The sequence below is a fragment of the Coleofasciculus sp. F4-SAH-05 genome (assembly GCF_040222985.1).
Taxonomy (GTDB): Bacteria; Cyanobacteriota; Cyanobacteriia; order Cyanobacteriales; family Coleofasciculaceae; genus Coleofasciculus; species Coleofasciculus chthonoplastes.
Window position 1 is genome coordinate 1 of the sequence record NZ_JAVKBY010000274.1, and the last position, 57,671, is coordinate 57,671.

The following is a 57,671-nucleotide window of genomic DNA, read 5'->3' on the forward strand; positions in this document are numbered from 1 at the left end:
AAATTGGGTTATCCATTTGTCTGTCTTCTCTCAGGGTTGGGAGGTTGTGAAGGCAATCTGAGTTTTAGCGATCGCGCTTCTCTGTCTCTGATTTTACCTGATTCATACTCCTCACTTCGACTTGTGTGTACACGGTAGCCCTCGTTACTTAGAGGATAATTCACAGTAAGCTGAGGTCAGGTAGATGTCAATGATGTCAGTTAAATGACATTCAATTTGTCAAGATGACACTAATCTGACAACGATGACAAATAATGTGGCAATCGACAAAAATGGAGAATACCGGATTTGAACCGGTGACCTCTGCGGTGCGATCGCAGCGCTCTACCAACTGAGCTAATTCCCCGGACTAGGTTTATTGTAACACTTGCGGGTATTGGTTTATAGTTCATGATTCATGGCTCATGGTTACTAACCCACAACCTGAGCATAAACTTCCTGCACGCGCTCAAGTTCAAGCTGATGCAGGTAATCAACCGTCCAGTCGGCTTGACGCTGAAGCATGTGGAAGGGATAGGTATTAGCAACGCCGACGACTTGCATCCCGGCTCGTTTGGCGGCTTCAATACCCACCGGTGTATCCTCTATGGCAAGGCAATCAGAGGATTTGGCATGAAGTTCTGGAAACTGCTGATTGAGGCGTTCCACAGCTAACAGATAGCCATCCGGTTCTGGTTTACTCACCTTAATGTCATCACCTGCCACAATAACCGGAAAATATGGCAAGAGTGTAGCCCGATCCAAGACTAACTCAACTTCCGATCGCAAAGCACCACTCACCACTCCCATGGGTAATTGAGCCACGCGGATTTTGTAAATTAAATCTTCGACTCCCGGATATATGGGTAATTCAGATAGAGATTCCAGTTGACGGCGGTAGGCGTCGGCTTTTCGGGAGATTAAACGGGTTAATTCCTCCTCACTCACTACCCGACCTCGTTTTTCCAATAATACTTTTAAACAAGCGCGATCGCTACGCCCCAAACAATCCTCCCAGTAATCCGCCGCCGAGGGGCGCAGATTTTCGCCCAGCAGAATGTCTTCGATGAGTTGCTGATGAATCGACTCATCGTTGATAATCACGCCGTTGAAATCAAACAGAACTGCCTTTAAACTCATATTCAATTCGTTACTATGCTGGAGCTGCAATACCTGGGGAACCGAAGTCGTCGATTGTACGGCGTTGAGTCCGTTGGTACACTTGTTCGTCTACCGGGATAGGTTTCATTCCTTGGGTAACTTGATTCAGCCACCACACGTCTTGAGTCTGCACCGCTTCAAACCCAGCCGAACCCATCCAGGCGTCTACGCTATCGGTGGCGTAAGCTTTGATATAGGGTTCTTCAAACACCTCTGTTAACCAGTTTACTTGACGCAAGGTTCGCTGATTACCATCTAATATCAGAACTTGTCCGCCTCCCTTGAGGAGTCGAAAACTTTCCCGCAAAATTGACTTTGCCACGGCTGGGGGGGTTCCGTGGAATAATAAGGAAGCGGTTACCAGGTCAAAAGATGCCTCTGGTAAGCCCGTCTCTTCCGCTTTACCATGACGCCATTGAATGTCTACCCCGGCGGCTTTCGCTTTGCGCTCTGCCATGACTAACATATAAGGGGATAGATCCAAACCGATTACCTCAGCTTCAGGAAACGCCTGTTTTAACAGTAGGGTAGTTGAACCCGTACCGCAGCCTAAATCCAGAATCCGTCGCGGTGTTCCCTGGATGCGATTGATTAACTCCTGGCGTACCCAGGTTTCGTTGGGAGGTAAAGCGTATTGGGTAATCGGATCATAACTGGTTGCTGCACTGCCATTCAAGTAACCCCCTTCAATACCATGGAAGTTCTGACTCTTGTAGTAATCAGGGTAAACTAAGTCAGGCGTTGAGACGCGATCGCTCTCTTGTTCCCAGTCAATGCTCTCATAAAGCTGGCGCAATTGCTCCCCGTCGATGAATACGCCAACAATGGGTTGTAAGAATTGCTCCCAAAGCGTGTTTTTGCGATTCACCATAAGTTTAAGCTCTAATCCTACTTGCTTAATTTATTGTAATAATTTTGGCACTTCTGAGCAGAACATCCGGATTCAGCGATGTCTTAGACCACCCATTTGTTACTGGGTATTGACAAAAACAACGTTTTATGAATATAAAAATCCCCACTTAAGAAAGAGCGAGTATAACTAATGATGCCTAACTAATAATGGCAGGTCAGCAGTTTTTCTCCGGAAAAAAAATGATTTTCCGCCACCATACTTGTGACTGCAATCACTTTATTAAGTTGATCTATTTCATCAAAATTCCATTACGCGGCTCACCCCTAGGGCTGATTAAAATCAAAACTCCGGATGATTTAACACTCTATAAAGAGTGGAAAAAATCGGTACAGTTATAAGTGGGAATCAAGAAAGCATTTCTCTCTAAACCTTTAGGTTCTCCATCTTTTTAATTCCTCAAAATCAGGACACCAGCCGATAATGATTACCTTTTCACTCGAACCCAATTCTGCGTCTGCATCTAAGCCCTGGAAACTGCAAATTTGGCTATCGCCTAAATCTCAGGCGATTTATTACTTGACTGATCCCCAACAAGCACAGTCAATCCTCGATTTTATTCTTGCCAAAAATAATACTCAAACTTCTCAGAATAAAGAACAAGGTGAATTATCCTTTGCTGGCTTAATTCCTCGTTCATTAGCCTCTCACCAGCCTTTAAAAGCCGACGCTTGTGTTTGTTAACGTGCTTTGAGAAATTTCAGTGACTTAGCCACCGTCAACCATCAATCCTCAATCCTAACCCAAATTAGTGTTCTTTTCGATAAACTCCTAGCCGAATAGCTTGCATCTGCCGAAAATTTCCAGGTAAAGATTCATGGCTGCCAACAACAAATACGCCTCTAGGAATCAATTGCTTGAGCATCTGTGATAACACTTTTTGTTGTAAGTCTGCATTGAAATAGGTTAAAACTAGATTTCGACACAATATCAAATGAAATGACTCCGAAGGCATAGTGGTACGAATATCCTGCTGCTTAAACTCAATTGCCTCACGAAACTCAATTTGTAGTGAAAGGTGAGAAACTGGAGAGAATTTGGCTATCGCTCCTCCTTATCCTCTGAGACTTTAATATTAGCGTCTAAGACCACCTCAAATGTTAAACACAGTAGCTAATTATGTAAGCGCAAAGGCTAAAATACTGTATAATATCCTCAGTAGAGTTGTGGTTCCTTAGAGGAATGAGGAATACGACGACGAGACTGGCTCACGAAAAGCCAGATTGGTAGCTATAGCCCTATCTCATTGAGGAAAAACTATGTCTGTTAAATGGCGATTGAATGTGCTGATGGCTGAGCGATACCTGAAAAATAAAGACTTGACGGAAGCAACGGGAATGCATCCTGTCACTATCTCTAAGTTGAAGAATTCTCAGGAGATGCCAGAACGATTAGAACGGGCAACCCTGGAAAAGCTCTGTGCTGCTCTTAACTGCCAACCCGGAGATCTAATGTTATGGGAACCTGACTCGGAAACAGTAGAAACGTCTGACTCGACTCATCAGCCGAGTAAGAACAAACATCAAGGAGCGTCACCGTCAGAGTTACGTCGGGGACTGAGTACAGAAAAGCCTCCCCAAACCTCAACAAGTGAAACAACGGTTGAGTATCAGAAGTAGGAGTAGTAGAAGTGATGCGAGTTCTGGTTTCTTATCATCTTATCCACGAAGTTCTTCTGAATCGTCCGGGATTTGTTGAAGAAGCTGATCAATTATGGGAGTTAATGCGTTCAGGACAAATTCAGGGATACATTACTCAACGAGGTTTAGATATTATTTATCTTGATCTTCTTGATGCAGAAGGCGAAGATAAGGCGGAGGAAATAATCTGCCAAATAAAAAAAATTGTGGGGATCTGCTCTATTACTCGCACAATCAGAGAACAAGCAAGAGCAACCTACTTTTCTGACGAAAAAGCTATATCAATATCTTCTGTTAATAGCACAATTAGAGAACAAGAGCGAGTCAACTCCATGGATTACGGCTCTGCAATAGAGTTGGTTTGTGCTATTGAAAAGGGATTTGATGCCATTGTTACCCAGCATCCTCAAAATTTTAATGGGGATGATTTGGTGATAACAGTCAAGGAGTTGTTGGATCAACAAAGTGAATCTACCTTCTTGGAAATTATCCAACAACTGAATGATACTTATTACAACAATAAAGCGCTACCACTCGTTCAATTTCACCCATTGGAAGTAAATCGTTATTTAACCTACCGAATCCGTAGCTCAATTACTACAGCACTTAAAGTATTCGAGATAATAAAAGAAAAAGGAAGCAGCGGAATAGACTCTACGGAGTTAGCAACTCAAGCGGGACTCTCTAAAAAAACAACGAATAGTGTGGTTTTAGATTTGCAAAATTTCCATATAATCTTTCGACAGGACGGAAAAATAGTAGTAAAACCCTCTTTGTTGAATTGGAGTCATGAAAAAATCACTGATTACTTAGCTGAAACCTTAAAATGTCACGTAGTTACACAAGAGGTTTACAAGCAGTTCAGACCGGGTGAACCCACTACTCGGTGGCGTTTGCAGGAATTGATTGCTGATGTATCTCCCAAGGACAAGTCGGTAATTCCCAAATCATCAAGGGATTATATCAGTAGAATGCTTCCTTGGTTTTTCTTTACAGGATTACTGGAAGATCGAGGCAATGGAAGAATTGCTAGACCCATTGGAGTGGGTAAGCAAAAAGGAAAATTAAAAGAAGACAGTGAAGTACAACAGTTAGAACTTTTTCCCGAAGACTGGAACTCTGACCCAGATTTAGTAGACGCTAATGCGGTAGGCGTATCCGTAACGTCACAAAAAAAATCGTCCTACCCTTCTGCTATAGACTTGCTCGATGAATTGCCTGGTCAAAGACTATTTAAAACACCAGAAGCAGTTGACCAGTATCTCCAGGAGGAACGTGGTTCGTGGGACAACTGATACTGCCAGCATCGAGCCTTGTCTACGTAGATACTCAAATTATTATCTACAGCGTAGAAAAACATGAACCTTACTGGTCAATCCTACGACCAATGTGGCAACGTTCTGCCAAGGCTGAAATTCAAATCATTAGCAGTGAACTGGCATTATTAGAAACTTTAGTGGCTCCTTTGAAAAATGCTGACTTTGTTCTTATTAATGCTTATGAGACGCTGCTTCTGTCTACAGAAATGCAACTGATGCCGATTACAAGAGCAATTTTGAGAGAGGCGGCACAAATGCGTACCCAGACAAACTTAAAAACGCCAGATGCCATGCATGCAGCAACAGCAATAGCTCATAGCTGTAGTATTTTTTTAACCAATGATTATGGTTTCCGCCGTGTTCCCAATCTGCCCCTCACTGTCCTGAATGACATTGTAGCTCCTTAAATCAATTGGGTTCTTCCGTAGAACCTCAATTCCTCGCCCAGGTGGGGCGCTGTGAATCCATCCGTGTTAACTATCTCCTTGTCAAGCTACAGTTTGTAGGGGCGGGTTTAGTCACATTGGGGTCAACAAATCAACGATAGTCGTAAAACCCGCCCCTACAGTCTCTGATTCAGAATTACTAGCCAGACGCCCATTAATCGATACAATTATCCCTGTGCCATTTGTACAAGGGTTCCATGTCTACTATCTCCTCTGCCCCCTTTTCCCCCGAAGAAATCGCCGCTGAAGGACTCAAACCCGACGAATACGCGGAAATTGTTAAACGTCTAGGGCGTCATCCCAATAAAGCTGAACTGGGGATGTTCGGCGTTATGTGGTCAGAACATTGTTGCTACAAGAACTCCCGTCCTCTCCTCAAACAATTCCCCACCACCGGGAAACGTATCCTCGTGGGTCCTGGGGAAAATGCTGGCGTGGTAGACTTAGGCGACGGACTCCAACTCGCGTTTAAAATTGAATCCCATAACCACCCCTCGGCTGTAGAACCCTATCAAGGTGCAGCCACAGGCGTTGGCGGAATTCTCCGGGATATCTTTACCATGGGGGCGCGTCCCATTGCGGTTCTGAATTCCCTGCGTTTCGGTTCCCTGGACAACGCCCGCACCAGGCGAATATTTACGGGGGTTGTGGCGGGTATTTCTGGGTATGGTAACTCCGTTGGTGTCCCCACCGTTGGCGGTGAAGTGTACTTTGACCCCGCCTATACCGGAAATCCCCTGGTTAATGTGATGGCGTTGGGATTGATGGAAACCCCAGAAATTGTTAAATCTGGGGCGTCAGGAATTGGTAATCCGGTGCTATATGTCGGGTCCACCACCGGGCGCGATGGTATGGGGGGTGCGAGTTTTGCTAGCGCTGAACTCACCGATAAATCCATGGATGACCGCCCAGCGGTGCAAGTGGGAGACCCCTTTTTGGAAAAATGCCTGATTGAAGCCTGTCTAGAAGCCTTTAAAACTGGGGCGGTTGTCGCGGCACAGGATATGGGGGCGGCGGGGATTACCTGTTCTACCTCGGAAATGGCAGCTAAAGGGGGTGTGGGGATTGAGTTGGATTTGGATTTAATCCCCGTCCGCGAAACCGGGATGGTTCCCTATGAATATTTACTCTCGGAATCCCAGGAACGGATGCTGTTTGTGGCACAGAAGGGACGAGAACAGGAGTTAATTGATATTTTTCACCGTTGGGAACTGCAGGCGGTTGTCGCGGGTACGGTGATTGAAGAACCGATTGTGCGGATTCTGTTTCAAGGTGAAGTAGCGGCGGAAATCCCAGCCACGGCGTTATCGGATAATACGCCAATTTATGAGCGGAATGTGTTGACTGAAGCGCCAGAGTATGCAAAGAAGGCTTGGCAATGGACGGTTGAGTCATTACCGAGTTGTACCCGTACCGGAATCGAAATTTCGGGTGAGGCTAAATCCTGGACGGATATTCTCCTGCAACTCCTGGATACACCCACGATTGCTTCAAAACGCTGGGTCTATCGTCAGTATGACCATCAGGTGCAAAATAACACTGTGATGCTTCCCGGTGGTGCAGATGCAGCAATCATCCGCTTACGTCCCCCGGAATCAGGCAGAAATGCCCAATCGGGTGTTGCGGCTACGGTGGATTGTAATTCTCGCTATGTCTATCTTGACCCCTACCAAGGCGCAAAAGCAGTCGTAGCCGAAGCCGCCCGCAATTTAAGCTGTGTGGGTGCAGAACCTGTCGCCGTCACCGATAATCTGAATTTTGGGTCACCGGAAAAGCCGACAGGATACTGGCAACTGGCATCGGCTTGTCAGGGTATCGCTGAGGCTTGTGCAGAATTGGCAACACCTGTGACGGGGGGAAATGTCTCGCTGTATAACGAAACCTTGGATAGTCAGGGCAATCCCCAACCGATTTATCCGACTCCGGTGATTGGTATGGTGGGGGCGATTCCGGATTTGAGTCAGATTTGTGCTCAAGGATGGCAGGGTGAAGGGGATTTAATCTATCTGTTGGGATTATCGCTAACTGTTACTACACCTCATCTAACCTTAGGGGGTTCGGAATATTTAGCCGCGATTCATGGGGTTGTAGCAGGGAAACCTCCCATCGTGGATTTTGAGTTAGAACGTCGGGTGCAAGCGGCTTGTCGCGAGGGAATTCGACGCAGTTTCCTGAATTCAGCCCATGATTGTGCCGAGGGTGGATTAGTCGTGGCGCTGGCGGAATGTTGTATTTCTGGCGGATTGGGGGCTGAGATTGACTTAGGATTGACGGATGCTTCTCTAGAACGGCGTTGGGATGAGATTTTATTTGGTGAAAGCGCTAGTCGGATTCTGGTGTCGGTGAAGCCGGAAGCCCAAGGGGATTGGGAGGCTTACCTGACGGAGTATCTAGGGGAATCTGCCCAGAGTTGGCAACGGTTGGGGATGGTTAAATCTCTATCTGACGGATTAAAAATTTCAATGAACGATCATCTTCCTGTGATCAACGCTGCGATCGCGGATATGAGCGATCGCTTCTTTAACTCCCTAGAACGTCGCTTGTAGCTGTGTTGAGCTATTCACCGCTGACCAATGACCAATGACCAATGACCAATGACCAATGATAATTGGGAGAAGACCTGTCAGTGTCAGAAAGTTAGTGGTGAACTTAGGCTTGAAGATAGAGCAACTAGAGCAACACCTATTCATAGGAACCGTAAAGCCAATTACCAGAAGCATTGACATCTTCACTGACATGAAAATCTTGGGATGCTTGGACATATTCATCGCGTGAAATATATCCATCAGCGTTGTTATCTAAATGGATAAAAGCTGTTTCAGCATCTTTTTCATTCAGACCAACGGCTAGACAAAATTGTTCATATTCGCTCTGGCTAATTTGATCATTATTATTAGCATCCAAAATGTCGAATATCATATTAGCTTTATTAGTATGAGCGTTTTGAAGTCGTGGTATTTTCCAGAAATTATTAATCGAATTCTCGGCTACCTTCAAGTATTCTTCTAAGCTAACTTTTCCATCACCATTAATATCAGCAGGTTGCCAAAAATTAGTCCAAATTGCTAAATATTTTGCTTGTAAATCTAAAACTTCTGATGAGTCTGATTGTTGATTACGTAGTTGAGCGAGATTGCTGGCACAACGTTCTAGATCGGCTAGTTCTACAAATCCACTTCCATCTAAATCGTATATCTTAAAATTTTTAGTGTGTTTTTTTTGCAATAGTTGACTTAACATTTATGATCGTCCTCTAATTTATCAGAATCAGATTATACTGAACTCTTGCACCAATGTCAATAAGCCGGAAAAAGCTAGGTTTTTGGTGATGTGATCAACGAAATATCAAGGGTTGTAGAACTTTATTGAGAATGGTGCAAGATCTGAGATTATACCTAGCTGGAAGGTTAGGATTATCTAATTCAGTTTATGAGAGGTGGGTTTGATCTCGAACAAACTCGACATACTCACGCAGAGAAGCCTCGTTATCAATCTCAAGAACAACAAACTCCGGCAATTCATAGGGATGAAGCTCACAGAGGCGATGTTTCAAACGCTCTACTCCTTCTGTTGAGACTTTCATCATCAATGTGACTTCTGCGTCCAAACGAACTTCTCCTTTCCAAAAATACAGGCTCTGGATCGGATACAGGTTGACACAGGCTACAACGTGTTCTTCTACAAGTAAACGAGCAATCCGCTCTCCCTGTTCTGGCGGCAAGTTTGTTAGGGCAATTTTCATCATATTGTTCCTCCTTGGATTGAGATAAAATAGCTTCAGTCAAGTTTAGTCTTTAGACTCCCCACTGAAGGGGGATAAAATACTTTATTTCCTGTTCAAAGTGTCCTTTTTAGATGCCTTAATTCATCTCGCTTTACGCCAATACTCAAACATTCTTACTCAACCCGCTTACGACAAGACAAAATTAGTAGAATCCCATCGGAATGGAATTCTATATGGGAATAGCGAAATTTTGACCGAGCGAACAAGTCTTTTAATACCTCCTGCTTTCGATGATAAAACGACCATTCAAGAATATATTCAAGGTAAACACGATCAGGGTTTGTTTCAGATATTTGTCCCAAAATCACAACGCCATCTGGCAATAATTTTTCGTATATCCAGTTGAGTAATTCGACGACGTCGTTATCATCAAGGTAATGTAGAATATTCGCCCCTAAAATGGCTTTTTGTGGTTCAATCAATACTCGGCTATTCCCTTGATAGACTTGGAGTACGCTGTCTTGCACAAAAGAGACAGATAGCTGATTTCCTAATACCTCAAGCTGTTTCTTAACAATCGAAAAGCCCCGTGCATCCATATCGATACAGGTAACATTCATGGGCAATGTGTAATTGTCAGTGACAAACGCCAAAACATCTGGCGAAGTCCCTATTCCAAGGACAGTAATCGGTAGGGCGATATCTTTTTCCCATTCCTGAGCGAATTTGAATAGACAAGATGCCATCTCCTTGCCTCGTTTTCGGAGTAAATTCATAAAAGGAAGTCGAAGCACCCATTCATCAATCATCTGTCCAAGTGGACTATCACCATGAGGAATGCCCTCACAAATATAGTTAAGGAGTTCGTAATCTACCTGATAACCAAGTGGCTTTGTATAGGCTTTATCATTTGCATAACTCAGCATCAAATATGGAAAACTTTGCCGAAATATATAAGCTCCAATACCGGCGGCTTGTCCGGGATTGGCATGTATATGTTGTGTCAGCAAATGATGAAGGGCATTGCAGGCATTAGTAACTTGGTCTTGAAGTGTCTGATTAGGAAGCCCATTTTGGATAATCTGGGCAATGGACTCCATTTCTGCCTTAAATGCTGCAACCCCCGATATAATTTCTGGTGAAAGAGTGAAAGAAAGGTGCCCTGTACGTTGAACTCGTCTTGCTGATATGGCGTTATTGGTTTTTAAGAATGACCCATCTATCCTTTCTCGGATGCGTTGTGCCATGAGGCTTGCTAATGAATGGTAAAAACGAGTGGCGAACCCGGGAACAGAAGCGCAGAAATTATCAATCATATCGCCTTCCGTTATGTCAATTTCTAATTCTGTGTTGGCGATGATAGATGAACTTGCTCCTGACTCTTCTAGGAAACTTAATTCCCCTAAAATCGAGCCAGGACCACAGCGAGCAATCGTTACTCCATTGATCTCAACCCGAGCAATTCCGGAACTAATTATAAACAGCCCTCGTTTAGCCTTCTCTCCTTGTGAGACCACCACATCATTTTTGGTATACCTCACACGACGAGATGCTTCTATAATGTACGCTTGATCATCAAGGGTGAAATATTTAAAGGGAATCATACCTTAACCTCCAAATTACTACTTTCCTGATCGGGAGCAAAATCATTTAATAACTGTGCATAGATGGATGGGTTTTGTTGTAAACGTTCTTGATCAACAATCGCAATGCTGGTAAACTTCCCCTTAATCCGTTCAGCCCAAGCAACACGTTGAATATCTTTGCCAGAAAGCATAAATATTTGTTGTTCATCCGTAAACATATTCATCATCATAATAATGGTTTTTGGACGTTTGGCAACAAACACCTGCTTAAAAATCAAGGGGAGATCGCCACTGTATAACTCAATAATCAAACAAGTGATATCTAAACGCAGATAAGCTTCCAGTTCTAAGGCTAAATGTTGAGTAGTAATTCCGTGACGGGCGTGATAACCGGAAATGATGACATAGCTCGGCTTAGTGATATCAATTCCATAATGCTGGGTAATCCATGCACAACACAACACGACCGCAGGAGAAATGACCTCGAAGCGATAACTACGATAGGCTAATCCCAAGTAGGATAAGAGATCGTAAACTTCAGGATTCCCCTCAACAATTAGGGTAATATCATAATACCCCTGAATATGAAGCTGGCTTAACTTTTGGTTGATGCGATCGATATTGACTTGATACCTTTCCCAATCATACTCTAGTATATGGAGTTCTCCTTGCAGTCCGACATCTTTGATGAGTTCATACACAAAATCAAAGGTGAGAATTAGGGGAGCTTGAGCCATCAGTGCGATCGCCTCTTGAGTGAGCATAGCTCTAATCGGAGCAATCCCAATAATATGTATAGATTGTTGAGCTAGGGTATTCTGTCCGACAAAAAGCCCATACTCTTGATCGTGTTGATGAAGCACGCGGCGACGAATGTATTTATGCGGTAGTATGGCGAAAACATGACGATCTGACGATGAATTTTCAAGGGACATGTAGGGATCGAATACCGAAGCGTTTAGATCCTTGACCTCGATAATTTCCATCCGTCTATATCGTCGATAAAATTCCCGGATAATCTCGGTTGTAGCGGCGTTCGCTTCGTCTATAATAATCGGTTTTTTATTCCAAATTAAGATATGGAGAAACCGTTCTACAGTATCTTGAGAATAATCATGCGAACCGGAAAGTAAGGCATAGCCATCAGCTAATAAAAGCAACTGCCATTGCCTAGTGCCAAAAGGGATATTTATGGTGTCATAAATCGCTTTACTTGCTAGGAGATATTCGGGAACAAGTACTTTTTTTCCAAAATTACAATCTATCATGTCTGGCTATATGTATATGGACTTCACTTATTTGCCAACTGTCGGTAGCAGTTCCTCAATCTTGGTCTAGGTGAGCAAACTGTTGTGTCTCTAGTTGGGCAATGTCCTTCATCGAATTATGTAGCCACTCTTGAACAGACAATTCCCAACCCTGTGTAAACTCAGTGGTTAGCCAAGTATCCACAATTTCCTGAGCTACCTGGGGTGTGGTTACTAACCCGCCTAAAGTCAGAATGTTAGAGTTGTTGATAGAGCGGGACAGACGGGCAGCTTCAGCATTCTCACAAACCGCCGCATATATACCCGGGTGCTTGTTGGCGATAATCGCCATTCCCATACCACTAGCACAGACTAAAATACCTCGATTTACTTGGTGATTCGCTACGTACTTTGCTACCAAAGAAGCCGTCTGATAATAAGGTGTTTCTGCATTGCGATCGCTGACACCTACATCCTCGATTTCGAACCCTTTGTCAAGTAGGTGGTTTTTCACCTCTTGTTTGAGGTCAAATCCATGATTATCAGAACCCAGGGCAATTTTCATAACACTATCTATATTTAATATTTTTAGTTTATTGTAATGCATTTAATTTGATCAGGCAATCTTGGTTACAGCTATTTGCCCACATTCCGCACTTCAAGTTTAAGCACAAAACACTACATCGCTAAAAACGGGGGTAAATCGGAAAAATTGGACTATTGAAGACTAAATAAAAATGAAACACAAATTATAGCACTACGCACATACGTTAGGATATTTAGCTGTGATCAGGAATCTAAGCATGTGCCATTCCTTCTTTATATATGTGTAATATGTGCTTTTGTCAATGCTTGGTAATAATTTTTATTGTAAGTTTAACAAAATACATGGGTTCAATGGGACATGGGGAGTGAGACGAAAACCAGGAGTTATACAAAGTTTTACGAAAATTCAAGGGGTTTAGCTGTGTCGATCTTATTTTTACCCAAAAAATACCCACCATAGATAGTATACCTGAACATCGCACAATCTCCTCACAATCGCCGCAAGCCTTGAAAATTCGTAGTTTTTTCTCAAAAAAAGGTAAAAAACGAGGAATTGTGAAGTTTTGTTGAGAGCTGTGCCTGATTGAAAAATTTAAACCATTCTGGGAGAAAGAATCATTTAACTTATCAGAACTTGACAGGTTGAGGAGAAACGACATTATGTAGAGACGCGCCAGGGAAAGTCTCTACACAGATTGTACGGGCAGATCAACATGGACATCTAGATCCAGTAGTCTTTCTGATTCCCCGATATCTGCTCTTTCTGGGAACAAGCTAAAGTCCAATCTTCAGCCCGATAACGTCGCTTATAGTCGTGTTGAGGCAGTCGCGGCTGATGAATGATCCATGAGGGATGATCCATGATTCCCAAATTAATGATATTGTTAAGGAATCGTTAAGTTTAATTAACGATTCCCGCTTGATTTGCGTTAATACAAGTCGAACTGACTGCCACTATCAGGAGTAAGCTAATACCCATGATTCTCCAGCCACCCCACTCCTCTACCCCCAATCCTGCTGAATCTGATCAGATTATCAGCCAACGCCCCGACAAACCTGAAGAAGCTTGCGGGGTTTTTGGTATCTATGCACCAGACGAAGATGTCGCCAAGCTAACATACTTTGGTTTGTTTGCCCTGCAACATCGGGGTCAAGAATCAGCGGGGATTGCCACCTTTGAGGGAGAACAGGTGCGTCTCTATAAGAATATGGGACTTGTCTCCCAAGTCTTTAATGAAGATATTTTGAACCAAATGCCCGGAACAATCGCGGTGGGTCATACCCGTTACTCGACAACGGGGTCGAGTCGGGTTATCAATGCCCAACCTGCTGTTGTGAATACCCGCTTAGGGTCTTTGGCTTTAGCACATAATGGAAATTTAGTCAATGCTCCAGAGTTACGAACCCATTTAGAGAACCGCAACTATGATGAATTTTTGACCACGACGGATTCTGAGATGATTGCGATCGCGATCGGTGCGGAAGTGGATCAAGGGAAGGATTGGTTAGAGGCGGCGATTAGTGCGTTTAACCTCTGCCAAGGTGCCTATAGTTTAGTAATTGGTACGCCAGAGGGGATGATGGGAGTGCGTGATCCCCATGGCGTTCGTCCGTTGGTGATTGGCACCTTAGGCACGAATCCGATGCGTTATGTCCTCGCTTCAGAAACCTGTGGGTTAGATATTATTGGCGCAGAATACCTACGGGATGTCGAACCCGGAGAATTGGTTTGGATTACCGACGAGGGAATGGCATCATTCCACTGGAGTCAAAAACCCCAACGTAAGCTGTGTATATTTGAAATGATTTATTTTGCCCGCCCGGATAGCGTGATGCAGGATGAAAGCATCTACAGCTATCGGCTACGCTTAGGGCGTCAATTGGCAAAAGAAGCGGCGACTGAGGCAGATATTGTGATTGCGGTACCGGATTCCGGTGTTCCCGCCGCGATCGGGTTTTCCCAAGAGTCGGGAATTCCCTACGCGGAAGGGTTGATTAAAAATCGCTATGTGGGGCGCACGTTTATCCAACCAACCCAGAGTATGCGAGAGTCGGGGATTCGGATGAAACTGAATCCTCTGAAAGATGTTCTCGCGGGTAAACGAGTGATTATTGTGGACGATTCGATTGTTCGGGGAACCACGAGTCGGAAGATTGTTAAAGCGTTACGGGATGCTGGGGCGACTGAGGTTCACATGAGGGTTTCTGCACCACCTGTGACTCATCCCTGTTTCTATGGAATTGATACCGATTCTCAAGACCAGCTTATTGCTGCAACTAATTCGGTTGAGGAAATTGCTGAACAAATTGGGGTGGATTCTCTGGCGTATGTGAGTTGGGAAGGTATGATGCTGGCGACTCAAGATAATGCGAATACGTTCTGTTCGGCTTGTTTTACTGGAGATTATCCGATTCCAGTTCCGGAAAGGCTAAAACGGTCTAAGTTGATGCTGGAGGAAGCGAAGGTTTAAGCAGCACATCTCAAGGGGCGGGTAAGATAGCGAAAAAGGATAATCTACCTGTAGGGACACGATATTATCGTGTCCTTATCCTAAATGGTTTGTGTGTTTAAGCACCATTGTAGAGACGCGCCATGGCGCGTCTCTACATAAATGATGTGTCCTAACCGCTATGGCGGTTGCTATAAATCGGGCGCACGTCAGTGCGCCCCTACTGTTTCCGGGCGTTGGACTGATTCCTTTGAGGGATAATTGTTAGAAGCTGACTGTAAGCTTTTGTCTTTCCTATTGCCTATGACACACCGAGCGTGTTACCGAGCGAAGTCGAGGTAAGTCGAGGTGTTGCCTATTCCCTAGCGCATAGCGCTATATCAGACGGTGATACTATTGACTTCAGAAGATGGGAGATCTGGAGTTTGTTTAGCTTGATTAATCATTCGATTCCGCTCTTCAATGAATTGGTTCATGACTAAGGCTAATTTACGGTTGTCTTCCATCAAGTCTTCAGCCGATTTTTCATTGATGAAAATTATTTTCACGTCATTAATTACAGTGACATTGACAGTGCTATTGGTTCTTTTGGGCAGCAGGGACATTTCACCAAAAAATTCGCCTTCCCCTAACCGCAAAACTTCTTTTTCCTGCCCTTTAAAATCCTCAACAGTAAGTTTAACTAAACCATCTCTAATAATATAGAGTCCTTCTTCCATCTCTCCGATTTTAACAATATTTTCACCCATACCGTAGTAGTAAATAATCGCATAGGTTGATAGTTCATCGATGAGGGAGCTATCTAAGTTCTTAAAATAAGACAGCGAGTGCAAAAACTCAGCAATCTCCTGTTGAGAGTCCTCTCTTTCTATATCACAGCTATTGACATGGTAAAGGGTTTGGCAGGGATAGGGAATGGTCAGATGATGGCGTTTAATCGCATAATAAATACGGCTTAACACGGCATCTCTGCCCTTTGATATGCTAGTGGAATCAAGCATGACGTAGTAAATCGCATATTCCACACCGTACTCCTTAAATTCAAACACTCGAACGAGTACTGACTGAACACCTTCCGCCGCAAGAACTGCTTTTTTGAGAATGGGTTTTACTCGGTTGGGGGGGTCTTGATAGGAAAAGATGAGCGATAGGGAATGTTCACTGTAGGGATTTTCTAGGGTCGAGTTGATAAACTTATCTTTGGCAATGGAACCATTGGGGATAATAAAGACGTCATTCTTTAAATCTCGAATTCTTACCGAGCGCCAGTTAATATCAATAACCTTGCCTTTAATATCATTAATAACTATCCAATCATTAACCTTAATCGGTCTTTCAATAATTAACAAAAACCCGGAAACTAAATTACTGAGCGTATCCTGTAGCGCTAAGGCAATCACTAAAGACCCCACTCCCAACGTCGCAGCGACACGACTTAAATTAAACCCCCATATAAATGCTATTGTATAAAGAGCAACGATGGCAATAATTGCAGCCCGAGTTGTCTGGAATAACAAATTGGGAACGTGAATTTGCCAGCTTTTCTGTTTCTCGCCCGTTGTTACTAGGGCATTCATGAGAGAGAGTAGCACAAAAACGACTGACAAGCTGGTCAGGGTTCTGACAATTTGCACCGTGAGCTGGTCATTTTCTAACTCAAACACTTGCTGAAGAAGCAGCAAAACGATGAGAAGAGGTAGAAGATACCTGCGGATTTGATGTAAAAAACTAGCTAGAGGATTTCTTTTGCGTTCTAAGTACTTAATCGCCTCTTCTAGACCAACAGTCAGAATCGGCAAGCCAAATATTAAAGTCAATCCCCAAAACAACAGTGATGATTCCATCCCGTTATCTCTCCTCAATCAATTGATTCGTTGTCACTCGTGAGAACAGATAACGACTGTTCTTGTCCGAATATCCAGAGGTTTAATGTCGTTTTATTTTCAAGCGTGATTGTTTGACCTCGAGTAAATGAATACAAATCATGCAATGGCTCGTATACATTCTCACTGACAACGATGGTATTGTTTTCCGCAAGGGTATTCAAGTGACTGGCAATATCTACAGTTTCTCCCCACAGGTAATACATTAACTTGTTCGTGCCGATCAAACCTGCCATAACTGTACCCGTATCGATACCAATGCGAAAGCTGAGGTTACTGTCATATCGATTGTTAAACCCTTTGAGGGTTTCCTGGATGGAGAGGGCAAAATCCATCATCCGCTTGGTGTGGTCTAAACGAGGTGTGGTGACACCACACATGGCAATATAGCGTTCGCCAATCGCCTTGAACCGCTCAACATCATAATTTTGACCCTCTAAATCGAAGGCATCAAATAACTCGCTCAGCTTAATCGCCATTTCCTGAATACCCTCTCGATAGGTCAGTTTTGTAATTCCTACAATACTGGCAAATAGAACAGTTCCCTGCTGGATATGATCAACCAGTTGCTCTTCTCCCTTCTGCACCCGTTCCGCGATCGCATGGGGTAAAATATTCAATAATAAAGATTCAATTTCTTGATCCTTTTGGTGCAACAATTGATTGTTGTCACGGATACTGTGAACCATTTCATTGAAGGCGTGACCCAGTTCGCCAAATTCATCCCGAGACTTGAGGTTAATTTCGACATCCAGTTCACCTTTACTGATTTTTCGAGTCGCCGAAATCAAAACTCGTAGGGGTGACACGAAGCGCTCCGTCAGAAAACCGGCAATCAAGGTAATGATCACAATCAAAATAATTGTGGTAATGAAAAGATGGCGTTGAATTTGGTAAACCGGACGATACGCTTCAGCCACGGCTGCGGTAAATAACCCTCCTCCCACAATTGGCTCGAAAAATAGTTGTTTATAGGCAAAGCTTTCAAAAGCACCAGAACGGTTGTCTGGATCAACCATGCGTAGTAGTAAAATGCCAGTTGCTGTCACCCCCATCGACTGACCCATATCCCCAATCCCGCGTTCAAACCAATGGTTAGGAATTAAACGGGGAGCTAAATAGAGGAATGCCATAACATTCCAGGTGATCCCGACTACACTGAGGATTAAGAATGGAGCCAAATTACTACCTAATACGGATAAAGAAATAGAGGCTAAAGCCGCAACCACAACCACATCCAATGCCACACCCGCAATACTTTTCATCAACGGTTCAATAATTAAAGGACCAAGCCCTCTACGTTCCATGAACAGTTGCAACAGGATACCGCCCACTAATGCCATGGGAAATAATGGGACATAAACCATCAATTGAAACCCTGTTCTTCCCCAGGTCAACGCCTCAATTTGAGTCAGGATTTGTAGAATCAGCCATCCCAAAATAATCGCAATTCCCACAAAACCTAGATTGAGAGATAGGGGATCAATTAAAAGGTCGCGCATCAGCCTGGCTCTGCGGCGTTCAACCTGAGAAGTTTCTTGGGAATGGAGTTCGGGCAGGTCATCGGGTTGCTGGGCTTGATGACTAACGGTTGAAATGTATCCCTTTTTTCTGCCCCAGTTGGCTAGGATCGTGCCAATGATAATAGCAGACACAATTCCAATGGTTGCTAACCCTAGAGCTAAATCTGCTCCCTCTTCAAATCCCAATTCGACGAAGGTTTCAGCCATACCCCCGGCGGTTCCATGTCCACCTTCAAAAGCAATTTCAATCAAGGCTCCAGCAATTGGACTGATGCCAAATAAAGGGGTCAGAATGAGCATTGTCACTGAGATTCCGATCACATACTGACCCCAAGCCAAGGTTTGACCAAACACAACTTGGGGGGCGGCTTTTTGCCAAATATCTCTGAGACTAGGAATCGATTCTCCTAAAAATAGAGCCGCGAAGACCACATTAATAAAAACGCCAGGTGATTGTGACCAAACCAGGCGGATCGGTTCGGAAAATAACCCCTCTGAGAGGAAGGCATTGGAGCCCAATAGGTTGGTGACAATCGCCCCTAAAACCTCTGGTCCGAGCAAGAGTGCTAAAACACCTGCCACAATTGATTCGGGTAAATATAACTTTTGCAGCCAGGAAATTTTTTGCTTAATGAATCGCCCGACGAGAATTAATAAGGCAATAAAAACGAAGGCGAAGAATGCGTCTTTAAGTGTAAACACAGGATTTTTTAAACTATAGTAGCTTGAGAAGTGTCCTAACTTTAGTGCGTAGTGCTATAGATGATTGAGAAATTCTGGTCACGAAAGAGTGTTATTCTCTTTCGTGTTCAGGACAGTCGTCAAGTCAATAGCCTTGTGACCAAGGAAGAGCCTTACTTCAAGAGTTCAAACTTAAATTCTGTCGTTGGTGTCGCTGAACTGGGTGACTCTTCGGGTGTGCTAGACTCACTAGGATCTGGTGTAGACGTTCCGGCAACAATCTGGACAAGCTGAAGCGATGCTCCTACCCGATTCCCTTCAGCATCAAACTCGAGTTCATCTCCCGCCGTTTCACTGGCTGGCAAACTCACTTGACGCAAGGCTTGTAAAACCCCTTCACGAGAATCAGCCGTTTTGATAGCAGCTAGTAACGCTTTAGCGGCATCATAACTGTAAGCCGTGCGCCAACTGACCTCAATGTTCCAACGTTCTGCAGCCTGTTCAGCATAGGGAGTATTAGGATACCAAGGCGCACTAAGCACCATCCCTTCAACGGCTTGTTTGCCAAGTTTTAGCGTTTCATCGGAGTATAAGGCATCATTGCCAATAAGCTGCATTTGCTGATTGGGATCTAAGGCTGCATTAACTCTAGCCACTGCGATCGCGCGTGAAGTCCAGGTGGTACTCGGGAAAAGTAGAGCTGCTTTTGCTCCTCTTTGTACAGATTTTCGCACTTCCGGACTGGCATTGAAGGCACTTTGGGACAGATTGCTAGCGGCGACTTCTTCCCGATCCGTTTCCTGCTCAAACGCTTCTTTGAGACTGCGACTGTAGCTACTATCTGAGGCGTAGAAGACAACGGGCTCAGTGACGTTACTTTGGGTAATATAGTTGGCTAATAGATCAGCCGATTCTTGGTCAGAGGGAACGGTTCTAAAGAAACAGTCCCCAGAAATTGCGGTACTGGTACTTGTGGGGGAAACCATCGCCACATTCGCCGGACAGTAAATATCAGTAACCACTTGACTGATATCACTCGCGTTATGCCCAACGATACCCAGGAGATTGGGATATTGCTCAATCACTCCCTGTGCCACTTCAACCGCCACTTCTGGATCGTTGTCATCGTTAACGATAACGACTTCTAACAGACGCCCATCAGCCCCACCCGCTTCGTTAAACTCCGTTTGGGCATTGGCAACACCTCTGAGGATTTCTCGGGATGCTTGCATCCGCTTGCCGACTGGAACCGCTACTCCCAGAATATAAGTTTCCGTGTTGGATTGCCGTGCTTGAGCATTGTTGAGATAAATCTGGGCTTCAGGATCTTGGGGTTTATTCTCCACCGCCGCTGTAAATAGTTCGGCTGCTGCTTCATATTCCCCTTGGGCAAAGGCAGTAATACCGCTGATTAAGTCAGGGTTATCAATATCAGGGTTATTTCTTGCCGTAAATAACCGAATTTCTCCGCTACTGAAACGAGGTAGATCTGACGCTGTGGACGTTGCGCCGCCCTCTTGAGCATCTGTTTTATAGGGAGATTCCAGGATAGAACACCCCGTTGTGCCGGTGCCGATTAAAGCGATCGCGGCAATGGAAAATAGCCAATTGAATTTGTTCTTCTTGCTCATGAATATTCGGGTTTAGTTTTAAGGAATGCTGGGGCAGATTTGAGAAATTTGGATTGGGCTACTGTATTACTCTCACAATCTGTCTTGACTAAGGGTGAGAGTGTTACTCTGAGGGGTTTTCTTGGTTTGAATAAAGCCAGTAATCTAAAATATCTTGTACCTGACCCGTTTCAGATAGACGGAGTAATTCGATATTCAGATCGTGCAGCAGAGGACTATTGGTCGGTAAAGCAAAACCGTATAGTTCCGTGGTTAAAGCAAAGGAAGCCAATTTGACATCTAAGTCGGGATGTTGATTGATGTAATACTCCATCGCTGGACGGTCAAATGTCATGGCATCTGCACTACCTGTGGTAACTAATTCCACACCATCGGCTAGACTTGATACGGTTTCAATCCGAGCTTGGTGTTTCTGCGCTTGGACTATACTGGATGAGCCTTCAATGACGACGACACGAGCATTTTTGAGGTCGGATGCATCACGAATTCGCTCAGTAGACAATCCTGAAAAGGCAACGGTAAATGCTGATGCGAGTCCTGCGGTTAGAGAAGATACCGTGACTAAGGTGACAACCATCCAACTTCCGGCAATAAAACGACCTAGGCGAGTGATCGGTGTGCGATCGCCATAGCCAACTGTCGTCAGAGTCACCAAAGCAAACCACATCCCATTGCCGACACCATGAAGATAATCTTTGGGAAAGTGTTCACTGTTATGATTTCGTTCCACTAACCAAATTAGATTCCCCACTGTGAACAGCAGGACAATCAAGATACCAATCGAGGTCAAGACTGCCGTCCCAAAAAATGGCTTGATCCGACTCCAAACGCTGGGTTCTTGACTGGAAGTTAAAACGCTAATCTCAGATAGAAAATAGGGCTGAGTAAATTCAATGTTTTCTTCTAGGCGCTTGGCGGCACATACCCACTTCGAGCATCCCGAAGCCAGCATTCATAAACACCACCAATGTTGTGGCAAACAACACAAATCCTACGTTGATAAATCCTTGGAGTTGGTCAAGACTGGTGGCGACATCCTCAATTTGCCGTTCCAGATAAACACCACCTCCGGTTTGGGCATCAGCAGCACTATGCCAAAGGACGGTGATGATAGCGGCTAGGGGAATATAACCTAACCAAGCCGGAGAGATTTTCTGGACAACTCTACTTAATGTTTGTGTTTTGGGTAGGGAAATCCTTCTGTTTTTGAGGATTTCAGGTATCGACTGAGATTTCATAGTTTCGATTAGCCTTGGGTTTTTTCTTCCTTCCATTGAGAATACATTACCTTAAAACAAAATTCAAAATTTAGCAAAGTGAATTTTGAACTTATGAACAAATTTATCTCCATTTGCAAAGAGATAATTAAATAGAATACTTGATGTTCAAGCTATTTATTGTAAAAGTTTGTGAATTTCAGGCAAGTTGTTCTATTGTCCCTTGTTAAAATCAGTTGTAAACTAAAAATGATAACTGAAAGCCTTTGCTTGTATTAATTTCAAGGTTTCTTACATCTCATTTGTAAACACTATGCAGGATAGTGCCAGGGTCACTCGCTAACAAGTGAGCTAGAATTGCAATGACGAATATGTAAAAAAAGCTAGACATATTGACTTGCCAAACGCTATGACTTTTACAAATCATTTGTAAACAAAAAAGGGCTGAATTTTTTGCACAAGAAGCTTTTTGTAGTGAAGACCACAGTTTTTTTAGTTAATTTGAATGTTGAGAATAGGAATTGACTTTCACTAACGAATATGATAAAAATATTAAGATATTGATTTCGACTTCACAGCTAGACAATCGATTGACAAAATCATACAGCGTTTACAAATCATTTGTAAACGCAAAAAGGTGGTAAAGCCTTATTAGTGAATTGTCTTCAGGGTTTCTTGCCTCTCATTTAAAACGCTCTATAGAGCCAAATACCAGGGTCACTCGTTGATAAGTAGACTAGAAAAAAGCCTGTTAAAGACCCAGATCTATCTATAGCGTTTTTATTTGAAATGTAAAGAAGCAACCCTTGCCCAGTAAAGCTTTCAGTGCTGCGGCTGTAAACGAATCATCTGAAAACACTATAGATGTCGAACTCATTATCCTTTATGTCAAACTCATCGTCTGTTAAACCTCAAACATTAACAACCAATGATTGGAGACTTAGACCGGGTTACTTGTGTGAAGGGGGATCTGATTTTGAATCCGTTCACATTTTGTTGGGTCGGTTTTTAGCCGATCGCCATTCAGAAGATCCCTTGCCTGACGTATCCATGACGACGGAAAACGAAGGTTTTGAATGGGGCAAAGGATTGCCGTTGGAAAAGGTGATTAATTCTCAGGAAGATTTAGACTTCCTGATGAAGCATCCGAACTTATTTCGCAATGCGATCGCGGTGATCGAACCCTGGGAACATGTCGGCTGTAATCCAATGGGAGAAAATGTTCGGGCTTCGCTGAATGTGGCGTATCTGGCGCAAAAAATCGCGGATTGTGATTCACTGCTGTTCCCGTTTTGGTCATCGGGTGTACTTGATCCAGAGTTAGTTGTGCCGATCATAACGTCAGGATTAGCGGTGGTTGTGGAAGGGGGTAATCCGTCGGTGCGCGATGCTAGCACCTTTAACGATGCCAAATGTTCCCTGGAGGATCTCCATACATTCACCGATAAACTGCCGCTTTCGCGATCGCCTACCAGTGCGCCAGCTTTATTTATCTGTTTGGGACATCAATTGGCGGCACAATCTCACATTCGTTTAATTAAACGAGCAGTGGATGAGGTATTTAGCCTAGAGCATCTGGCACGCGATCGCAATGGTAAAGCCCTAAAATCTTTGAAAAAAGTCTGCCAGCAGATTCAACAGGTGGGAACTACGTTACAGGTGAAGAAGAAAAATGGACACCTGGTTGCCAACAACTGGGATGATCCTGAATTTGCGGTTGGTCCCAATGAAAAGAAAGAAGTGGGCTATCGTCAATTGTTGCATTATGAATCTCCCGATAGCGACACGTCTGACATTCCCGAAGACGTAATTATCGCCCATGAGGTGACGGCTGATGAATTTGAAGGGGTGATCGATACGTCGATTGAGTATGAACATGAATTGAATATTTCCATGTTCCACTCTGATGAAGTGAATGAGGAAGCCATTCTATTTGCAAACTGGGCATATCGACTGCTTCATGATGCAATTATCTCCCATCGGCATATTTTAGCTGGGAGTCCTTTGTCTTGGTTAATGCAGCTTCCCTTTGCGGTGGAAATTCTTTGCTCAACGGCTGACGAAACGGAAGTCGTGACAGAATGTTCAGCAACCTGTATTAACTACAAAGATTTCGAGAGCAAACTGATTCGCCGTTCATTTACCTGTCAATTCCATCCAGAACTGCTTCAGGATTTGCGAGATCTTCGTCACCGGGAACCTCCCAATTATGACGAGTTGAAGCATGATGATGGCGCTCGTTTATTTGCCCGACTCTTGTATTCTGGGATGCAGGAATAAGCATAAGGTGAAGGGAAGCTGGGGGAGCTTCCCTTAACATTATGACCCGACGAGCGCGATCGCACCACATCCAACTTAATGTCAGCAGGGGGCGCCCGTTATACCCGTAAGGGTTAACGGGTGGGGAATGCCGACCAAAGTATCAACTGAGCGGTAGCGAATCCTCTAGTCAATTACCCTGGATAAATGACAACGAACAACGAATAGGATCTTTATAGTTTGAACTTATATTAAGTATAAATTAAATTAATATTAAAAATATGAATTGATCACCGAATCCCTAACTATCATGAAATCACAACTTCGATCAAGTTCAGGGAAAAACCTATAAAAAAGTCTAAGGGAAGAACTAGTGTAGTGCGGGAAAAAGCAGTGACCCGGTAACAAGCCCTAACCCAGTAAACATTCATAGATTTACTTAAGGTTGCTGATCACGAATCACTGATACTAGGCTCTCGACTGACTGTGTGGGTGTCGTCTTGTCTTTCTCTAGAGTACCCGTTCAGTAATGTTGGATTGTATGCGGAACTTCCTAAAAAGGAGTAACACAAGCTACAAAAAAGACAAAATTTTGACGTATTACTTTTGCCGTATTTTGATCGCCAACTGTGATTACTGAACTGAGGTTCTATCTAAAACAGACATTCTAAAATTTATCTGGATTTGAATAAATTGGCAGAGCTTTGAAAGCATTCTGAATAGAAATTATAACCAGAGTAGGTGTGCCAACTGTAGTTCAGTTGATAAACTGTCACAGTTGAATTTGCTAAAGCATGATCTTCCCTCTTAAATAACAGTCAAACTAAGTAGAAACAAGTTCCTAGGCAAATCTTATGTTATCGGTGCTAGACCCTACTCCAAACCCCAACCCTACATCGCTGAAGGTTCTCATTGTCGAAGATGGTTACCAAACGATAAAACTATTGGGAGAAGGATTATGTTCGGAAATCAGATATTCATTTATTATTCAACAAGTTAGGCAGAGTTGTCAAGCCCTAACCCGATTAAATCATGAATCGTTCGATCTTCTCGTTGTCCATCTGTCCAACGCTGATCCGCACGTTTTCGATACGGTTACTCAGATCAAACAGTTGGGCTTAACGCTGCCAATTCTCGGATTAAGGGCTAACGCGGATGAACCCTTAACCCTGCAAGTTATTCAAGCGGGGACACCGGATGATCAGGTAACAGAAAATCTCAAAGGTTATCGCTTAATTCGGGCATTGCGTCATGCAATTGATAGTCAGCAACGCCAAGAATCCCAACGTTTGAATCAGGAAAAATATTGTTCAGTTATAGATAATGTCAAAGAAGTCATTTTCCAAACCGATACCCAGGAACATTGGACATTTCTAAATCGGGCTTGGACAGAAATTACGGGGTTTGCCATCGCTGAAAGTATCGGGACATCATTTTTTAATGGTATTCATCCGGATGACTTACAAAAGGGGCGAGACAACTTTGATGAACTGATTACTGGAGTTCAACAATCCTGTCGCCCTACAGTACGCTATCTGACAAAATCGGGTGACATTCGTTGGTTAGAGGTACATGCACGGACAAATTTTGCCGCCGATGGTACGGTTTCTGGAACCACAGGAACCCTGAATGATATTACGGAACAGGTTTTAACTCAATCCGCCTTACGCATTTCCGAAGAACGACTGCAAATGGCGTTATCCGGTAGTGATTTGGGGTTGTGGGATTGGCAATTAATCACTGGAGATATTTATTTTAATCCCCAGTGGAAAGGGATGCTGGGGTATGAACCAGAGGAAATTGACGATAATTTTCAGGCGTTTGAACAATTGGTGCATCCTGAGGATTTATCGAGAGTGAAAGCCGGATTAAATGCTTATCTTGATCGGCTAATTCCTGCCTATGAAGTCGAATTCCGGATGCGATGTAAAACGGGCGAATGGAAGTGGATTCTGTCTCGTGGTAAAGTCTTTGAGTGGGATAAAGCGGGGAACCCGGTAAGGATGACAGGGACTCATCGGGATATTAGCGATCGCAGACAAGCGGAGGACGCTTTGCGAGAGTCAGAAGCGCGGGAACGGAAAAAAGCGTATCAGTTAGAACTTGCCTTGTGTGAACTTAAAAATGCCCAAGCACAATTGGTACAAACCAAAAAAATGGCATCCTTGGGACAGTTAGTGGCGGGTATTGCTCATGAGATTAATAATCCCATGAGCTTTATTGCCGGAAATGTTAGCTTTGCCCATCAATATGGGTTTGATTTGCTCAAATTGATTGATCTCTATCAACAGTATTATCCTCACCCTGTTGCCCCGATTCAAGAGCAAATGGAAGCGGTTGAGCTTGACTTTCTCAGGACAGACTTTCCCAAAGCCCTCAACTCGATTCGAGAAGGGGTCGCCCGGATTCAGCAAATTGTGCGATCGCTCCAGCATTTTTCCCACCTGAATGAAGCCCAGATGAAGACAACTGATTTAAATCAGAGGTTGGAGAGTACCTTGATACTTTTACAGAATCGCTTCCACAAAAAGCCCCATCAAGCGGTTATTGAAGTGAATAAAGAATTGGCGATGTTACCTAAAGTGGAATGTTATCCAGGTCAACTCAATCAAGTGTTTATTAATGTTCTCAGTAATGCGATTGAGGCGTTAGAAGAAAAAAGCCAGCAGAATGATTCTTTTATCCCTCAGATTGGGATTAGTACGGAAATAGCTGAGTTAAACTCAACGGTGATTATTCGGATTTGCGATAATGGTTTAGGTATTCCTGCTCATTTGCAAGAGCATTTGTTTGAACCGTTTTTCACCACAAAACCTGTAGGACAAGGGACAGGATTGGGATTAGCTGTAAGTTATCAAATTATTGAGAAACACAAAGGAAAAATTACCTGTAATTCTCAAGTGGGTATCGGCACAGAGTTTGTGATTGAAATCCCGATAACTCTGAGCCATAAAACGAAACAATTGGGTCGAGTTCAATGGTTACGGCAAGCCATCGGCGCTTGACTAAGCTGTTAAGGAAGTCGGAAAAGTTAAAGTTAACAGTGGGGATACGTTTATTTACAGTATTTAACATTAAAAAACTTATCCATTAAATATAAGTTATTTTTTTGTAGTTAATTATACAGTAATTATTTTGTTGTACATTAGCCTTGCCCACAGAAATTTTTAATCAGCCAATTCTGCCAACCTAGTGCAGCGCGGCAAAAATACAAGAGCCGCTTCGTAGATACGATGAAGCAGGGGGAGCAGAGGGAGCTGGGGAAGCTGGGGGAGATATTAGCTGTTCAGTTATTTCTGCTTTCTTGCACTAGTATAGTGTTTTCATTTGGGTCGTCAACACAGCAACCTGGGAAAAAGGCACAAAACACAAGGCACAAGGCAAGAGGGGAAAGAGATAGGTTTTTTTTGAAAACAAAGAAAGCGCAAGGCATGAGTTTAAACTCACCCACTTATGCAACAATAAAAACGGCAACGTGCCGCTTTTTGCAAAATTCAGTCATGCCAGTCCATTCATGTCCTCATCCTTGCCCCAAATTTTATTGGTTGATGATACTGTGGCTAATCTGCAATTAGTCTCAGATTGTTTAATGAAAGCAGGATTTAACGTCCTCGCGGTTAAAAGTGGCGTTCAAGCGTTAAAAATTGTGGCAATAACTTCACCGGATCTAATTTTGTTAGATGTGGTGATGCCAGAAATGGACGGGTTTGAAGTCTGTCGTCGTTTAAAAGCGCAGGAAGAAACCCAAGATATTCCAGTTATTTTTATGACAGCAGTTGCCGATCGCGGCAATCCCAGTTACAAGATTAAGGGGCTAAAGCTGGGCGCTGTAGACTATATCAGCAAGCCGATTCAGCTTGAAGAGGTGTTACTTCGCGTTAAGACTCACCTGCAACTGCGGGCGTTAACCCAGCAACTCACCGAACAAAATACCTGCTTACAGCAAGAGATTCGCGTGCGTCATCAAACCCAACAGATCCTGCAAGAAACGGAACGTCGATGGCGATCGCTCCTGGAGAATGTGCAACTGCTGGTTGTCGGCTTAGATTGGCAGGGAAATGTGGAGTATATCAACCCCTTTGGCTTAGGCTTAACGGGTTATACTCAAGCTGAAGCTGTTGGCAAAAACTGGTTCACTCTATTTATCCCACCCTCCGATCAGCCGCAACTGAAACAGGTTTTTCATGAGCTTTTATACCACAACAGCCACGCCTACTACCAGAACTCCATTCTGACCAAATCCGGTGAAGAACGACTGATTGCGTGGAACAATACCGTACTAAGAGATATTACTGGTGCGATCGCAGGAACGATGAGTATTGGCGAAGATATTACCCAGCGTCAAGCTGTGGAACGGATGAAAAATGAATTTATCTCCCTGGTTAGTCATGAACTTCGCACCCCACTCACCTCAATGCGCGGTTCTCTGGGTTTACTTAAGATGGGAGTTTATGATAATCAACCCGACAAAGCCAAACAGATGTTAGATATTGCGGCGGGAGACTGCGATCGCTTAGGGCGGTTGGTGAATGACATCCTCAGTTTAGAACGCTTGGATTCAGGTCAAGTGACGCTAGTCAAGGAAGTCTGCAATGTGGCAGATTTAATCAAACATTCCGTGGAAGCGATAGATGCGATCGCGGCGGCGGCGGAAATTTCTATCCAGGTGACTCCCCTATCGGCTCAAGTCTATGTTGCCCCTGATGCGATTATTCAAACCCTGACGAATCTGTTGAGTAATGCGATCAAGTTTTCTGAGAGTAATACGACGATCACCGTGGGTGTGCAACATCAGTCAGATTGTATTTTATTTCAAGTTACCGACCAAGGACGAGGAATTCCCACGGAACACCTTGAACGCATCTTTGGGCGATTTCAGCAAGTCGATGTTTCCGATTCCCGCCAAAAAGGAGGTACCGGTTTAGGATTGGCGATTTGCCGCAGCATTATCCAGCAACATGGGGGAGAAATTTGGGCGGAAAGTACCCTAGGTTCTGGAAGTACCTTTTATTTTACATTGCCAGTTTATAAAGAATCAGTTCAGTAATATCTAGTTATTTTTCATCTGCTCCTCTGAGGGAACGACAACGGCACGTTTAAGAACTGGCTTGGGGAAATCGAGCCAGGAGTTGCTCACGGGATAGCTGAGACAATTGTGAGAGGTATTGGCTTAAGTCTTGGGGGGGTAATCCTAATAAAGGAGTGACAAGTGCGGTGAGTTGAGCGTCCAATTCTCCAAAACGAATTCTGAGTAAATTTTCGACAATGAAACGCTGTGCTTGTTGAATTCCTGATTCACTATTTTCGAGTTGAGACAGTTGCAGTAGAAAGGGAGTTAACTGCTGAGAGGGCAATGCCGATAAGGGAGTGATTAAAGCAGCGAGGGTAGAGGTTAACTGTCCCAAGCGAGTCTGGAGAAAGTTTTCGATAATCAGCCGTTGTCCCTGTTGTAATCCTTGTTGTAATCCTTGTTGTAATCCCTGTTGTAATCCCTGTTGCATAGCTTCTTCCCTGGCTTGTTGCCGAGCCGCATCCAGTTGTTGCCGATAAAGGGGTGCTAATGCCATAATTAACTCCCTCTCCTCTGTGTCTAAGGGTTGTTCTTGATTGGCTTGTAAGTTGGCTTGCAAGTTATACAATAACTCTAGCGTAGACTCCCGCCGTTGGCTGTCTTCGGGTAATGCGGTGATCTCCTCTATGGCTTGCTGTTGGACTCTGCCCTTTCCCAGAAGTCTCAGCCATAGGGTTTCTGGAGTACGGGGGAGTTGGTGGATGACGACGATGGCTGTTCGGAAAGCCTGGGGGAGAAAGTATAGTCCACTTAACCAGTTTTGCTCATCACTGAAGGCTGCAAAGCTATCGAGTAAGGGTGTTGAGGCGGTGGGGGTGAGTATCCATAATTGGGAGAGTTCACTCAGATTAATGGAAGTGGACTCCCGTCTGGCACGTCGTCTCAATTCCCGATGTAGGTCAAACAGTTTCGCTAGACAATCACAAATTTGATCGGCAGTGACGGCGTTGCGAAAGGGTTCAAAGACAGCAGCAGTTGTGACAAAGCGTCCTAAAAGTCCTAGAGAGAGGAGGTAGTCATCTGAGATAGAGGTGGGGATAAATAAAACGTCAACCTCTCGCACTTCTCCAGCAATGTCGCGACTGGTTTCCACTTTTCCGATTGGGGACAAGAGTTGGTCAAGATAGTCCTTGGCAAATTGGTCATGGGGAAATCGAGTCATTGAGGGATGGGAATAGTCTACGAGTGTAGAAGTTTATCTTATTGTTGTCAGTTTAAGCTGTTCGGCATTTAAACCTTAATGTCAAGAATTACGAAATCCTTGTATGTAGTGCGAGCATCTTGCCTTGATCTGACCCCTCCCTAACCCTCCCCTTGTCAAGGGGAGGGAACTCGAAGCCAGTAGTGGTGTAGCCAACCTAATTTGATGGATGACGCTGACGCCAGAAAACCGTAGGGGCGCACCGACGTGCGCCCGATTTAACCACAATGGTGTAAATCCCCCTGCCTCCAATCGTCATAAATTCCTCATTTTTTCCCGATAAGATGAGGGGATGGATAATGGTGGCTAATTCTCACCAATCCACGACTAACACCATTCTGAGGAGGGGCAATCCGTGTCAAAAACCACATTAGCCAAAAATCAACTTCGCAAATGCCCAACCGGGATCAAAGGATTAGACGAAATTACTGATGGTGGATTGCCTTTAGGACGAACAACCCTGGTTTGTGGAACAGCCGGGTGTGGAAAGACGTTAATGGGGATGGAGTTTATAGTACGGGGTATCCTGGACTACTCAGAACCGGGTGTGTTCATGGCGTTTGAAGAAACGGCGGCAGAATTGACCCAAAATGTCACGTCTTTGGGTTGGGATTTGGAAGAATTGACGGCAACAGAAAAACTCTCGATTGATTATGTTTATATTGACCCGCAGGAGATTGAAGAAACTGGGGACTATGATTTAGAAGCTTTATTTATTCGCCTCGGCAGCGCCATTGACGCCATCGGTGCCAAGCGAGTTGTTCTGGATACCGTTGAAGTGCTGTTTTCTGGCTTGTCCAATACGGCGATTGTCCGGGCAGAGTTGCGGCGGTTATTTCGCTGGTTGAAAACGAAAGGGGTTACGGCAATTGTCACCGGGGAAAAAGGGGAAAACTCTCTGACTCGTTATGGCATCGAAGAGTATGTTTCTGATTGCGTGATTCGCCTCGATCACCGTCTTTACGAAGATATTTCAACCCGTAAGTTGCAAATTGTCAAGTACCGGGGGTCTAGTCACGGGACAAATGACTATCCCTTTTTGATTAATTCAGACGGGATTACTGTATTGCCGATTACATCCGTGGGATTGGATCATACCGTAACCCAGGAACGGATATCGAGTGGGATTGAACGCCTCGACACGATGCTGGGAGGGGAGGGATATTTTCGTGGTAGCAGTATTCTGATCACAGGTACAGCGGGAACAGGGAAAACGACGTTGGCGGCACATTTTGCTGAAGCCGCCTGTCGGCGGGGTGAACGCTGTCTCTATTTTGCCTTTGAAGAAGCCCCGCAGCAAATTATCCGCAATATGCAATCGGTTGGCATTAATTTACCGGAATTTGTCAACCAAGGCTTGTTACGATTTCAGGCGAGACGTCCGACGGCTTATGGCTTAGAAATGCACCTGGTACAAATCCACAGTTTAATTAAAAAGTTTCAGCCTACGGTTGTGATTATTGACCCGATGAGTAATCTGACTATGGGCGGTACTCTCTTACAGGCAAAAGCTTTTCTCTTTCGTCTGATTGATCTGCTAAAATACCAACAAATTACGGTGTTTTTGACTAATTTAATCCAAGGGGGGATGCCTGTTGAGCAGACTGAGATCGGCGTTTCCTCGTTAATGGATACCTGGCTGGAGGTGCGCTTTGTGGAGAGTAATGGCGAACGCAATCGTGTATTTTTTATCCTCAAATCTCGTGGGATGAAACACTCGAATCAGGTGCGGGAATTAAAATTAACCAAGCAGGGAGTCGAGTTAGTCGATGTCTATTTGGGAGAAGGAATGGTGCTGACAGGTACGGCGCGAAAGATTCAAGCGGAAAAAGAAAAAGCCATGAATTTGACTCGAAAACAGCAATTTGAGCGCAAGCGCCGTGATTTTGCCCGCCAGAAAGTGATTGTCCAATCCCAAATCACCGCCTTGCAAGCACAGCTAGAACGGGAAGAGGAAAATATTGAAGAGATGATGCAGGAGGAGCAATCACAGCAAGATAATCTACAGCAAAACCGAGTCGCGATCGCGCAGCTTCGTCAGGCGGATTTAATTCAGGGCAATGAGTAGACGTCTGGGGTTAATCTCTCAAGTATTTTTAATTATGGAAACTCTACAAGAAATTAGCAATCAGGCATCAGTATTTTGGCAATTGCGCCTCTATGTAGCAGGGCAAACCCCGAAATCAATTAAAGCATTTGCGAACTTGAAAAAAATCTGTGAGGAACACCTGAATGGTAAATATCATATCGAAGTGATTGATCTACTCGAAAATCCTCAACTTGCCAAAGGAGACAAAATTGTGGCGATTCCGACATTGGTGCGGAAACTTCCGGCGCCACTCAAACAAATTATTGGCGATTTATCCAATACTGAAAAAGTTTTGGTAGGACTCGATTTGCGTCAAAAATCCGAACAAAATTAGAAGGTATAGGGCAAAGTAATTTTATCAACAAATAGGATAAAATAATGAAAAATGAAAACATAAAAAGTTCGACAGAAGCCTTTGAACAAGCCCTAATTAAAAGCAACAAAACGCATTACTGTCTCCACTTGTATATTTCTGGAACAACGTTAAAATCGATCCGTGCCATTGAAATGATCAAACGTATCTGTGAAGACTATCTTCCCGAACGATACACCTTGGAGGTTATCGATATTTATCAACAACCGGAATTGGTTAAGCAAGCACAGATTTTTGCCACACCCACCCTGATCAAAACACTGCCCCTGCCATTACAACGGATTATTGGCGATATGTCCCAGACCGAAAAAATTATGGTGGGGCTAGATATTGTGACGAACAATGATTAGCTATAAATTACCTTGAAATTGATGCCAGAAAAAACACGGGAGGAATTAGAACAAGAACTTCAAGACTTACGCGATCGCCTGAGTGTCGCGGAAGAAACATTGCAGGCAATTAGCCAGGGTGAGGTGGATGCGTTAGTCGTATCCGGACCCGAAGGCGACCAGATTTTTACCTTACAGAGTGCCGATGAACCTTATCGACTGTTTGTGGAACAAATGAAAGAGGGGGCAGCGACGCTGACATCTGAAGGCATACTGCTGTATTGTAATCGCCGTTTAGCCGATCTTTTGCAAAGAAATTTAGAAACGGTTATTGGCTCTAACTTTAAACAATACCTTAACCCGGTCGAAGTCCCCCTCTTCCAATCCCTATTGCAGAAAGATGAAGCCGGATATAGTCACAGGGAATTCTATCTCATTGCCAGTAATCAGACAGAGATTCCTGTGGAGCTATCGGTCAATCTATTGATGATGGAGGGGGTCAAAGTTAATTGTTTAATTGTCACGGATTTAACTGAAAATAAACGACAAAAAAAAATAGTCGCCGATGAAAAGCTGGCGCGTTCTATTTTCGAGCAAGTGGCTGACGCGATTGTAGTCTGTGATCAAAGGGGAACTATTATCCGCACCAGTATGGCTACCCAGGAAATTTGTGGGAAAAATCCCATACTTCAGCCATTTGATCAGGTTTTTCCGCTGATGTTTGGCTTATCTACTATTCGGGAAGATAATCATACAATCTCCTCACCATCCCCAACCTCAGGACACCCCTTTTCCATTGCCACAATTCTGAATGGGGAAACCTTCCAAGGGGTTGAAGTCGTTTTTGGGCGAGAGGATGGGCAAGAATTCCATTTACTCCTGAGTGGGCGGGCGTTGTTGAACTCCAAAAACCATATCCAAGGGTGTGTGGTGACGCTGACGGATATTACCTCTCGTAAACAGTCAGAACAATCGCTGCAAGAGAGCCAGGAACGCTTTCGTCGTGCAGTCCTCTATTCACCCATGCCGATTATGCTCCATGCTGAAGATGGCGAAGTTTTGCAGATTAACCAAGCGTGGACAGAACTCACGGGTTACACTGAGCAAGACATTCGCGCGATCGCAGATTGGACCCAAAAAGCCTACGGTACTCGCCAAGCGTTAGTTCGGGCAAGGATTGATCAGTTATATCAACTCAATCAACCCATTGGCGAAGGCGAATATACCATTATCACTCGTAATGGCTCCACTCGCATCTGGGATTTCTATTCCGCCCCCTTGGGTAAGCTGAGTGATGGGCGGCGCATGGTGATTAGCACCGCTCTGGATGTGACGCTGCGTAAGCAAGCTGAACTGGAATTGCAACAGGCAAAAGCCACCCTAGAAGTTCGGGTAACAGAACGTACAGAAGCGCTGCAACAGGAACTGCAAATTCGTCACCAAGCCGAACAGGAACTTCGGGCGTCCCAGGCTCGATTTGCGGGCATTCTGGAAATTGCCAGTGATGGGATTATTTCTGTTGATGCTAACCAACGGATTATCTTATTTAATCAAGGGGCAGAAAAGATGTTTGGCTATAGGGTGAGTGAAGTGTTAGGTCAACCCCTAGATTTACTGTTACCCAATCGCTACACCCTTGCTCACCACCAACATATTAAAACCTTCAGCCATTCTCAGGGAAAAGCAAGGCGTATGGGAGAACGCCAAGCTATTTTTGCTCGCCGCAAAGACGGCACAGAATTTCCAGCGGAAGCCTCTATTTCCAAGTTAATTCTGGATAATCAGGTCATGTTCACCGCGTTTGTGCAGGACATTACCGAACGCCAACAAATTGAGAAAAAACTCCAGCAAAGTGAAACCCGACTCAAAACCATCATTACTGCTACCTGCGACGGAATCATGATCGTCGATCGCCAGGGTCAGGTTTGTTTTGCCAACCCCGCCGCCGCCCAGCTTTTTGATATGACCCCAGACGCATTACTGAACTATCAGTGGGGAATGCCTTTAGGAGAAACCACAGAAATCGAGTTGATGCAATCGAGTGGGATAGGGCGAACGGCAGAAATGAAGGCAACTCCGATTCAATGGTTCTCAAAATCGGCTTATGTGATTGCCTTACGAGATATTACTAAACGCAAACAGGCAGATTTATCCCTACAACAGGCGAAAGCCGACGCCGAAGCCGCGAATCAGGCAAAAAGTATGTTCCTAGCGAATATGAGCCATGAATTGCGTACTCCGCTGAATATTATTTTGGGGTTTACCCAGGTGATGAGTCGTGATCCAGCGATTACTCCAGAGGAACAAGAAAATTTAGACATTATTAATAAGAGTGGCAATCATTTACTCAGTTTGATTAATGATGTCCTGGATTTATCGAAAATCGAAGCCGGATGTATTAGCGTAGAAGAGAGCCGTTTTGACCTAATTGCTTTGATGCGATCGCTCCAAGAGATGTTTCAACACAAAGCACGGGCTAAAGGGTTGCAGCTTCACTTAAATATTGCGGCTGATGTTCCTCACTATATTCAGGCAGATAGCAACAAATTGCGCCAAGTTCTGATTAATCTGCTCAGTAATGCGATTAAATTCACGCCACAGGGTAGTATTACTTTACGTGTAGCACTTTTGACTTCCCCATCTTCCCCATCTTCCCCAGCTCCCCCAGCTCCCCCAGCTCCCCCAGCTTCCCCAGCTTCCCCATCTTCCCCATCTTCCCCATCTTTCCATCTCCGTTTCGAGATTTCCGACACAGGCGTGGGAATTGCGCCAACGGAATTAGGGAGTATATTTGATGCTTTTATCCAAACTAACGCTGGGAAGGTGGCAAATGAAGGGACGGGTTTAGGGTTAGCAATTAGCAGTAAGTTTGTCCAATTAATGGGTGGTGGTATTCAGGTGAGTAGTCAACTAAATCAAGGTAGCACATTCAGCTTTGAGATTCCGGTTCACTTGGCTGATGCATCCGATATGGAACTTGTTCATACTCACCGCAGAGTTATTGGATTAGTTCCCGATCAACCCTCCTACCGGATTATTGTTGCTGACGATAAACCCGAAAACCGCCAAATTTTAGTTAAGCTGTTAACCTTTCCAGAGTTAGAGGTGCGCGAGGCGGAAAATGGACAGGAAGCCCTGACATTGTGGCAACAGTGGCAACCCCATCTGATTTGGATGGATATGCGTATGCCGATCATGGATGGTTATCAGGCGACGCAACAGATTCGTTGCCAATCAGACAGTCAAACCCCAATTATTATCGCGTTAACGGCTTATGCTTCCGATAGCGATCGCGCCTCGGCACTACAAGCGGGTTGTAATGATTATGTTACAAAACCTTTTCAAGTGGAAGCGTTGTTTGCCAAGATGGAAGAATATTTAGGAGTGCGCTATGTTTATGCAGATGATCTCCCAAACTTATCCAGAAATACTCAACTAGAGACATCTGTTAACGTCAATCAGTTAACTCCTGAATGTTTATCGGTGATGCCCCTATCCTGGATTGAAATGCTCTCTGAAGCGGCACAGCTTTGTGATGATGAAGAAATCTTTTCGCTGATTGAACAAATTCCGCCAGAGGAAATGCTTCTAATTACGACCCTAAGCCATCTTGCTCACAATTTCCAGTTTGATCCAATTATTCAGCTAGCTCAAGCTGTCATTAATTCAGATAAGTAGTTCCGTTATTTCTGACAAGGGCGGGTGCAAGTTGTTCATTTACTGCGGTAACAGCTATATTAACACACCCTGATACCGTTAAAGTCCCCCTTTTTAAGGGGGATTTAGGGGGATCAAACGTATCCCATAATAGCGGAAAGTGGGGAGGGCGGGTTTTGTTTTTCCGTTATCGGTGGGGAGGGCGGGTTTTGTTTTTCCGTTATCGGTGAGGAGGGCGGGTTTTGTTTTTCCGTTATCGGTGGGGAGGGCGGGTTTTGTTTTTCCGTTATCGGTGAGGAGGGCGGGTTTTGTTTTTCCGTTATCGGTGGGGAGATAAATTTAGTCCCTAAACCCGCCCCTACAATTGTCCCTAAACCTGGCTCTACAGTTGCTCAACCTGGCTCTACAATAGACTTATTACTTATAACCGAGGAGGGCAGCGATGTTAGATGTTAAAGCAAATATCTTAATTGTAGATGACCATCCTGATAATCTGCGATCGCTGGCTGCCATCCTCAGCAGTGCTGGGTATAAAGTGAGAAAAGCTATTAGTGGCAAGATGGCGTTAGAAACCATTCGTTCCTACCCGCCGGACTTAATTCTCCTCGACATCAAAATGCCGCAAATGGATGGCTATACCGTTTGCTCAACTCTAAAAGCCAACACCGCTACTCAAAGGATTCCCGTTATCTTTTTGAGTGCCTTAGATGACGTAGAAGATAAGGTGAAAGCCTTTAATGTGGGTGGGTCAGATTATATTGTAAAACCCTTTCAGGCGCAAGAGGTATTAATCCGCGTTAAAAATAACCTGATGATTGCCCATCAACGCCAAGAACTCCTCGCCCAAAAGAAGCAACTTCAAGACCAAAATGCCCAATTACAGCTTTTATTAACGCTGACTCACCGGATTAGCCAAACCGATGATTTTCAGTCTGCTCTGACTATCACATTAACAAAAATTTGTCAAACTATTGATTGGGATTTTGCCGAAGCGTGGATTCCTAATCCGAAAGAAACTCTCCTGGACTGTAGTCGGGGATGGTATAGTCGAGATCCCACCTTTGACTTATTTAGATATCATCGAAAAACTACTACCTTTGCGCCGAATATTGGACTACCGGGGCGAGTGTGGGTATCGCAAAAGCCGGAATGGATCACCGAGATTTCGGCGGAATCAGCTTGCTGTTGTCTTTGTGCTGAAGGGGGGTTAAATCTTGACCTAAAAACGGGTGTCGGCGTACCAATTCTGTTTCGCGATCGCGTCTTAGCCATTTTAGTCTTTTTCAAACAAGCCAGGAGTGAATCCGAACCGAGATTAATCGACTTTATCCAGCTTATCGCGGCTCAGTTAGGCACATTGATCCAGCGGATTAAAGTCGAAACGGCTTTATTTGAAGCCAATCAGAAACTCAAATATTTAGTGACTATAGATGGCTTAACCGGAATCGCCAATCGCCGCAAATTTGACCAATACATTCATCGAGAATGGCAACGACTATTTCGAGAGCAACTTCCCCTTTCCTTAATTTTAGCAGATATTGATTTTTTTAAGCGTTATAACGATACCTATGGACATCAATCCGGCGATGATTGTCTGCGAAACGTAGCCACAAAAATCCGCCTATCAGTCAAACGTCCCGCCGATTTAGTCGCCCGCTATGGCGGTGAAGAATTTGCCGTCATTTTACCCAATACCAATGCCAAAGGCGCGATTCATGTTGCCGAAACTATCCGCCAAGGCGTGGAAACTCTCAAGATTCCCCATCGCGGTTCAGAGAGCAGTAAATATGTCACCTTAAGTTTAGGCGTGTCCAGTCTAATTCCTAATCCTTTAGTGAACGTGGAAGCGTTAATTAATCAGGCAGATCAGGCACTGTATCGAGCGAAAGCAGGAGGCAGAAATCAGACGGTAGCGGAATACTCAATTCCCGAAAATTCATACTGCAATATTTCAAAGTAAATTGACGAGAGCAAAGGGGAGTTATGGTAAACAAGCAAACGAGTCTTTTAATCGTAGATGACAATATAGATAACCTGCGCTCCTTGGCGGCAATTCTTAGGTTAGAGGGTTATAAAGTTAGAAAAGCCATTAGTGGACAGGTGGCATTAGAAACAGTTCGTTCTCACCCGCCTGACTTAATTCTCCTCGACATTAAAATGCCACAGATGGATGGCTATACAGTCTGCTCTATTCTTAAAGAAGACACCACCACTTGTTCAATTCCCATCATATTTTTAAGTGCCTTAAATGAAACAGCTGATAAACTAAAAGCCTTTGCCGTTGGCGGTGTGGACTACATTACTAAACCCTTTCAAGCCCCAGAAGTCGTGGCGCGAGTCGAGAATCAATTGCGCCTTCAGAGACTTTCTCAGCAACTCGTTGTGCAAAATGCACAGCTTTTGGAAGAGATTCAGATTCGCCAGCAAACTGAAGCCGCTTTGCACCAAGCCGTTGAGCAAGCTGAAGCCGCCAACCGTGCCAAAAGTGTGTTTCTCGCTAACATGAGTCATGAACTCCGTTCTCCTCTAACAGGCATTTTGGGTTACGCTCAACTGCTGCAAAAAGATACAGATTGCACGCCTTTGCAACACAAGGGACTTAGCGTTATTTATCAGTGCGGTAGTCATCTGCTTATGCTGATTAATGATATTTTAGATTTGTCTAAAATCGAAGCTCAAAAGCTGAAACTTTTTCCTGACTATATTGATTTCTATTTATTTTTAAATAATCTGGTAGAACTATTTAAATTTAAAGCTCAAGAGAAAAAGCTTCAATTTGTCTATTTTAAGCTCACTTCACTGCCTCCAGAGATATATATTGATGAAAAACGACTGCGCCAAGTTTTAATTAATTTGCTTTCTAATGCAATTAAATTTACTTGTCAAGGTAGTGTTACTTTAAAAGTGAGCGTCAGGAGTTGCAGTTATGAATCGAATGAATATAAATTAATTTCATCTAAGCTAACAGGTAAAGCCAAAAAACTCTTTGCCAAGATACGCTTTGAAATCGAAGATACAGGGATAGGAATTATTCCAGAAAAATGGGAAAACATTTTCTTGCCATTTGAGCAAGTGATGGAGCGTTCCCATAGCCCAGAAGGAACGGGATTAGGACTGACTATTAGCCAAAAAATCCTGGCTCTTATGGGGAGTGAAATTTTTCTGGAAAGTTGTCCCAACCTAGGCAGCAAATTTTGGTTTGACTTGGATGTGTATACGCCTTTATCCTGGGCAGATTTTAATGAAATTGATGATAGTCAGAGCCAAACTCTATCTCAGGAACTTGGGGATGAGTCGGATCAAATCATCAACACCTTATCCCCAGAAACTGAAGTAGTAGTACCGCCGCTAGCAGAACTACTACTGCTGTATGAAGCTGCTCAAATGGGTGACGTTCAAAATGTGCAGCAGCAAATTTTGCGACTTCAACAATTAAATTCTGACTATCTTGCCTTTGTTACCCAGGTGTTGGAACTCGCGAATGACTTTGATTATCAGGATATTCTGAAATTAATTGACAAGTATTATGGAGACAATGTGAGTCTCTTGAGACTGTAGAAAAGAAACGTAGCTGACTAAGCTGTCATGCATTTAAATTTGGGATTAGTAGCGATATTTTTGGCTCGCTGTACAATGATTTTGTCCGTATTGACTTTACAGTTGAAATGTAGAACAGCGTAAGAATAACCGAATTTAAAAGGACAAATGACAACCATTTTAATCATTTTCACTGACTTAGATGGCACGCTTCTGGATTCTGAAACCTATAGTTATCAGAATGCGATTCCTGTTCTCAATACCTTAAAAAATAATCAGATTCCGGTTATTCCGGTTACCAGTAAGACACGCCTAGAAGTCGAAACGCTGCGCCAATCCCTACAAATCAATGATCCGTTTATTGTGGAAAATGGTAGCGGTATCTTTGTTCCCCTCGATTATAACGACTTAACCTTACCCAAAAGTAACCAATGGGGGGGTTATCATCTGCATCACTTAGGTTGTACTTATGCTGAAGCCAGACTTGGATTAGAGAAAATAGCCACCGCCCTCAATGAACCCTTGCGGGGATTTGGGGATATGAGTGAAGCCGAGATTTGTCACTTGACAGGATTGTCCTCCGATGAAGCAAAACAAGCCAATGCGCGGCAGTTTACTGAACCCTTTGTGACTCCTAAGAAGGTAACACCAGAACGCCTTAACGAAATTGTACAAGACTTAGGATACCGGATAGTTGTTGGCGATCGCTTCTGTCATTTGCTCGGTGCTGGAGCAGGCAAAGGAAAAGCAGTACAGTGGGTAGTAGATGGCTACCAATTTGCTCGACCCGATGCCCAAATTACTACCCTGGGTTTAGGCAATAGTCCCAATGACTTAGAGATGCTGGAAGCTGTGGATAATCCGGTAATTGTTCCCGGAAATAAAGGGATTCATCCCGGATTATCCGGTAAAGGATGGCAAGTCGCACCCGCACCCGGTTCTCAGGGTTGGGCGGAAGTGGTCAAGGCATTTTTGGCATCATTGACAGGATGATTTCAGCACCTGTAATTAGTCGTAAAATCCGCCACAGGTGTTCGGTTGCACTCACTAGGCGACGGCTAATAGATTGATTAAAATAAGAGATAAGAGATAAGAGATAGGAAAACAAACGAATTTAGCTATTATGAACAATCTGTCCAATCGAGTTTCAGAATTCTTCGACAACGAAGGCGAAGGCGGTAACGTACTCTGGCAATATGTCCAGTCTCTGCATCCAGAAACTGTTACCCAACTCTCTAAACCCGATCCGGAAGTGGTTCAGGTGATGGAACGCAACCTAATCGGAATGTTAGGCGCACTCCCTCACGAACATTTTAATGTCACCGTTACAACTAACCGCGAAAATCTGAGTCGGTTATTAGTTTCTGCGATGATGAGCGGTTACTTTCTCCGCAATGCCCAACAGCGCATGGAATTTGAAACGTCGCTGCATCAAGTAGCTGAAATGCATGACAATTAATTAATCACCTGTAGACAAAGGAAAATTCGTCATTTATCATACTCGCTTCGCGAGAAGCAGGCTACGTCATTCGGAAAAACAAATGACAAATGACAAATGACAAATGACAAATGACAAATGACAAATGACAAATGACGAAGGACAAATGACGAAGGACAACCTTGTCATCTGCCATCAGAAATGAGATGATCGCTCAAAATGAGTTGTAAACATCCCTGATGGCTAATCCTGTCCCCCAGAAAACTCCTAGTGAACCCTTGAATTTGCCCACCAAACTAGCTTATGGAGTTGGAGAACTGGGAGGAGAGATTCCGGGTAATATCTTAGTTTTTTTCTTACTGTTTTTCCTCACCAATGTCGCGGGATTAAATCCCACCTTGGCGGGGAGTGTTTTACTGATTGGCAAGGTTTGGGATGCGATTAATGATCCGATGATCGGGTATTTGAGCGATCGCACTCGTTCTCCTTTAGGGCGGCGTTACCCCTGGATGCTGATTGGGGCGATTCCCTTGGGGATTGGCTTTAGCTTACAGTGGTTTGTTCCGCCCACCTCGGATCAGTGGCTACTGTTTGCCTATTATGGGGGAGTTGGGATTCTCTTTTATGCCGCGTTTACTTCGGTTGTTCTCACCCATAATGCGTTAGCGGCTGAACTAACTCAAAGCTATGACGAACGCATTGGTTTAATTAGCTTCAAAGCCGCGTTTAGTATCGGTGCGAGTATTTTCTCCCTGGGTTTAGCCCAGATTATTTTTGCCCAGATTGATGATCCATCTCAAGAGTATCGGATTCTGGGAACAATTTGTGCAGTCGTCGCCACGTTAGCGATTTTCCTTTGTGTTTGGGGAACGCATAAGCGTTATAAGCAAATCGAAGCCCAACGGGAATCCGTGACTCAAGTATCTTTTTTACCCATCACCCAACAGTTTCGGATTGCGTTCAGTAACTTCCCGTTTATTTGTGTAATTGGGATTTATTTGTGTTCTTGGTTAAGTCTGCAAACAACGGCGGCGATTCTCCCCTATTTTGTGATTCATTGGATGGGATTACCCGATCATCACTTTACCCAAACGGCGCTAACGGTTCAAGGAACAGCCCTAAGCATGACATTTGTCTGGAGTGCGATCGCCAAACGGATAGGTAAACGGGCTATCTATTGTATCGGTATCCCTGTTACCGTCTGTGCCTTAATGGGACTGTTTTTCTTACAACCCAATCAAGTGGGATTAATGTATGTTCTGGCGGTATTTGTGGGGCTGGGTTTATCCACGGCTTACATTGTACCCTGGTCAATGCTTCCGGATGTGGTTGATTTCGATGAACTCAACACCGGACAACGGCGGGAGGGCATTTTCTACGGATTAGTGGTACAAATACACAAAATTGCCGTCGCGATCGCACTATTCCTCGTGGGTAAAGCCCTCGACGTGTCTGGGTTCATCTCCACCACATCCGAACAGTTACCCGTGACTCAACCAGAATCCGCGTTGTGGACGATTCGTCTGCTGATTGGTCCGATTCCCGCTATTGTCCTCATGGGAGGTTTAGCTTGGGCGTACTTCTATCCGATTAGTCGTTCCTTCCATAGCGAAATCCTGCTGAAACTCATCGAACGCCGGAATACGGAAACCTTAAGAAAAGAAAACAGCCGAAGCGCTGAAACGTCCTAATCGATGTGTCTACTGCTATAACAATAAACTGAAACTATTAAAACGGTGTGGATTTGGCTTCAGGAATTTTAATGATTTTACAATACGCGCTTTACTTTTGTGGCATTATCCTAACAGTTTAGCACACTTAAGTACGGAAGACTCAATTTTTTACTTCAATGACCTTGACAATTTTACATTTTTGTTTTATAAGTAAAATTTAAAAAGCTAAATTACTAGATTAAGTTATGGCTTTATCTGAATTTCTCAAGAAAAAGACTTCATTTGCGTTCAATAAATACGACGTATCTAATGATGGAGTTGTAACGGTATCAGACTTTGAGGAAATAGCTCAAAAGGTTGCTCAAAAGCTGGGTATTAGTTCAGGTTCTCCAGAGCATAAAAAAATTAAGGCTGCTTATCGTAAAATTTGGGATGGTTATTTCAAACCCGCTGATATTGATGGTGACAATAAAGTAGTTCTGGAAGAATACATCAAGGCTTGTGAACGTTTTATCGAGTCGCCTAACGCAAGAAAAAATGGTACTGACTTGAATAAAATGCTTTATGAAGCTATTGATTTAGATAGTAACGGAAGCATTGATGAAAAAGAGTTTAGTGTTTTTTTGACGACAATAGGGAGTTCTGAAGCCGACGCTAAAATTGCTTTTTCCCATATTGATACGGACAATGATGGTTTCATATCCCGAGAGGAATTTGCCCAGAATTCCTATGACTATCACACAAGTCAAGATACACAATCACCCGCCAATTGGTTTTACGGTTCTATGGGAACGTAGTGGTAGGGGATTCCACAGGGGGGAGAAACTGGAGAATCCGGCAAAATCGATTAAAGATCCGATTGCGATTAGTATGATTGCAGAAGCGGAGGACATATCCAGACGACCTAAAATTATATAGGGCTTGCCTGAATAAGCAATGTAGAGACGTAGCATGCTACGTCTCTACCCAGCATCAGTGCCTGTTGATTAAAAGCATTAGTATTTTAAATACTAAAAACTTGCATCAATAAGCGAGGAAAATGTAATCTAGGTTCTAGTGATACAGAAGGAACCTCCCATGCACGATCCTCTAACATCCTCGCCGCCGAACTGGTACGAACAGCTTAAGCAGAATCGCATCGTCCGGGCGCTGGAAACAATTCAAGACTTATTTATCATTTCCCTCTGTGTTGGCTTATTTGCTTTAATGGCGATTCAGCTACGAGAGATGTTTTTGGAGTTGCTACCGCCCTTAGATTTCCCTGGCGTGACTTCAGATATTCTGTTCTTGCTGATTTTGGTTGAGTTATTCCGACTGCTGATTATTTACTTACAAGAACAGCGGGTATCGATTGGCGTCGCGGTGGAAGTTTCAATTGTCTCGGTTCTGCGGGAGGTAATTGTGCGGGGAGTCTTGGAAACCTCCTGGATTCAAATTTTAGCTGCCTGTGCGTTCTTAATGGTGATGGCAGCCTTATTAATTGTACGAGTCTATTTGCCACCAACCTTCGATGGGGTTGACCCGGAAAAACGGTTGTCCTGGCAATATAAACAGCCGACAATGAGTCAGGTTGCTGACTCTAAGAATAACCCGTTAACTCCTTACCCCAATACAACGGTTGTGGCAGATAAAAGGGGTCACTGAAGTCCAAATATTACGGTCTTTGCTGTGCCATTTTTCCTAACCTCAAAACTTACACAGTCACATCCTATATAGCACTAAGCACACAGGTTAGGACATCAGTTTATCCCAAAAGGCAACAGGCAACAGGCAACAGGCAACAGTAAAAATGTCCTAACCTGCTTTGGTAAGGCTATATATTGCTTAAGGTGCGTTACGCTACGCTAACACACCCTACATATAGAGCTTTTGCGTAAGTTCCAATCTAAACCGTCAACATTAACTCGTCCAACTGATTATCTATGACTACAATCCCTGATATTAAACCCCGTGATGTCCAAGTCGCCGCCATTGAAGGAACCGATACAACTGTTTTGCGATCGCGCACCTGGGATAGACTTAAGTTTGAGGTAGAATATTCCCTGCAACGGGGGACAACCGCCAACTCCTATCTCATCCAAGCCGATAAAACAGCGCTGATTGATCCGCCAGGGGAATCCTTTACCGAAATCTTCCTGAATCAATTGCAGCAATGCATGAATGTGCAGCAATTGGATTATGTGATTTTAGGTCATGTTAATCCCAACCGGATGGTAACGCTGAAAGCCTTGCTAGACTTAGCCCCCCAAATTACCTTTGTTTGTTCTAAAGCCGGGGCGGTTGCGTTACAAAATGCCTTACGGGAACACCAATGCAATGTTTGGGTACCCAAAGGCGAGGAAACCTTAGACTTAGGTCAAAATCATCAGCTACAATTCATCCCCATCCCCACACCCCGTTGGCCCGATGGACAATGTACCTACGATCCCCAAAGCCGTATCCTGTTTACCGATAAACTCTTCGGTTCCCATGTCTGCGGCGATGAACTCTTTGATGAAAACTGGAAACGCCTAGACGAAGACCGACGCTACTATTATGATTGTCTCCATGCCGCTCAAGCACGACAGGTGGACGTCGCCCTGAACAAATTGGTCCCCTTCTCGGCTAAAATGTACGCGCCAGGTCATGGTCCGATTGTCCGCTACAGCCTCAGTCGATTCCTCCATGACTATCGCCAATGGGGTCAGCAGCAGACTGAACAGGACTTGACAGTGGCACTAATTTATGCATCAGCTTATGGGAATACCGCCACCTTAGCCCAAGCGATCGCGAAAGGTATCACCAAAACGGGTGCAGCCGTCGAATCGATTAACTGTGAATTTGCCGAAACTGGGGAGATTGAAGCCGCGATTCAACGTTGTGATGGCTTTTTAATTGGTTCCCCCACTCTGGGTGGGCATACCCCCACTCAAGTGCAAACGGCGTTAGGGATTGTCCTCTCCAATGCCGCGAAAACCAAACTAGCTGGGGTGTTTGGTTCCTATGGCTGGAGTGGCGAAGCCGTTGATGAAATTGAAAGTAAACTCTTAGATGCGGGGTATCGATTAGGGTTTGAATCGATTCGGGTTAAATTTAAACCTGACGACGAGACAATTCAATATTGTAAAGAAATCGGCACAGACTTTGCCCAGGCGCTGAAAAAATCCAAGAAATTCCGCGCCCCAAAACAAGCCGTCAGTAGCGCCCAAATTGATCGAACGGCGCAAGCGGTGGGACAAATTGTCGGGTCATTGTGTGTTGTGGCGGCGCAGCGTGGTAATGTTCGTAGTGGTATGTTAGCCTCTTGGGTAACGCAAGCCTCATTCAATCCGCCAGGGATTACTGTTGCCATTGCTAAAGATCGGACAGTTGAGTCGTTGACGCATACGGGAGATAGCTTTGTCCTGAATATCTTAAAAGAAGGGATGAATGTCCGGCGACACTTTTTGCAATCCTTTGCCCCAGGGGACGATCGATTTGCAGGGTTAGAGACGGAAACGGCGGAAAATGGTTGTCCGATTATCAAAGATGCCTTGGCTTATTTAGAATGTACAGTGCAGAGTCGGATGGACTGTGGCGATCACTGGTTAGTCTATGCGATTGTTGATAATGGTAAAGTATTGCAATCGATGGGGATGACGGCTGTACATCATCGCAAATCGGGAAGTCATTATTGATTGTCATTTGTCATTTGTCATTTGTCATTTGTCATTCGTCATTTGTCATTCGTCATTCGTCATTGGCATTATTGGACTCCGTTGGGGCGGGTTTAGTAACATCAGGGTGAAAATCAAATGTTAATGGTAAAACCCGCCCCTACAATAGACGTTTCACCGGAACGTTTCTCCCTCATCTCCCTCATCTCCCCCATCTTCCCCATCTTCCCCATCTCCCCCATCTTCCCCATCTCCCCTATCTCCCTGTTCCCTGTTTCCATGGAAAACAAAGCCGTTCAGCGATTTGGGCAATCAACATCAGGCAAAATTGGTCTGGGAATCACGCTTACTATAATCATATTGGCGCTGTTGGCACCGATTCTCAATCCCTATAACCCGGCAACCGATCGCAATTATACTGCCCGGTTGCAACCTCCCAGCTTGAATCATTGGTTTGGCACCGATGGTTTGGGACGAGATATGCTTGACCTGTTATGGTATGGGTTACGCACGTCTTTGTTTATCGGTTTAGTTTCCGTGGGATTAGGGCTAATCGTGGGAGTCGTGTTAGGGTTAATCGCGGGTTATTTTCGAGGCGGATTAGAAACCGTGATTGGCTGGTTCACCGATATCCTGTTAGCCTTTCCCTCAATTCTACTCGCGATCGCGATCGTTACGGTAACCGGTCCTAGTATCGCCAGTGTGATGATTGCTGTGGGTGTGGTGCAAGTCCCCATTTTCATCCGCTTGACTCGTTCTATGGTGCTATCCTTGCGGGAACAGGACTTTGTGCAAACCGTGCGATCGTTTGGTGCTACGCCAGGACGAATTATTGTTTATCATATCTTACCCGCTAGCTTGAGTCCTTTAGTCGTTCAAGCCACTCTTTCCATTGGTACGGCTACCTTAGAAGCAGCAGGGTTAGGCTTTTTAGGGTTAGGCGCCCAACCTCCCACACCGGAATTGGGAACAATGTTATCCGATGCATTTAAGGGCGGCTATTCCCTATCATCTCCCTGGACAATATTATTTCCTGGTTTGTTTATTACTCTAACCGTTTTAGCCTTTAATTTACTCGGAGATGGTTTAAGAGACGCTTTAGATCCCCATAGTTAAGGTAGGGGCACGGCATTGCCGTACCCAATTCTAGCAGTAGACACATCGATTAGGACAAACAAACTGTTGTTCCAGACTAGGCATGTCTAGTCTCTACCATAAGATGCGTCCTAACCGCTATGGCGATTACTATATCACCCTCATCGCCTAAACTTAACCGGATTGGCTATTAAAAAAGAGTTGGAACCGTCAGCAGTTCAGCTTGAGGCATTTCAATCAGAGATTCAACAGTCTCATTCGTGAAAGGATCTCCGATACCGATGCTATTCATCAGGTTAATCGGCGTCACTTCACTAGCAGTAACCGAGTCTGATACATCTTGATGATTAGCTAAAGTCATTTGTCCACTTGCAAAATCAAAACTATCTTGACTTCCATTTTCTTCAGTTATAAGCAGATGCGAATGTCCACCATTGTCGAAATGATTAACACCTGTATTGCCTAAAAGTTCGTCACCTCCCGACACAACTGTTGTCAAAGAACTAGCCCTATTCTGCATCATTTCATTGACCGAAAAATCACTGGAATTAGCCGCATAAAGCTGACTTTTAGGGATAATCTCCTCCGATTGACTTGGACTCGACCAAGCCAGTTGTGCTACCGATTTTCCTCTATTCTCATAGTACTCCATGCGAATGTCGTACTGTTGTCCCGCCTCTAGGTCAATCGTGCCACGATTATCGGTAACCCCATGGTCTGTCCAATTATCAACCAGGAGTTGGTCATTCACCCACAATCGCACCCCATCATCAGAAGAGGTTTTGAACTGATAGGTTTCTGAATGGAGAGGTTCCACAAACCCTGTCCAACGTACCGAGTAGGTATTGGGATCTATCGCCGCATCGGGTGAACCTGAACCCCAGTTAAAGTCCACAGTATCATCAGTGCGAGTTAGCGCTAAGTCGGTAAAATCGCGGTTATTGTAATATTCGGCAGTTAAACCTGTACCGTTACCACTAACCTCTGGACTAGGAGTATCAACAGCAGGGGAATAAAGCTGAGATTCAGGAATAATCTCCTTACTTTGACTCTCACTAGACCACAACAATTGTGCCACCGATTTGCCAAAGTTTTCGTAGTAGTCCATGCGGATGTCATACTGTTGACCGGCTTGCAGGTCAATTGTGCCACTATTTTCTGTCGCCCCATGATTTGTCCAATTGTCAATCAGTAGTTGGTCATCCACCCACAGACGTACACCATCATCAGAATTGGTGAAGAATTCGTAGGTTTCTGAGTGGAGGGGGGCGACTGAACCTGTCCAGCGTACCGAGTAGGTATTGGCATCTATCGCCGCATCAGGTGAACCTGAACCCCAGTTAAAGTCCACGGTTTCATCCGTGCGAGTTAGGGCTAAGTCGGTAAAATCGCGGTTATTGTAGTATTCGGCTTTTAGACCATTACCGTTACCATTAATGGCAGGATCGCCGATAGAGATATTGTCAATGGCAATGAAGTCGCCATTATCTGGGTGAACTCCCTTGGCGACAACTTGAACAGTTACGAACTCGTAACCCTCGCCAAAATCTACATCCCAGTTGAAACTTGTCCAGTCAAAAGTAGAGCCACCCACAGTCTGATGCAAAAGCTTTTCCTTCGTCATCGGGATCGCTCCAGCCTGCTGAGGACCATCGAGATTTCCGGCTGTACTTCTAAATTCTCCATCGACACCCCAAACACTGACGGTAATTTCATTGGCTTTATTGGTGTCTTCAGTGTTTTTGATATCAATGCTGAGTGTCTGCTTGCCACGTCGGCTACCGTTATCTAAAAAGATCTGACCGATTCCGGCATTCCAGGAACCTGAAACAACTGCAGCACCGCCATTGCCGATAGTGGAATCGAGTGACCAATTGTTCCCAATCCAACCCTCACTAGTCCGTGTGCTGTCAAAGGTAGCGTTGATTGCCCTTCCCAATTCGCTGGTGGTACTAAACGTGCCGTCTGCAATCAGGTTAGGGTATGGTGTGGGAGTTACCTGAACCTGTTTAGTTAGGGTACTTGTTGCGCCTTGGCTATCCCAAACAGTCAGGCTGACATTGTGAGAACCCGTTGAGTCAAATTGGTGATTGACTTGGCGACCGAATTCGTCGATAGTACCATCATTATCAAAATCCCAACCGTAACTGGCGATCGCGTTGCCTTCTAGTTCTAGTGCCTCTGGTGGATCACTATCGAACGAATCACCCGCATCAAACGTCACAACACCCTGACTACCGATTGATTCATAGCTGAAGGTAGCAGTAGGAGCAATATTGGCACCAGAGATGTTAAATTCGGTGTTAACGATATCGAAGGAATCGGGGAAGAAAAGTCGGTCACCTGGATGCTCCTTTTTTGATAGGTTATAGGTATTGTTTGCAAGATAACTGTCTTCAAGGCGTGAACCCAAAAACGGTACTAATTTACTCCTATTACCTTCATTTGGTAAGCGAACACCACGCTCAAATCCTTCGATGCGAAGGTTTTTATAGAGAAGGTTTTGAGACAATGTGTTGCTACCAATGCCGTGACCACGACCGTTACCGTTCATTCCTTTCTGCAATGGAACAGGGTTTTCTGGATCACCGACAATCAATCCATCAACAAAATCAATCTGTGAACTGTATTGTAAAAAGATACCCTCGCCATAGATATTCCAAAGTTTGAAATTATCGACAAGAGAGCGAGCGTCATGGGCTTCTTTTGTGCCTGGACCGTTAAAACCCAACTGACCATCATTATTCCGCATGTGATTCCAGAAGACGATGCCCAAATCCGAGTTATAACTCTCGAAACCAGATAAACGGCGTAGTGGCACATTGGTCACATCCAGGCTGTTTGGATCATCGTTATCATAGGAAGCCTGGGAAAGGACGGGTTGCAGTTCTGGTGATAGGTTTTTAACGGCAACAGTGTCCGCCTCTCTGACACGACTCACCTGATCAACACCACTGAAGATATTAGTTCGTCCCAGATTATAAAATCCAGCGTTTTGTATCTCAACATCCGGGTTGTGCATGAACATCACATGACCCCGTTGCTGAGTGGGTAATGTCTCAGCGTTTTCGGTCTCGAAGATAACGTTCCGGCTGGTGTTGGCGATGTAAAGCTTTAAGTTCTCGCTCTCAAATCCCTGGGGGCGATGGTGGTCAAATCGGAGTACGGTATTATCGCCAGAAGTAATATCGTTGTTGGTAAATTGAATCCGGTTGCCGTTAATTTCGGTGATGGTTAAGACTTCATCTTGGAACCGACTGTTATCCTCATCCGAACCGTCGGGATTGTAGGATGTGCCACCTAAGACTAATTTATCCCCAACTTGCCAGCCAGCCGGTGTAGTCATGCCATCGGGCAGATTTAACACCAGTTCATTGTCACCAGCTGATGCGTCTGTTTGCAGCGATATAAAATCGAGTTTCTCTGCACCATGAATTCTAACTTTGCCGTGAGTGACAACGCCACGACTAATTAGGGTAGAGTCCCAATTGGAATCAATTTCTCCGTTGTCAGCAATGACAATTCGGGCTGTTTTGTTGGCTTGAATCGGGTTAGCTTCACTGCCAATCGTTAATGTACTTGTCGGTGATGCGATAAATGTGTCTACGACGATTTTGGTATTGCGGTTGTGGGCGAATTCCAATGTTCCATCCACACGCACGGTTTCTAGACGAGTGTCACTCTCGGCATCGTAGGTGACATGAACACCTTCAGAAATGACGACTCTAGCATCAGTTCCAGGAACTTGACCTTGCTCCCATGTATTTGGATCAAACCAAGAGCCATCGTTAACAGCGACATGAGTTGCGGCTGAATGGGGAACTAAATCAAATAATCCGAGATGTTCGGTTTGCTTGACTGGATGGTCTTGATGAGGGAGAGGTTCATTATTTTCCATGCTCATCATTGATGTATGGGTCATCTCAGATAGGTTGGTGTCTAGTTGCATAACGTTTGGGTTCATCTCTGTTGTTAGTTGGTTTCCGGAAAGCAGTCATCGTTTGATGGCTATTCGCGATCGCTGACAACAAGGAGCGGCATACACACTGGAATCGACTATGACTCATCTAAACTTCATGATCGATTCACTTATTTCAAGTAATAACATTAATTCTTCTTGTTTTTTTTAAATAAAAATAATCTACACGAAATCTTTATACTATTGCTAGACGATAATATATATAAATTTTATATTGATAGTATTTACTGTATTTAACGGCAAAGAATACACATTCTATACCTTGATTGTGAAAGTAATGTGAAGATAATCAGCAAGAGGCAATCTTTGTGTTCTTTTGGGCATTACAGCAATTTTAAAGGCACTTGTCTCCAGACAGTCCTATGGAGTTCATGGCTCTTGAGACGATCGCCACCTTTAACTTTAATTATGTCCACCTACTTACAACAAAGCTTTGATCTGCTAAAATAGGAGATGCCAGGAGATGATACAATATAAATCTATTTATTAGTTTTAATTAAAGCGTTAAGTCCCCATTACTGAAAGGACTGGGGACTTTATTGTGTAGAATCAAGAGGCATCGTCTATCGCTGGTGATCGTGCATCAGTCATTTATAGAGTCGGTCTATTGTATTAATCCCGACTGCCCCCGTCCTTATCCTCAATCTGGGGACTTTAAGTTTTGTAGCAGTTGTGGATCGATGCTGCGGCTAAATAATCGCTACATTCCTCTCCAGCGTTTGGGTCTAGGGGGATTTGCAGCAATTTATGCAATTTGGGATCAGCAGGATCAGACTGAAAAAGTATTGAAACTTTTAGTAGAAACGTCACCCAAGGCGTTGCAGTTATTTGAACAAGAAGCAGCCGTATTGCAACGTCTGAACCATCCGGGTGTGCCGAAAGTGGAGTCCAATAGTTACTTTACAGTACGTCTGGGAACATACCAACAGCGCGTACTCCCTTGTCTGGTGATGGAAAAAATAAACGGTGAGACGCTGGAGGCTATCTTGAACCGTTATCCTCAGGGGTGTCCGGAAACCTTGATTATTAATTGGCTCTACCAAGCGGCTGATATTCTACAGGAGTTACATGATTTGGGAATTATTCACCGTGACATTAAACCCTCAAACTTAATGGTGCGCGAGGGAACCGGTCAACTGGTGGCGATTGATTTTGGGGGGGCGAAACAAATTGGCGCGATACCTGTAGGGAAAGAGAATCGTTCTACACGATTAATTTCTCCAGGTTACAGTCCTCCTGAACAGATTGCGGGGGATGTGGTGGGACCGACGGCTGATTTTTATGCCTTAGGGCGTACCATGATTCAATTACTCACAGGTCAAGATTTAGCGGATTTACAAGATCCGGCGACGGGTGAATTTCACTGGCGCGATCGCACTAAAGTCCGTCGGGGTTTAGCCAACTTACTCGATAGTATGATCCGCCTTGATCCGCAAAAACGACCTGCTAAAGCTGCTGAGATTCAACGGCGTTTGGTTGTCAGTTGTCATTTTAACCGAAAATCATCATCCTCATTATCTCAGACCCTGGCTAAAGCCGCCGGAACAGCACAGGAGATTTCTAGTCGGGTTCTGATAACGTGCGCTCAAATTATTTTTACCCTTGTGCGCTGGGTGTGGCGAGTCTTGATTACCATCGTTCTGGCTTGTTTGGATACCACCTGGGAAATGGTGATGGCAGGAATTGGTGCAGCCTTGGGCGCCACGGCTGGGTTTGCTTTGATTAACTGGACGATTATTGGCGATCGCTTTGCAGATTGGATGATCGAACAATGGACACTCATGGTTCCCGAAATTCAGATTATCCCTTGGCAGGAACTGCTGATGTTTGCTTGTGTCGGTTTGGGAACAGCGTGGGGATTAACGGAGGCGGGAGGATTCGGTCAACAGAAACGGCGGATCATTGCTGGGATAACCGGGATTTTTGGGTATGGTGTGGGTTGGTTTATTTGGCAGGCGTCAATCTCGTCTTTACCAAGGGAACGATTGGCAGGATTGGGGGATTTTTTGCAGGTATCGCTATCTTATGCGATCGCGGATCGCTTATTGGGTTTAGTCACAGCTGTGGCGGTTATTCCCTTGGTGTTAGGATTAGGTTTACCCAGTCATTACCTAGTTCATGCCGCCGTAGCCGCAGCGGGTACGGGTATGCTATTTTCCGGCTTAGTCCGGTTCAATATCTTGCCATTGGAGGTATTAATTCACATCTTTTCCTTCTCCGATGGCAGTTGGTTAGATTTTATCAATACCATTAGTTTCTTTAGTTTACTCGGTATTACCATAGGATTTTGGTTAGGCGTCAGTTATTATCTGTTGGTTCCTGTGTTGCGCTGGTTGGGGTGGCGGTGAAAAGTACAAGCTAGCTTTCAACCTCAGCCACGCTATCTTTCACCCATCGACGAAATTGCTTGACTAATTTGGTTTCTCCAATCGTGTTTCTTAAGGCTAAAAATCTAACCAGATTCTCAGCATTGAGTAAAGGTAAGGCGATACTTCTGTCTTGAGATAGGTATTCGCCGTTTTGCCAACTCAGAATGGTTAGTGTTTGTCCGTCATAACGCCAGACTTCTGGTACTCCCAAGGCTGCATAAATCGACAGGCGATTGATTGAGCTACTGGTAATATCAATTTCTAGGGCTAAATCAGGAGGTGGAAATTGATTTAAGTCAATTTGAGCGACTCCTCGAACCAGCGCTTCATTCTGGATGTAGTAGCACTGATCGGGTTCTAATCCTCTAGCTAAATCGGCGCGATCGCAAGTACGTGAACCCAGGCTGCGAATTTCAATATCCAGTTCTTCAGTCGCTGCTTCAACCAACCGTCCCAGGAGTTTTTTGTAAGTTTCATGAGGATCTAAGGGCATTCTGATTTCTAACATCCCGCGATCATAGGTCAGACGGATAGCTGGTTCTTGTTCAAAATCCGTAATTAACGACTGATACGTTTGCCAGCTAATATTAGGTAAAACAACGCGATCTGGACTTTGAATCAGGGTGGCAGTCATCAATGTTCCTCGCTTTCATCAAGTTTAGCTAATGTTCGCGGTCACAAACTGAGCTTTTATAATGCAGAGCGTAACGGAGTCCAGCGAAGCATCTGGTGAGATTATATAGTGTTTTTATTTGAGATCTAAACAAGCAACCCTTGCCCTGTAAAGCTTTCAGTGCTTTGGCTGTACACGAATCATCTGAAAACACTATAGGCTAACGCCAAGCTTCGCTAACACTCCGCTATCGCTCCTTTCTCCAATGACAAACTCACTCCCGTGCGAAGTATACGTTTGAGCGCAACTCGGTATTCCCCAATCACTCCTGTAGCCAACGGGCAGCATCTTTGGCATGGTACGTCAGAATCAAGTCAGCGCCCGATCGCTTGAATCCGGTCAAGGTTTCCATCACCACCTTTTGTTCGTCAATCCAGCCATTCAGGGCAGCCGCTTTCACCATCGAATATTCACCCGATACATTGTACGCAGCAACCGGTAAATTTGTAGCTTCCTTCACCCGCCAGATAATATCCATATACGCCAGCGCGGGCTTAATCATCAACATATCTGCCCCCTCAGCAATATCTAGTTCTACTTCCTTGAGGGCTTCCTGGCTATTAGCGGGGTCCATTTGATAGGTAGAGCGATCGCCAAATTGCGGTGGTGATTCGGCTGCATCCCGAAATGGTCCATAATAGGCAGAGGCATACTTCGCCGCATAAGATAGAATCGGCGTATCCTCGAATCCAGCTTCATCTAATCCGGTGCGAATTGCCTGGACAAAACCATCCATCATCCCCGATGGGGCAATAATATCCGCCCCTGCTTTAGCTTGAGAGACGGCGGTTTTCTTCAGCAATTCTAAGGTGGGATCATTGAGAACTCGCCCACTTAAATCACCCACTTCCAGATACCCACAGTGTCCATGACTGGTATATTCACACAAACAGGTATCGGCAATAATCACCAATTCTGGCACCGCTTCTTTAACCGCTGTGGCAGCTTTCTGAACAATGCCACAATCATGCCATGCGCCCGTGGCTTCCACATCTTTGTTATCTGGGATGCCGAATAAAATAATCGACGGAATCCCCAGATCGTAAACTTCCTTCGCCTCTGCCACAATTTTATCTACCGATAACTGGTAGACTCCCGGCATAGATTTGACCTCTTGGGCGATTCCCTCACCGGGTACAGCAAACAGGGGGTAGATCAGATCGCTGGTTGTGACAACAGTTTCACGCACCATGCGACGCAACTGGGTGCTTTGGCGAAGACGACGAGGACGATGAATGGGAAACATAGGTTAAGATTTGAAAAGATGGATTAACCGAAAGTTTTTAGACTAGAAAACTATTGTAGGACGAGCCGTCCCCTAGGGATAGCCATCATCGCGATCGCGCCGTTCGTAGTGAGCGCTGTCTTCGCTTCAGCCTGATCGGTCAAGCTTTTGCTCGGCTTGTCACCCGTTCAGCTTTAATGCTTATACAAGGTGAATTTAGGATCTAACCAAATAATCCGAAAAATATCCTTAATGCGATAACCTACCATTGGAGCATTTCGGTGAAAATCGTAGGGCAATAAAGAAGTCGATATCTTCTGTAATATGGTTAGAAATTGAAGCTTTTATGCTAGTTCTCGCAATCTTTTCTGCACCCAATCCATGCCGATCTGCTGCCCAAATTTGTCGCCAAGTCATTTGACTTCGTTTTCTCAGAGCCTTAGCCAGATCAGCCGGCTCATCCCTAGTACATTTATCCAAACCATAGTCATCCTCTAAATACCGAAGACAAAAAACAGGATGACAGTCATCGTAATTTAAAATTTTGTCCGATGAAGGTTCTGCAATCCTGCCTTTTACTTTAGACTGATTTGAAAAAGGGGGTTTAATTCTCTTTTTCTTACCTTTACCCATCAATTCTCAACAATCTTACTCTTAAAATAGTCACTCATTATTTCGTGAGTAATGGTTTGATTGAGTCCTGTATTTATCCAAGGTTTTTCTTGATGAGTAAGATTGGCTAAAACTGTGCCAGTATATTTGCCAAACACGCTATAAACTTCATCAATTAAATTCTTTATTTCTGGCGAAATTACTTCAGGATTGAAATTTTCAGGATCGGGTAAAGGATTACGCGAATATCCCTTATAGGCGTGATAAATTTCTTCAATTACTGGACCATACTGCCATGCCTTAATTTCTTCTCGAAAAAGAGGCTGATTAAACAAAGCCAAATGAAACCCTTGGGCATAATACAGTAATTTTTGCAGTTTTAAATTCGTCATCATGCCGTCCTCTTCAAGATTGGCATAGTGAATGAAATATTTAGCTATATCCGAAGCTTGATACATGGTGAAGCTCCTAAAGCTGACTGACCTTTAAATCTATTGTCGCATTTTTCGGACT

General features: G+C 44.3%; 45 protein-coding genes, 1 tRNA gene and 1 pseudogene. 24 read left to right on the top strand and 23 right to left on the bottom strand.

Features of this window, described 5'->3' with window-relative positions:
• Nucleotides 1–273: 273 nt before the first annotated feature.
• The 3 genes from RIG27_RS33355 to RIG27_RS33365 all read right to left on the bottom strand — a co-directional run bounded on the left by RIG27_RS33355 (nucleotide 274) and on the right by RIG27_RS33365 (nucleotide 2,011).
• Nucleotides 274–346: transfer RNA gene (locus RIG27_RS33355), tRNA-Ala, on the bottom strand.
• Between the two features lie 65 nt (nucleotides 347–411).
• Nucleotides 412–1,119, bottom strand: a complete 708-nt coding sequence (locus RIG27_RS33360) for an HAD family hydrolase (RefSeq protein WP_446351326.1) — start codon at nucleotides 1,117–1,119, stop codon at nucleotides 412–414.
• Between the two features lie 13 nt (nucleotides 1,120–1,132).
• Entirely contained in the window at nucleotides 1,133–2,011 is an 879-nt protein-coding gene (locus tag RIG27_RS33365) for a class I SAM-dependent methyltransferase (protein WP_446351327.1), read from the bottom strand.
• 188 nt (nucleotides 2,012–2,199) lie between these two features.
• Here RIG27_RS33365 and RIG27_RS33370 point away from each other — a divergent pair, with 188 nt between their 5' ends.
• Together RIG27_RS33370 and RIG27_RS33375 are read left to right on the top strand one after the other, a co-directional pair.
• Nucleotides 2,200–2,391 (top strand): hypothetical protein, encoded by a 192-nt coding sequence (locus RIG27_RS33370; RefSeq protein WP_446351328.1) that lies wholly within the window; start codon nucleotides 2,200–2,202, stop codon nucleotides 2,389–2,391.
• Nucleotides 2,392–2,473: 82 nt separating this feature from the next.
• Nucleotides 2,474–2,734 carry a hypothetical protein gene (locus RIG27_RS33375; protein WP_446351329.1) on the top strand — a complete coding sequence of 87 codons (261 nt, stop codon included), beginning with the start codon at nucleotides 2,474–2,476 and terminating at the stop codon, nucleotides 2,732–2,734.
• Between the two features lie 64 nt (nucleotides 2,735–2,798).
• Here RIG27_RS33375 and RIG27_RS33380 read toward each other — a convergent pair whose 3' ends face one another.
• Nucleotides 2,799–3,095 (bottom strand): CheR family methyltransferase, encoded by a 297-nt coding sequence (locus RIG27_RS33380; protein ID WP_446351372.1) that lies wholly within the window; start codon nucleotides 3,093–3,095, stop codon nucleotides 2,799–2,801.
• Nucleotides 3,096–3,309: 214 nt separating this feature from the next.
• Between RIG27_RS33380 and RIG27_RS33385 the strand changes: the two genes are divergently transcribed.
• The 4 genes from RIG27_RS33385 to purL all read left to right on the top strand — a co-directional run bounded on the left by RIG27_RS33385 (nucleotide 3,310) and on the right by purL (nucleotide 8,001).
• A complete protein-coding gene (locus tag RIG27_RS33385) occupies nucleotides 3,310–3,669 on the top strand; it encodes a helix-turn-helix domain-containing protein (RefSeq protein ID WP_446351330.1) in 360 nt (119 codons plus the stop codon).
• Nucleotides 3,670–3,680: 11 nt separating this feature from the next.
• A complete protein-coding gene (locus tag RIG27_RS33390) occupies nucleotides 3,681–4,985 on the top strand; it encodes a hypothetical protein (protein ID WP_446351331.1) in 1,305 nt (434 codons plus the stop codon).
• Nucleotides 4,973–5,416, top strand: coding sequence for a type II toxin-antitoxin system VapC family toxin (locus RIG27_RS33395; protein ID WP_446351332.1), 444 nt, complete (start codon nucleotides 4,973–4,975; stop codon nucleotides 5,414–5,416). Before RIG27_RS33390 ends, RIG27_RS33395 begins: the two co-directional genes overlap by 13 nt.
• Before the next feature lie 236 nt (nucleotides 5,417–5,652).
• On the top strand, nucleotides 5,653–8,001 hold the full coding sequence (gene purL / locus RIG27_RS33400) for a phosphoribosylformylglycinamidine synthase subunit PurL (RefSeq protein ID WP_446351333.1): 2,349 nt from the start codon (nucleotides 5,653–5,655) through the stop codon (nucleotides 7,999–8,001).
• On the opposite strand, the gene RIG27_RS33405 is transcribed toward purL, so the two are convergent.
• The 7 genes from RIG27_RS33405 to RIG27_RS33435 all read right to left on the bottom strand — a co-directional run bounded on the left by RIG27_RS33405 (nucleotide 7,984) and on the right by RIG27_RS33435 (nucleotide 13,420).
• Nucleotides 7,984–8,145, bottom strand: coding sequence for a hypothetical protein (locus RIG27_RS33405; RefSeq protein WP_446351334.1), 162 nt, complete (start codon nucleotides 8,143–8,145; stop codon nucleotides 7,984–7,986). The genes purL and RIG27_RS33405 overlap by 18 nt on opposite strands.
• Nucleotides 8,138–8,695: an EF-hand domain-containing protein gene (locus RIG27_RS33410; RefSeq protein ID WP_446351335.1), complete on the bottom strand. Its 558-nt coding sequence runs from the start codon at nucleotides 8,693–8,695 to the stop codon at nucleotides 8,138–8,140. Before RIG27_RS33410 ends, RIG27_RS33405 begins: the two co-directional genes overlap by 8 nt.
• 187 nt (nucleotides 8,696–8,882) lie before the next feature.
• A complete protein-coding gene (gene cutA / locus RIG27_RS33415) occupies nucleotides 8,883–9,200 on the bottom strand; it encodes a divalent-cation tolerance protein CutA (protein WP_446351336.1) in 318 nt (105 codons plus the stop codon).
• Between the two features lie 152 nt (nucleotides 9,201–9,352).
• Entirely contained in the window at nucleotides 9,353–10,783 is a 1,431-nt protein-coding gene (locus tag RIG27_RS33420) for a Crp/Fnr family transcriptional regulator (protein WP_446351337.1), read from the bottom strand.
• On the bottom strand, nucleotides 10,780–12,033 hold the full coding sequence (locus tag RIG27_RS33425; protein ID WP_446351338.1) for a hypothetical protein: 1,254 nt from the start codon (nucleotides 12,031–12,033) through the stop codon (nucleotides 10,780–10,782). The genes RIG27_RS33420 and RIG27_RS33425 overlap by 4 nt, the downstream gene beginning before the upstream one ends.
• A 55-nt stretch (nucleotides 12,034–12,088) precedes the next feature.
• Entirely contained in the window at nucleotides 12,089–12,577 is a 489-nt protein-coding gene (locus RIG27_RS33430) for an RpiB/LacA/LacB family sugar-phosphate isomerase (RefSeq protein ID WP_446351339.1), read from the bottom strand.
• Nucleotides 12,578–13,279: 702 nt separating this feature from the next.
• Nucleotides 13,280–13,420: a hypothetical protein gene (locus tag RIG27_RS33435; RefSeq protein ID WP_446341128.1), complete on the bottom strand. Its 141-nt coding sequence runs from the start codon at nucleotides 13,418–13,420 to the stop codon at nucleotides 13,280–13,282.
• 115 nt (nucleotides 13,421–13,535) lie between these two features.
• On the opposite strand from RIG27_RS33435, the gene purF reads away from it, so the two are divergent.
• Complete coding sequence (gene purF, locus RIG27_RS33440) at nucleotides 13,536–15,029, top strand: amidophosphoribosyltransferase (protein ID WP_446351340.1); 1,494 nt, start codon at nucleotides 13,536–13,538, stop codon at nucleotides 15,027–15,029.
• Between the two features lie 359 nt (nucleotides 15,030–15,388).
• Here the strand turns inward: purF and RIG27_RS33445 are convergent, their stop codons facing one another.
• The 6 genes and pseudogenes from RIG27_RS33445 to RIG27_RS33470 all read right to left on the bottom strand — a co-directional run bounded on the left by RIG27_RS33445 (nucleotide 15,389) and on the right by RIG27_RS33470 (nucleotide 21,964).
• Complete coding sequence (locus RIG27_RS33445) at nucleotides 15,389–16,852, bottom strand: mechanosensitive ion channel domain-containing protein (protein ID WP_446351341.1); 1,464 nt, start codon at nucleotides 16,850–16,852, stop codon at nucleotides 15,389–15,391.
• 14 nt (nucleotides 16,853–16,866) lie between these two features.
• Nucleotides 16,867–17,580 (bottom strand): adenylate/guanylate cyclase domain-containing protein, encoded by a 714-nt coding sequence (locus tag RIG27_RS33450; RefSeq protein WP_446351373.1) that lies wholly within the window; start codon nucleotides 17,578–17,580, stop codon nucleotides 16,867–16,869.
• Nucleotides 17,572–19,116: pseudogene (locus tag RIG27_RS33455) on the bottom strand (sodium/glutamate symporter); the annotation flags it as partial. The pseudogene RIG27_RS33455 and the gene RIG27_RS33450, both read right to left, overlap by 9 nt.
• A gap of 152 nt (nucleotides 19,117–19,268) precedes the next feature.
• Nucleotides 19,269–20,726: an ABC transporter substrate-binding protein gene (locus tag RIG27_RS33460; protein WP_446351342.1), complete on the bottom strand. Its 1,458-nt coding sequence runs from the start codon at nucleotides 20,724–20,726 to the stop codon at nucleotides 19,269–19,271.
• A 103-nt stretch (nucleotides 20,727–20,829) separates the two neighbouring features.
• Entirely contained in the window at nucleotides 20,830–21,678 is an 849-nt protein-coding gene (locus RIG27_RS33465) for an ion channel (protein ID WP_446351343.1), read from the bottom strand.
• Nucleotides 21,617–21,964 carry a hypothetical protein gene (locus RIG27_RS33470; protein WP_446351344.1) on the bottom strand — a complete coding sequence of 116 codons (348 nt, stop codon included), beginning with the start codon at nucleotides 21,962–21,964 and terminating at the stop codon, nucleotides 21,617–21,619. The genes RIG27_RS33465 and RIG27_RS33470 overlap by 62 nt, the downstream gene beginning before the upstream one ends.
• A gap of 864 nt (nucleotides 21,965–22,828) precedes the next feature.
• Here RIG27_RS33470 and RIG27_RS33475 point away from each other — a divergent pair.
• From RIG27_RS33475 to RIG27_RS33485, 3 genes are all read left to right on the top strand, one after another.
• Nucleotides 22,829–24,223 carry a hypothetical protein gene (locus RIG27_RS33475; protein WP_446351345.1) on the top strand — a complete coding sequence of 465 codons (1,395 nt, stop codon included), beginning with the start codon at nucleotides 22,829–22,831 and terminating at the stop codon, nucleotides 24,221–24,223.
• An 833-nt stretch (nucleotides 24,224–25,056) separates the two neighbouring features.
• The gene (locus RIG27_RS33480; protein ID WP_446351346.1) at nucleotides 25,057–27,207 is read left to right on the top strand and encodes a PAS domain-containing protein; all 2,151 of its coding nucleotides are present in this window, start codon (nucleotides 25,057–25,059) and stop codon (nucleotides 27,205–27,207) included.
• Nucleotides 27,208–27,716: 509 nt separating this feature from the next.
• The gene (locus tag RIG27_RS33485; RefSeq protein ID WP_446351347.1) at nucleotides 27,717–29,249 is read left to right on the top strand and encodes an ATP-binding response regulator; all 1,533 of its coding nucleotides are present in this window, start codon (nucleotides 27,717–27,719) and stop codon (nucleotides 29,247–29,249) included.
• A gap of 49 nt (nucleotides 29,250–29,298) precedes the next feature.
• Here RIG27_RS33485 and RIG27_RS33490 read toward each other — a convergent pair whose 3' ends face one another.
• Nucleotides 29,299–30,435 carry a flagellar assembly protein H gene (locus RIG27_RS33490; protein WP_446351348.1) on the bottom strand — a complete coding sequence of 379 codons (1,137 nt, stop codon included), beginning with the start codon at nucleotides 30,433–30,435 and terminating at the stop codon, nucleotides 29,299–29,301.
• 394 nt (nucleotides 30,436–30,829) lie between these two features.
• Here RIG27_RS33490 and kaiC point away from each other — a divergent pair, with 394 nt between their 5' ends.
• From kaiC to RIG27_RS33555, 13 genes are all read left to right on the top strand, one after another.
• Nucleotides 30,830–32,542, top strand: a complete 1,713-nt coding sequence (gene kaiC / locus RIG27_RS33495; RefSeq protein ID WP_446351349.1) for a circadian clock protein KaiC — start codon at nucleotides 30,830–30,832, stop codon at nucleotides 32,540–32,542.
• A 34-nt stretch (nucleotides 32,543–32,576) separates the two neighbouring features.
• Nucleotides 32,577–32,897 (top strand): circadian clock KaiB family protein, encoded by a 321-nt coding sequence (locus tag RIG27_RS33500; protein WP_446351374.1) that lies wholly within the window; start codon nucleotides 32,577–32,579, stop codon nucleotides 32,895–32,897.
• Nucleotides 32,898–32,941: 44 nt separating this feature from the next.
• Entirely contained in the window at nucleotides 32,942–33,286 is a 345-nt protein-coding gene (locus RIG27_RS33505) for a circadian clock KaiB family protein (RefSeq protein WP_446351350.1), read from the top strand.
• 21 nt (nucleotides 33,287–33,307) lie between these two features.
• Complete coding sequence (locus RIG27_RS33510; protein ID WP_446351351.1) at nucleotides 33,308–36,943, top strand: PAS domain S-box protein; 3,636 nt, start codon at nucleotides 33,308–33,310, stop codon at nucleotides 36,941–36,943.
• A 421-nt stretch (nucleotides 36,944–37,364) separates the two neighbouring features.
• Nucleotides 37,365–38,882 (top strand): diguanylate cyclase domain-containing protein, encoded by a 1,518-nt coding sequence (locus RIG27_RS33515; protein WP_446351352.1) that lies wholly within the window; start codon nucleotides 37,365–37,367, stop codon nucleotides 38,880–38,882.
• A 23-nt stretch (nucleotides 38,883–38,905) separates the two neighbouring features.
• Nucleotides 38,906–40,480 (top strand): ATP-binding response regulator, encoded by a 1,575-nt coding sequence (locus RIG27_RS33520; protein WP_446351353.1) that lies wholly within the window; start codon nucleotides 38,906–38,908, stop codon nucleotides 40,478–40,480.
• Between the two features lie 147 nt (nucleotides 40,481–40,627).
• Nucleotides 40,628–41,452 (top strand): HAD-IIB family hydrolase, encoded by an 825-nt coding sequence (locus RIG27_RS33525; protein WP_446351354.1) that lies wholly within the window; start codon nucleotides 40,628–40,630, stop codon nucleotides 41,450–41,452.
• 130 nt (nucleotides 41,453–41,582) lie between these two features.
• Nucleotides 41,583–41,918, top strand: coding sequence for a DUF760 domain-containing protein (locus RIG27_RS33530; RefSeq protein WP_446351355.1), 336 nt, complete (start codon nucleotides 41,583–41,585; stop codon nucleotides 41,916–41,918).
• A 218-nt stretch (nucleotides 41,919–42,136) separates the two neighbouring features.
• A complete protein-coding gene (locus RIG27_RS33535; RefSeq protein WP_446351356.1) occupies nucleotides 42,137–43,588 on the top strand; it encodes an MFS transporter in 1,452 nt (483 codons plus the stop codon).
• A 227-nt stretch (nucleotides 43,589–43,815) separates the two neighbouring features.
• On the top strand, nucleotides 43,816–44,367 hold the full coding sequence (locus RIG27_RS33540; RefSeq protein ID WP_446351357.1) for an EF-hand domain-containing protein: 552 nt from the start codon (nucleotides 43,816–43,818) through the stop codon (nucleotides 44,365–44,367).
• A 280-nt stretch (nucleotides 44,368–44,647) separates the two neighbouring features.
• The gene (locus RIG27_RS33545) at nucleotides 44,648–45,214 is read left to right on the top strand and encodes a phosphate-starvation-inducible PsiE family protein (RefSeq protein ID WP_446351358.1); all 567 of its coding nucleotides are present in this window, start codon (nucleotides 44,648–44,650) and stop codon (nucleotides 45,212–45,214) included.
• A gap of 278 nt (nucleotides 45,215–45,492) precedes the next feature.
• Nucleotides 45,493–47,226 (top strand): diflavin flavoprotein, encoded by a 1,734-nt coding sequence (locus tag RIG27_RS33550; protein ID WP_446351359.1) that lies wholly within the window; start codon nucleotides 45,493–45,495, stop codon nucleotides 47,224–47,226.
• 258 nt (nucleotides 47,227–47,484) lie between these two features.
• On the top strand, nucleotides 47,485–48,321 hold the full coding sequence (locus RIG27_RS33555; RefSeq protein WP_446351375.1) for an ABC transporter permease: 837 nt from the start codon (nucleotides 47,485–47,487) through the stop codon (nucleotides 48,319–48,321).
• 169 nt (nucleotides 48,322–48,490) lie between these two features.
• Here RIG27_RS33555 and RIG27_RS33560 read toward each other — a convergent pair whose 3' ends face one another.
• Entirely contained in the window at nucleotides 48,491–52,249 is a 3,759-nt protein-coding gene (locus RIG27_RS33560; protein WP_446351360.1) for a PA14 domain-containing protein, read from the bottom strand.
• A 608-nt stretch (nucleotides 52,250–52,857) separates the two neighbouring features.
• Between RIG27_RS33560 and RIG27_RS33565 the strand changes: the two genes are divergently transcribed.
• On the top strand, nucleotides 52,858–54,627 hold the full coding sequence (locus RIG27_RS33565; RefSeq protein ID WP_446351361.1) for a serine/threonine protein kinase: 1,770 nt from the start codon (nucleotides 52,858–52,860) through the stop codon (nucleotides 54,625–54,627).
• 10 nt (nucleotides 54,628–54,637) lie between these two features.
• On the opposite strand, the gene RIG27_RS33570 is transcribed toward RIG27_RS33565, so the two are convergent.
• The 4 genes from RIG27_RS33570 to RIG27_RS33585 form a co-directional block, all read right to left on the bottom strand.
• Nucleotides 54,638–55,282 carry a Uma2 family endonuclease gene (locus RIG27_RS33570; RefSeq protein ID WP_446351362.1) on the bottom strand — a complete coding sequence of 215 codons (645 nt, stop codon included), beginning with the start codon at nucleotides 55,280–55,282 and terminating at the stop codon, nucleotides 54,638–54,640.
• 301 nt (nucleotides 55,283–55,583) lie between these two features.
• On the bottom strand, nucleotides 55,584–56,567 hold the full coding sequence (gene hemB, locus RIG27_RS33575; protein WP_446347336.1) for a porphobilinogen synthase: 984 nt from the start codon (nucleotides 56,565–56,567) through the stop codon (nucleotides 55,584–55,586).
• 228 nt (nucleotides 56,568–56,795) lie between these two features.
• A complete protein-coding gene (locus RIG27_RS33580; RefSeq protein ID WP_446351363.1) occupies nucleotides 56,796–57,179 on the bottom strand; it encodes a hypothetical protein in 384 nt (127 codons plus the stop codon).
• Complete coding sequence (locus RIG27_RS33585; RefSeq protein WP_446351364.1) at nucleotides 57,179–57,616, bottom strand: Panacea domain-containing protein; 438 nt, start codon at nucleotides 57,614–57,616, stop codon at nucleotides 57,179–57,181. The genes RIG27_RS33580 and RIG27_RS33585 overlap by 1 nt, the downstream gene beginning before the upstream one ends.
• Between the last annotated feature and the right edge of the window lie 55 nt (nucleotides 57,617–57,671).

Coding starts and splice junctions, on each gene's coding strand:
- RIG27_RS33360 (WP_446351326.1), bottom strand. CDS start 1,119: ATGAGTTTAAAGGCAGTTCTGTTTGATTTCAACGGCGTGATTATCAAC.
- RIG27_RS33365 (WP_446351327.1), bottom strand. CDS start 2,011: ATGGTGAATCGCAAAAACACGCTTTGGGAGCAATTCTTACAACCCATT.
- RIG27_RS33370 (WP_446351328.1), top strand. CDS start 2,200: ATGGCAGGTCAGCAGTTTTTCTCCGGAAAAAAAATGATTTTCCGCCAC.
- RIG27_RS33375 (WP_446351329.1), top strand. CDS start 2,474: ATGATTACCTTTTCACTCGAACCCAATTCTGCGTCTGCATCTAAGCCC.
- RIG27_RS33385 (WP_446351330.1), top strand. CDS start 3,310: ATGTCTGTTAAATGGCGATTGAATGTGCTGATGGCTGAGCGATACCTG.
- purL (WP_446351333.1), top strand. CDS start 5,653: ATGTCTACTATCTCCTCTGCCCCCTTTTCCCCCGAAGAAATCGCCGCT.
- RIG27_RS33405 (WP_446351334.1), bottom strand. CDS start 8,145: ATGAATAGGTGTTGCTCTAGTTGCTCTATCTTCAAGCCTAAGTTCACC.
- RIG27_RS33410 (WP_446351335.1), bottom strand. CDS start 8,695: ATGTTAAGTCAACTATTGCAAAAAAAACACACTAAAAATTTTAAGATA.
- cutA (WP_446351336.1), bottom strand. CDS start 9,200: ATGATGAAAATTGCCCTAACAAACTTGCCGCCAGAACAGGGAGAGCGG.
- RIG27_RS33420 (WP_446351337.1), bottom strand. CDS start 10,783: ATGATTCCCTTTAAATATTTCACCCTTGATGATCAAGCGTACATTATA.
- RIG27_RS33425 (WP_446351338.1), bottom strand. CDS start 12,033: ATGATAGATTGTAATTTTGGAAAAAAAGTACTTGTTCCCGAATATCTC.
- RIG27_RS33430 (WP_446351339.1), bottom strand. CDS start 12,577: ATGAAAATTGCCCTGGGTTCTGATAATCATGGATTTGACCTCAAACAA.
- RIG27_RS33435 (WP_446341128.1), bottom strand. CDS start 13,420: ATGGATCATCCCTCATGGATCATTCATCAGCCGCGACTGCCTCAACAC.
- purF (WP_446351340.1), top strand. CDS start 13,536: ATGATTCTCCAGCCACCCCACTCCTCTACCCCCAATCCTGCTGAATCT.
- RIG27_RS33445 (WP_446351341.1), bottom strand. CDS start 16,852: ATGGAATCATCACTGTTGTTTTGGGGATTGACTTTAATATTTGGCTTG.
- RIG27_RS33450 (WP_446351373.1), bottom strand. CDS start 17,580: ATGGTTCACAGTATCCGTGACAACAATCAATTGTTGCACCAAAAGGAT.
- RIG27_RS33460 (WP_446351342.1), bottom strand. CDS start 20,726: ATGAGCAAGAAGAACAAATTCAATTGGCTATTTTCCATTGCCGCGATC.
- RIG27_RS33465 (WP_446351343.1), bottom strand. CDS start 21,678: ATGCTGGCTTCGGGATGCTCGAAGTGGGTATGTGCCGCCAAGCGCCTA.
- RIG27_RS33470 (WP_446351344.1), bottom strand. CDS start 21,964: ATGAAATCTCAGTCGATACCTGAAATCCTCAAAAACAGAAGGATTTCC.
- RIG27_RS33475 (WP_446351345.1), top strand. CDS start 22,829: ATGTCAAACTCATCGTCTGTTAAACCTCAAACATTAACAACCAATGAT.
- RIG27_RS33480 (WP_446351346.1), top strand. CDS start 25,057: ATGTTATCGGTGCTAGACCCTACTCCAAACCCCAACCCTACATCGCTG.
- RIG27_RS33485 (WP_446351347.1), top strand. CDS start 27,717: ATGTCCTCATCCTTGCCCCAAATTTTATTGGTTGATGATACTGTGGCT.
- RIG27_RS33490 (WP_446351348.1), bottom strand. CDS start 30,435: ATGACTCGATTTCCCCATGACCAATTTGCCAAGGACTATCTTGACCAA.
- RIG27_RS33500 (WP_446351374.1), top strand. CDS start 32,577: ATGGAAACTCTACAAGAAATTAGCAATCAGGCATCAGTATTTTGGCAA.
- RIG27_RS33505 (WP_446351350.1), top strand. CDS start 32,942: ATGAAAAATGAAAACATAAAAAGTTCGACAGAAGCCTTTGAACAAGCC.
- RIG27_RS33510 (WP_446351351.1), top strand. CDS start 33,308: ATGCCAGAAAAAACACGGGAGGAATTAGAACAAGAACTTCAAGACTTA.
- RIG27_RS33515 (WP_446351352.1), top strand. CDS start 37,365: ATGTTAGATGTTAAAGCAAATATCTTAATTGTAGATGACCATCCTGAT.
- RIG27_RS33520 (WP_446351353.1), top strand. CDS start 38,906: ATGGTAAACAAGCAAACGAGTCTTTTAATCGTAGATGACAATATAGAT.
- RIG27_RS33525 (WP_446351354.1), top strand. CDS start 40,628: ATGACAACCATTTTAATCATTTTCACTGACTTAGATGGCACGCTTCTG.
- RIG27_RS33530 (WP_446351355.1), top strand. CDS start 41,583: ATGAACAATCTGTCCAATCGAGTTTCAGAATTCTTCGACAACGAAGGC.
- RIG27_RS33535 (WP_446351356.1), top strand. CDS start 42,137: ATGGCTAATCCTGTCCCCCAGAAAACTCCTAGTGAACCCTTGAATTTG.
- RIG27_RS33540 (WP_446351357.1), top strand. CDS start 43,816: ATGGCTTTATCTGAATTTCTCAAGAAAAAGACTTCATTTGCGTTCAAT.
- RIG27_RS33545 (WP_446351358.1), top strand. CDS start 44,648: ATGCACGATCCTCTAACATCCTCGCCGCCGAACTGGTACGAACAGCTT.
- RIG27_RS33550 (WP_446351359.1), top strand. CDS start 45,493: ATGACTACAATCCCTGATATTAAACCCCGTGATGTCCAAGTCGCCGCC.
- RIG27_RS33555 (WP_446351375.1), top strand. CDS start 47,485: ATGGAAAACAAAGCCGTTCAGCGATTTGGGCAATCAACATCAGGCAAA.
- RIG27_RS33560 (WP_446351360.1), bottom strand. CDS start 52,249: ATGCAACTAGACACCAACCTATCTGAGATGACCCATACATCAATGATG.
- RIG27_RS33570 (WP_446351362.1), bottom strand. CDS start 55,282: ATGACTGCCACCCTGATTCAAAGTCCAGATCGCGTTGTTTTACCTAAT.
- hemB (WP_446347336.1), bottom strand. CDS start 56,567: ATGTTTCCCATTCATCGTCCTCGTCGTCTTCGCCAAAGCACCCAGTTG.
- RIG27_RS33580 (WP_446351363.1), bottom strand. CDS start 57,179: ATGGGTAAAGGTAAGAAAAAGAGAATTAAACCCCCTTTTTCAAATCAG.
- RIG27_RS33585 (WP_446351364.1), bottom strand. CDS start 57,616: ATGTATCAAGCTTCGGATATAGCTAAATATTTCATTCACTATGCCAAT.